General features: G+C 44.5%; 49 protein-coding genes, 1 pseudogene and 1 other annotated feature (1 of these 51 running past the window's edge). Of the genes and pseudogenes, 8 read left to right on the top strand and 42 right to left on the bottom strand.

From position 1 onward, the window contains the following. Window positions 1-801: 801 nt before the first annotated feature. The 4 genes from G519_RS0121715 to G519_RS0121730 all read left to right on the top strand — a co-directional run bounded on the left by G519_RS0121715 (window position 802) and on the right by G519_RS0121730 (window position 6,329). On the top strand, window positions 802-2,526 hold the full coding sequence (locus G519_RS0121715; RefSeq protein WP_029196493.1) for an ABC transporter ATP-binding protein: 1,725 nt from the start codon (window positions 802-804) through the stop codon (window positions 2,524-2,526). Further along, window positions 2,523-4,403, top strand: a complete 1,881-nt coding sequence (locus G519_RS0121720; protein ID WP_029196494.1) for an ABC transporter ATP-binding protein — start codon at window positions 2,523-2,525, stop codon at window positions 4,401-4,403. Before G519_RS0121715 ends, G519_RS0121720 begins: the two co-directional genes overlap by 4 nt. Window positions 4,404-4,475: 72 nt before the next feature. After that, entirely contained in the window at window positions 4,476-5,186 is a 711-nt protein-coding gene (gene dapD, locus G519_RS0121725; RefSeq protein ID WP_029196495.1) for a 2,3,4,5-tetrahydropyridine-2,6-dicarboxylate N-acetyltransferase, read from the top strand. A gap of 21 nt (window positions 5,187-5,207) precedes the next feature. After that, window positions 5,208-6,329, top strand: a complete 1,122-nt coding sequence (locus G519_RS0121730; protein ID WP_029196496.1) for an N-acetyldiaminopimelate deacetylase — start codon at window positions 5,208-5,210, stop codon at window positions 6,327-6,329. A 92-nt stretch (window positions 6,330-6,421) separates the two neighbouring features. On the opposite strand, the gene G519_RS0121735 is transcribed toward G519_RS0121730, so the two are convergent. The 3 genes from G519_RS0121735 to lspA are packed head-to-tail and all read right to left on the bottom strand — an operon-like array spanning window position 6,422 to window position 9,054. Beyond that, on the bottom strand, window positions 6,422-7,579 hold the full coding sequence (locus tag G519_RS0121735) for an aminotransferase A (protein ID WP_029196497.1): 1,158 nt from the start codon (window positions 7,577-7,579) through the stop codon (window positions 6,422-6,424). 31 nt (window positions 7,580-7,610) lie between these two features. Then, entirely contained in the window at window positions 7,611-8,561 is a 951-nt protein-coding gene (locus G519_RS0121740) for an RluA family pseudouridine synthase (RefSeq protein ID WP_029196498.1), read from the bottom strand. Continuing rightward, on the bottom strand, window positions 8,536-9,054 hold the full coding sequence (gene lspA / locus G519_RS0121745) for a signal peptidase II (RefSeq protein WP_029196499.1): 519 nt from the start codon (window positions 9,052-9,054) through the stop codon (window positions 8,536-8,538). Before lspA ends, G519_RS0121740 begins: the two co-directional genes overlap by 26 nt. Before the next feature lie 153 nt (window positions 9,055-9,207). On the opposite strand from lspA, the gene G519_RS0121750 reads away from it, so the two are divergent. Then, window positions 9,208-9,951, top strand: coding sequence for a TraR/DksA C4-type zinc finger protein (locus G519_RS0121750; RefSeq protein WP_029196500.1), 744 nt, complete (start codon window positions 9,208-9,210; stop codon window positions 9,949-9,951). A 51-nt stretch (window positions 9,952-10,002) separates the two neighbouring features. Here the strand turns inward: G519_RS0121750 and ileS are convergent, their stop codons facing one another. From ileS to G519_RS0121940, 38 genes and pseudogenes are all read right to left on the bottom strand, one after another. After that, window positions 10,003-12,771: an isoleucine--tRNA ligase gene (ileS, locus tag G519_RS0121755; RefSeq protein WP_029196501.1), complete on the bottom strand. Its 2,769-nt coding sequence runs from the start codon at window positions 12,769-12,771 to the stop codon at window positions 10,003-10,005. A 66-nt stretch (window positions 12,772-12,837) separates the two neighbouring features. Continuing rightward, window positions 12,838-13,087: a binding site (T-box leader), on the bottom strand. A gap of 72 nt (window positions 13,088-13,159) precedes the next feature. After that, entirely contained in the window at window positions 13,160-13,636 is a 477-nt protein-coding gene (locus tag G519_RS0121760) for a DivIVA domain-containing protein (protein WP_029196502.1), read from the bottom strand. Window positions 13,637-13,791: 155 nt separating this feature from the next. Next, the gene (locus G519_RS0121765; RefSeq protein WP_029196503.1) at window positions 13,792-14,574 is read right to left on the bottom strand and encodes a YlmH family RNA-binding protein; all 783 of its coding nucleotides are present in this window, start codon (window positions 14,572-14,574) and stop codon (window positions 13,792-13,794) included. 2 nt (window positions 14,575-14,576) lie between these two features. Then, window positions 14,577-14,816, bottom strand: a complete 240-nt coding sequence (locus G519_RS0121770) for a YggT family protein (RefSeq protein WP_051253572.1) — start codon at window positions 14,814-14,816, stop codon at window positions 14,577-14,579. Window positions 14,817-14,881: 65 nt separating this feature from the next. Further along, on the bottom strand, window positions 14,882-15,304 hold the full coding sequence (locus tag G519_RS0121775) for a cell division protein SepF (protein ID WP_029196505.1): 423 nt from the start codon (window positions 15,302-15,304) through the stop codon (window positions 14,882-14,884). A gap of 38 nt (window positions 15,305-15,342) precedes the next feature. After that, window positions 15,343-16,029: a YggS family pyridoxal phosphate-dependent enzyme gene (locus tag G519_RS0121780; protein ID WP_029196506.1), complete on the bottom strand. Its 687-nt coding sequence runs from the start codon at window positions 16,027-16,029 to the stop codon at window positions 15,343-15,345. Window positions 16,030-16,073: 44 nt separating this feature from the next. Beyond that, the gene (gene pgeF / locus G519_RS0121785) at window positions 16,074-16,919 is read right to left on the bottom strand and encodes a peptidoglycan editing factor PgeF (RefSeq protein WP_029196507.1); all 846 of its coding nucleotides are present in this window, start codon (window positions 16,917-16,919) and stop codon (window positions 16,074-16,076) included. 118 nt (window positions 16,920-17,037) lie between these two features. Further along, window positions 17,038-17,337, bottom strand: a complete 300-nt coding sequence (locus G519_RS0121790) for a YlmC/YmxH family sporulation protein (protein ID WP_029196508.1) — start codon at window positions 17,335-17,337, stop codon at window positions 17,038-17,040. A 135-nt stretch (window positions 17,338-17,472) separates the two neighbouring features. Further along, window positions 17,473-18,255, bottom strand: a complete 783-nt coding sequence (gene sigG / locus G519_RS0121795) for an RNA polymerase sporulation sigma factor SigG (RefSeq protein ID WP_029196509.1) — start codon at window positions 18,253-18,255, stop codon at window positions 17,473-17,475. 161 nt (window positions 18,256-18,416) lie between these two features. Continuing rightward, the gene (gene sigE / locus G519_RS0121800) at window positions 18,417-19,139 is read right to left on the bottom strand and encodes an RNA polymerase sporulation sigma factor SigE (RefSeq protein ID WP_029196510.1); all 723 of its coding nucleotides are present in this window, start codon (window positions 19,137-19,139) and stop codon (window positions 18,417-18,419) included. 145 nt (window positions 19,140-19,284) lie between these two features. Beyond that, a complete protein-coding gene (gene spoIIGA / locus G519_RS0121805) occupies window positions 19,285-20,208 on the bottom strand; it encodes a sigma-E processing peptidase SpoIIGA (protein WP_029196511.1) in 924 nt (307 codons plus the stop codon). A 234-nt stretch (window positions 20,209-20,442) separates the two neighbouring features. Further along, window positions 20,443-21,564, bottom strand: coding sequence for a cell division protein FtsZ (gene ftsZ / locus G519_RS0121810; protein ID WP_029196512.1), 1,122 nt, complete (start codon window positions 21,562-21,564; stop codon window positions 20,443-20,445). Between the two features lie 30 nt (window positions 21,565-21,594). After that, the gene (gene ftsA / locus G519_RS0121815; protein ID WP_029196513.1) at window positions 21,595-22,842 is read right to left on the bottom strand and encodes a cell division protein FtsA; all 1,248 of its coding nucleotides are present in this window, start codon (window positions 22,840-22,842) and stop codon (window positions 21,595-21,597) included. A gap of 277 nt (window positions 22,843-23,119) precedes the next feature. Next, window positions 23,120-24,028, bottom strand: a complete 909-nt coding sequence (locus G519_RS43950; protein WP_051253569.1) for a cell division protein FtsQ/DivIB — start codon at window positions 24,026-24,028, stop codon at window positions 23,120-23,122. Window positions 24,029-24,125: 97 nt separating this feature from the next. Further along, window positions 24,126-25,394 carry a UDP-N-acetylglucosamine 1-carboxyvinyltransferase gene (gene murA / locus G519_RS0121825; RefSeq protein WP_029196514.1) on the bottom strand — a complete coding sequence of 423 codons (1,269 nt, stop codon included), beginning with the start codon at window positions 25,392-25,394 and terminating at the stop codon, window positions 24,126-24,128. A gap of 15 nt (window positions 25,395-25,409) precedes the next feature. Then, window positions 25,410-26,315 (bottom strand): UDP-N-acetylmuramate dehydrogenase, encoded by a 906-nt coding sequence (gene murB / locus G519_RS0121830; protein ID WP_029196515.1) that lies wholly within the window; start codon window positions 26,313-26,315, stop codon window positions 25,410-25,412. A gap of 204 nt (window positions 26,316-26,519) precedes the next feature. Beyond that, window positions 26,520-27,590, bottom strand: coding sequence for an undecaprenyldiphospho-muramoylpentapeptide beta-N-acetylglucosaminyltransferase (locus G519_RS0121835; protein WP_029196516.1), 1,071 nt, complete (start codon window positions 27,588-27,590; stop codon window positions 26,520-26,522). Window positions 27,591-27,597: 7 nt separating this feature from the next. Next, window positions 27,598-28,695: a stage V sporulation protein E gene (spoVE, locus tag G519_RS0121840; RefSeq protein WP_029196517.1), complete on the bottom strand. Its 1,098-nt coding sequence runs from the start codon at window positions 28,693-28,695 to the stop codon at window positions 27,598-27,600. 98 nt (window positions 28,696-28,793) lie between these two features. Next, complete coding sequence (gene murD, locus G519_RS0121845; protein WP_029196518.1) at window positions 28,794-30,188, bottom strand: UDP-N-acetylmuramoyl-L-alanine--D-glutamate ligase; 1,395 nt, start codon at window positions 30,186-30,188, stop codon at window positions 28,794-28,796. A 3-nt stretch (window positions 30,189-30,191) separates the two neighbouring features. Then, window positions 30,192-31,127 carry a phospho-N-acetylmuramoyl-pentapeptide-transferase gene (gene mraY, locus G519_RS0121850; protein ID WP_036633572.1) on the bottom strand — a complete coding sequence of 312 codons (936 nt, stop codon included), beginning with the start codon at window positions 31,125-31,127 and terminating at the stop codon, window positions 30,192-30,194. Window positions 31,128-31,227: 100 nt separating this feature from the next. Continuing rightward, complete coding sequence (locus G519_RS0121855) at window positions 31,228-32,631, bottom strand: UDP-N-acetylmuramoyl-tripeptide--D-alanyl-D-alanine ligase (protein ID WP_029196520.1); 1,404 nt, start codon at window positions 32,629-32,631, stop codon at window positions 31,228-31,230. After that, complete coding sequence (locus tag G519_RS0121860) at window positions 32,628-34,115, bottom strand: UDP-N-acetylmuramoyl-L-alanyl-D-glutamate--2,6-diaminopimelate ligase (protein ID WP_029196521.1); 1,488 nt, start codon at window positions 34,113-34,115, stop codon at window positions 32,628-32,630. The genes G519_RS0121855 and G519_RS0121860 overlap by 4 nt, the downstream gene beginning before the upstream one ends. 109 nt (window positions 34,116-34,224) lie before the next feature. Then, window positions 34,225-36,153: a stage V sporulation protein D gene (locus tag G519_RS0121865; protein WP_029196522.1), complete on the bottom strand. Its 1,929-nt coding sequence runs from the start codon at window positions 36,151-36,153 to the stop codon at window positions 34,225-34,227. Window positions 36,154-36,239: 86 nt separating this feature from the next. Continuing rightward, window positions 36,240-38,522 carry a penicillin-binding transpeptidase domain-containing protein gene (locus tag G519_RS43955; protein WP_064743502.1) on the bottom strand — a complete coding sequence of 761 codons (2,283 nt, stop codon included), beginning with the start codon at window positions 38,520-38,522 and terminating at the stop codon, window positions 36,240-36,242. 16 nt (window positions 38,523-38,538) lie between these two features. Continuing rightward, a complete protein-coding gene (ftsL2, locus tag G519_RS0121875; RefSeq protein ID WP_029196523.1) occupies window positions 38,539-38,973 on the bottom strand; it encodes a cell division protein FtsL in 435 nt (144 codons plus the stop codon). 20 nt (window positions 38,974-38,993) lie between these two features. Then, on the bottom strand, window positions 38,994-39,944 hold the full coding sequence (gene rsmH, locus G519_RS0121880) for a 16S rRNA (cytosine(1402)-N(4))-methyltransferase RsmH (RefSeq protein ID WP_029196524.1): 951 nt from the start codon (window positions 39,942-39,944) through the stop codon (window positions 38,994-38,996). Window positions 39,945-40,074: 130 nt separating this feature from the next. Then, window positions 40,075-40,512, bottom strand: a complete 438-nt coding sequence (gene mraZ / locus G519_RS0121885) for a division/cell wall cluster transcriptional repressor MraZ (protein WP_029196525.1) — start codon at window positions 40,510-40,512, stop codon at window positions 40,075-40,077. 301 nt (window positions 40,513-40,813) lie between these two features. Then, a pseudogene (locus tag G519_RS43960) lies at window positions 40,814-41,761 on the bottom strand (DUF4349 domain-containing protein); the annotation flags it as partial. Between the two features lie 852 nt (window positions 41,762-42,613). Beyond that, complete coding sequence (locus G519_RS0121895; RefSeq protein ID WP_029196526.1) at window positions 42,614-43,876, bottom strand: adenosylhomocysteinase; 1,263 nt, start codon at window positions 43,874-43,876, stop codon at window positions 42,614-42,616. A gap of 12 nt (window positions 43,877-43,888) precedes the next feature. Beyond that, window positions 43,889-45,523 (bottom strand): bacillithiol biosynthesis cysteine-adding enzyme BshC, encoded by a 1,635-nt coding sequence (bshC, locus tag G519_RS0121900; RefSeq protein WP_029196527.1) that lies wholly within the window; start codon window positions 45,521-45,523, stop codon window positions 43,889-43,891. 144 nt (window positions 45,524-45,667) lie between these two features. Next, complete coding sequence (locus G519_RS0121905; RefSeq protein WP_029196528.1) at window positions 45,668-46,630, bottom strand: ABC transporter ATP-binding protein; 963 nt, start codon at window positions 46,628-46,630, stop codon at window positions 45,668-45,670. Continuing rightward, window positions 46,623-47,660, bottom strand: a complete 1,038-nt coding sequence (locus tag G519_RS0121910) for an ABC transporter ATP-binding protein (RefSeq protein WP_029196529.1) — start codon at window positions 47,658-47,660, stop codon at window positions 46,623-46,625. Before G519_RS0121910 ends, G519_RS0121905 begins: the two co-directional genes overlap by 8 nt. A 13-nt stretch (window positions 47,661-47,673) precedes the next feature. Then, on the bottom strand, window positions 47,674-48,606 hold the full coding sequence (locus tag G519_RS0121915; RefSeq protein ID WP_029196530.1) for an ABC transporter permease: 933 nt from the start codon (window positions 48,604-48,606) through the stop codon (window positions 47,674-47,676). Between the two features lie 3 nt (window positions 48,607-48,609). Further along, entirely contained in the window at window positions 48,610-49,542 is a 933-nt protein-coding gene (locus tag G519_RS0121920; protein ID WP_029196531.1) for an ABC transporter permease, read from the bottom strand. 102 nt (window positions 49,543-49,644) lie between these two features. After that, on the bottom strand, window positions 49,645-51,327 hold the full coding sequence (locus tag G519_RS0121925; RefSeq protein WP_029196532.1) for a peptide ABC transporter substrate-binding protein: 1,683 nt from the start codon (window positions 51,325-51,327) through the stop codon (window positions 49,645-49,647). Window positions 51,328-51,744: 417 nt separating this feature from the next. Further along, entirely contained in the window at window positions 51,745-52,146 is a 402-nt protein-coding gene (locus tag G519_RS0121930; protein WP_051253571.1) for a DUF3397 domain-containing protein, read from the bottom strand. Window positions 52,147-52,160: 14 nt separating this feature from the next. Beyond that, window positions 52,161-53,108, bottom strand: coding sequence for a ketopantoate reductase family protein (locus G519_RS0121935; protein ID WP_029196534.1), 948 nt, complete (start codon window positions 53,106-53,108; stop codon window positions 52,161-52,163). Window positions 53,109-53,211: 103 nt separating this feature from the next. Next, window positions 53,212-53,865, bottom strand: coding sequence for an RsfA family transcriptional regulator (locus G519_RS0121940; protein ID WP_029196535.1), 654 nt, complete (start codon window positions 53,863-53,865; stop codon window positions 53,212-53,214). 389 nt (window positions 53,866-54,254) lie between these two features. Here G519_RS0121940 and G519_RS0121945 point away from each other — a divergent pair, with 389 nt between their 5' ends. Beyond that, on the top strand, window positions 54,255-54,485 hold the full coding sequence (locus G519_RS0121945) for a DUF2626 domain-containing protein (protein ID WP_029196536.1): 231 nt from the start codon (window positions 54,255-54,257) through the stop codon (window positions 54,483-54,485). Window positions 54,486-54,530: 45 nt separating this feature from the next. Here the strand turns inward: G519_RS0121945 and G519_RS0121950 are convergent, their stop codons facing one another. After that, window positions 54,531-55,685, bottom strand: a complete 1,155-nt coding sequence (locus tag G519_RS0121950) for a class I SAM-dependent methyltransferase (protein ID WP_029196537.1) — start codon at window positions 55,683-55,685, stop codon at window positions 54,531-54,533. 53 nt (window positions 55,686-55,738) lie between these two features. On the opposite strand from G519_RS0121950, the gene G519_RS0121955 reads away from it, so the two are divergent. Further along, the gene (locus G519_RS0121955; RefSeq protein ID WP_127527977.1) at window positions 55,739-56,740 is read left to right on the top strand and encodes a hypothetical protein; all 1,002 of its coding nucleotides are present in this window, start codon (window positions 55,739-55,741) and stop codon (window positions 56,738-56,740) included. 101 nt (window positions 56,741-56,841) lie between these two features. After that, window positions 56,842-57,671, top strand: partial view of a coiled-coil domain-containing protein gene (locus G519_RS0121960; protein ID WP_029196539.1) — the 5' portion only. The gene runs 265 nt beyond the window's last position; the window shows 830 of its 1,095 coding nt (coding positions 1-830); its start codon is at window positions 56,842-56,844; its stop codon lies beyond the right edge, outside the window.

The raw sequence follows: 57,671 nt of genomic DNA on the forward strand, positions 1-57,671 counted from the left end.
ATTTCTATGATAGCTGGTCTAACTTTGTAAATGCTGTCTTTCGCCCGCCAAGTAGAACTTCAAAGGGTCGACAGAAGACGAGCAAGACAAAAGAACGGCTAAGTTCACAGCGCATCATAGTGAGAGAATAGCGGAGACACAAGAATAAAATGTAAATTAATGGTAAAAACGCGTCATTTTCTGTAGTCTTTACTTTTTTGGCTTGTACCCAGAAAAACAAAATGGTAATAAATACAATATATTTAAGTAATTGTATTTATACGTGAAGACTTACTGATCATGTCAGCTATTTTGCATCGGTAATGCATTTTGTACAACTATATTGTGAGTTTTCACCGATATTGAACGTTGAGCGCAGATTAGATGCATATTTTGCATCTATTCACCTGAAATTAAAGATTTAGGAGAAATTAGATGTCACAAATGCATCTATTTCTACTGAGCCCATTATGGACTCACGCCCCTACCCCCGGCACATAACTCTCTTTGAGCAGACGCTCAACCATGTGTTATAATTTACATATGAGAAAACCTCTATCGAGGCCATTCAAAGATGAGCGACCGCGTTTAACGAGGAGAGACTTTGGTCTACGACCAAAGATCCCTATAGCGGAGAGACTTTGGTCTACGACCAAAGATCCCTATATTAGGTTTTATCGCCAATAAGAAAGCGGTTTTCGTGATCCGAAAACTTATACTTTCTTATGTGGTAAAAACAAGAGCTTTGCCTGTTTTCTAACGAAAACTCAGTAAGGCCTATAATGCCCGTTTTGCTAAGGCAAAAACGCTAAGGAGGAACCTATGTTCAAATTGTTTCGGCTTCTGAAACCGTACAAAGCTTCTGTGGTTGCGATTATTACCTTGATGCTCTTGCAATCACTGGCGCAGTTGTACCTGCCCACACTGCTCGCTGACATTGTCGATGTCGGGGTTGTGAAAGGAGATATTGCTTATATCCTCCGGTTTGGCGCTTACATGCTTTTAGTAGCGATGGGTGCTATGGTTTGTGTCATCATCGCGAGCTACTTGTTGGCACGAACGGCGACAGGATTCGGCAGGGATTTACGACGAACGCTTTTCACCCATGTTGAAAGCTTCTCGTTGCACGAATTTGATAAGCTCGGCACTTCCTCCCTCATAACCAGAACCACGAATGACATCGCACAAGTTCAACAGGTGATTGTCATGATGCGGATGTTCATCGGCGCTCCAACGATGCTAGTCGGCGGAGTCATTATGGCCACTTATAAGGACGCTCATCTCGCCATTGTTTTAATCTCCATCATCCCGATTCTTGCACTTGCAATTGTGGGAATCATGCGTAAAGGACTTCCCCTATTCAAAACATTACAGGTCAAAATCGATGGCATTAATCTTGTGCTGCGTGAAAATTTAACAGGCATCCGTGTCATTCGCGCCTTTAACCGCTCCGAACATGAAAAGCGTAAATTCGAAAAAGCAAACCAGGATTACACGCAAACAGCCATAAAAGTAAATGTGATCATGTCCACGATGATGCCCATCATGATGCTTGTATTTAATCTTGGGGTTGTCGTCATTCTTTGGTACGGCGGAGTTCGCATTGATGCCAATCAAATGCAGATTGGTGATTTAATGGCCTTCATCCAATATGCCATGCAGATCATGTTCTCCATGTTCATGATGACGATGATTTTCATGATGATTCCACGTGCATCCGCATCTTCTGTTCGTATTAATGAGGTTTTAGCCCATCAATCTAACATACATAGCGCCGAAATGGCGAAATCTCTAGATTCCAAGCAAGCTGCGGTTGAATTTAAGCATGTATCCTTTAGTTATCCAGGGGCTGAACAACCAGCAATCCGTGATCTATCCTTCCGTGCTGAGCCTGGTGAGGTAACAGCAATTATTGGAGGAACCGGATCGGGCAAGACGACCCTCATTCATTTACTTTTGCGCTTCTATGATGTAGAGTCCGGCACTATTACTTTAGATGGTCATCCACTCTCTACTTTGAAGCTAGAAAGTTTAAGACAGCAAATCGGATATGTCCCTCAGAAGGCGGCGCTTTTCTCAGGAACCGTTGCGGATAACATTCGTTTTGGGCGTGAGATGGCAACGGAAGAGGAAATTCAGCATGCTGCGACCACGGCCCAAGCGGCAGATTTCATCACTGAGATGAAAGATGGCTACCTAGCTGTTCTCGCTCAAGGTGGAACGAACTTATCCGGCGGCCAGAAGCAGAGGCTTGCCATTGCGCGTGCACTCGTTCGTAAACCGAACATCTATGTCTTTGATGATAGCTTCTCTGCGCTTGATTTCAAAACTGATGCTAAGCTTCGTGCAGCTCTCAAAGCCGAAACCGAGCATGCAACGATGATCATTGTTGCCCAACGCGTCAGTACAATTATGGACGCTAACCGCATTATCGTATTGGAAGAAGGACAAATCGCTGGGATTGGCACCCATTCAGAACTGATGAAAACATGTGCTGTGTATCAAGAAATTGTTGCTTCTCAGCTGTCAGAGGAGGAAATTGCATGAGCGACAAACCAAAAGAGAAAGCTCCTTCTCAAGCGGGGGTAAATCCCGGTCACTTTGGACGAGGCGGCATGGGCGGCATGGGAATGCCAGTTCAAAAGGCTAAGGATTTCAAGGGAACTATACGAAGGCTGTCGAGTTATATGCGTCCATTTCGTGTATCTATCATATTTGTTTTGATTGCTGCTGTACTCAGTGCACTCTTCAGTATTATCAGTCCTAAACTCATGGGTAACGCAACAACCATATTGTTTGAAGGCTCTATCGCAAAATTCAAGGGTGTAGCCGGCGCCAAAATTGATTTCGATGCCATTTTTCAAATCATTATTATTCTTGCAGCACTCTACATACTTAGCGCCTTGCTCACCTTCATCCAGCAGTGGATTATGGTTGGTGTCACACAAAAAATCGTATTTAATCTTCGTAGAGATATTAGCGAGAAGCTCACCCGAGTACCTCTCTCCTTCTTTGATTCTCGCAGTCATGGGGACACCATGAGCCGTGCTACGAACGATGTAGATACGATCAGTTCAACCATGCAGCAAAGCTTGACACAGTTAATTACTTCAGTCGTAACCTTAGTCGGGATCATTATTATGATGCTAACCATTAGTCCATTGTTGACCTTGGCTACTATCGTAACCTTGCCGCTCAGCATTTTGGGAACGAAAATGATTGCATCACGGTCACAGAAGTATTTCAAAGGACAACAAAAAACACTTGGTGAACTGAATGGTCACGTGGAAGAAATGTACACTGGACATACCATTGTCAAAGCTTTCGGCCGTGAACAGAAAGCCGTTGAGCAATTCAATGAAATTAATGAACGCTTGTATCATTCAGGCTGGCGCGCACAGTTTATCTCAGGGATGATATTCCCCCTTATGTCCTTCATCGGAAATATCGGCTACGTATTGGTCAGTGTGATTGGTGGCATTATGGTAACAAATGGGGCTATTAAAATCGGAGATATTCTAGCGTTTATTCAATATTCAGGGCAATTTGGGATGCCCATTGCACAGGTGGCTAATATAGCTAACGTGATTCAATCCACAATCGCTGCCGCAGAACGTATCTTTGAGCTTTTAGATGAGCATGAGGAAGTTCTGGAAATCTCTCATGTAAAAACGACCCAGAATGTTAAGGGTCATGTTCAATTTAAACAAGTCAACTTTGCTTACAAAGAGGATACCCCGTTAATTCAAGATATGAATATCCATGTTGAGCCAGGACAAACGGTTGCCATAGTTGGTCCTACGGGGGCGGGCAAAACGACGATTGTCAATCTATTAATGCGTTTTTACGAGTTAAAAAGCGGTACGATCTCAATTGATGCGGTAGATACACGTGAAATGTCACGCAGTCATCTGCGCGGACTTTTCGGTATGGTACTGCAAGATACTTGGCTGTTCAACGGAACGATTCGCGAAAACATCGCTTACGGACGTGATGGTGCCACTGACGAAGAGATCGTTAATGCGGCTCGTGCAGCCTATGCGGATCATTTCATTCGAACCTTGCCGGAAGGTTACGATACCAGACTGAATGAAGAAGCATCCAACCTTTCACATGGACAAAAGCAGCTTCTGACCATTGCCCGCGCCATACTTGCGGATCCAACCATTCTGATTCTTGATGAAGCGACGAGCAGCGTAGATACTCGTACGGAAGTGTCCATCCAAAAGGCAATGCATAACCTCATGGAGGGTCGCACAAGCTTCGTCATTGCACATCGGCTTTCCACTATTCGTGATGCTGATCTCATTCTTGTTATGAATCATGGTTCCGTTATTGAACAAGGAACACATGAACAGCTGTTGGAACAGCACGGCTTTTATGCAGATCTGTACAATAGTCAGTTCGCTCAAAAAGCAATATGAATACACATTGGCTGAAATGCCCCCTTTCTGATAATATAGGAGAGTCAATCTAAATTTTAAGGAGATGTCACCATGACCGAGATGAATACTTTAGAAATTATTCAGTTTATTAAAGAAAGCAAGAAAAAAACGCCTGTTAAAGTATATGTAAAAGGAAACCTTGAAGGTATTCACTTTGGCGAAGGCAGCCAATCTTTCATATCCGGCGGAAGCGGCGTTGTTTTTGGCGAATGGAGCGAAATTCAGCCTGTTCTTGAAGCAAACAAAGCACAAATCGCGGATTTCGTTGTTGAAGCGGATCGCCGCAATTCTGCAATTCCAATGCTTGATCTGAAGCCAATCAATGCGCGCATTGAACCAGGTGCGATCATTCGCGATAAAGTACATATCGGAGATAACGCCGTTATCATGATGGGCGCTCTCATTAATATTGGAGCTTCTGTTGGTGATGGCACGATGATCGACATGAATGCTGTTCTTGGCGGTAGAGCACAAGTCGGCAAAATGTGTCACATCGGTGCTGGAGCAGTCGTTGCAGGCGTTATTGAGCCCCCTTCCGCTCAACCATGTGTGATCGAGGATGATGTGCTTGTTGGAGCAAATGCTGTTATCTTGGAAGGTGTTCGCATCGGAAAAGGATCCGTTGTTGCTGCTGGCGCAATCGTTACGCAAGACGTTGAAGAATATACAGTTGTAGCAGGAGCACCTGCCAGAGTGATTAAGAAAGTGGACGATAAAACGAAGTCCAAAACAGAAATTTTACAAGATCTGCGCACCCTGTAAGGTGATCTGGAGGAATTCACCATGCTTAGCCCCTTTATAGAGCTGCGCCGTCAGCTTCACCAGATTCCGGAGCCGGGCTTTCAAGAGTTCAAGACGCAACAGCTTCTCCTTGACCATCTAGCTAAGCTTCCTCAGGATAGACTGACGATTCGCACTTGGCGCACTGGCATTTTGGTTTACATCAAAGGTACGAATCCTACCAAACGCTTCGGATATCGAGCGGATATGGACGGGCTGCCTATTACGGAAGAGACCTCTCTTCCGTTTCCTTCCCAGCATCCAGGCTACATGCATGCGTGCGGACATGATTTTCACATGTCGATTGGGATGGGTGTTGTTACCCATTTCGCTCAGCAGCCGATGCAGGATGACTTAGTTGTGCTGTTTCAACCGGCAGAAGAAGGCCCAGGCGGAGCTCTTCCCATGCTTGCTGCTGAAGAATTGCAGGATTGGAAGCCAGACCAGATGGTTGCTCTCCATATAGCTCCTGAGTATCCCGTAGGCACGATTGCTACGAAGCCGGAGATCTTGTTTGCCAACACATCTGAGCTGTTCATTGACCTGCTTGGCAAAGGCGGACATGCCGCTTACCCGCACCAAGCGAACGATATGATCATTGCGGCGACACAAATGGTTGGTCAACTTCAAACCATCGTTTCCCGAAATGTGAATCCGCTTGATTCGGCTGTCATAACTATTGGTAAAATGGAAGCCGGAACAAAGCAGAACATTATCGCAGAGAAAGCCCGCTTGGAAGGTACAATCCGCACCCTTTCCGCTGAATCAATGAATAAGATCAAGAAACGGATCGAAGCTGTAGCCGCAGGAATCGAAAGCTCCTTCGAGTGTCAGGTTTCTATTGATTATGGCTCGAATTACCGCCAAGTGTTTAATGATCCTGCTTTGACCGTGGAATTCATGGACTGGCTGCGCAGTAAAGATAACGTACAGCTCGTAGAATGTACAGAAGCGATGACAGGCGAAGACTTCGGCTACTTTCTGGAGCAAATACCTGGCTTCATGTTCTGGTTAGGGGTAGACACCCCTCATGGACTGCATAACGCCAAGCTTGATCCCAACGAGAGCGCTATTGATATAGCGATAGATACCATGACAGCCTATTTACGATTTAAATCTATGTAAACAAAAAACCTCCAACCCACTTCATTGTGGATTTGGAGGTTTTTCTCGTTTTGTCATTACCGTAACATGTATCTTTGAAATGTTTAGCTAGCTCACGTTAACTTACTAACAAAACGCTCAAGACGATCAAGTGATTCTACCAATACTTCTTGTGAATAGGCATAAGAAATGCGGATATAGCCTTCTCCATAAGAAGTGAACGCATCACCAGGAACAACTGCTACATGTTCCTCATGAAGCAGCCTCATCGTAAAGTCCTGAGAGCTTAATCCGAATTTGGCAATGGAAGGGAACAAATAAAACGCCCCATTCGGCTTCTCCAATTCGAAACCCATTGCGAGCAGACGATCATAGACATAATCCCTACGAGCTTCATAGGCATTGCGCATAGGCAGAGCATCATCCACACCAACGGTCAAAGCCTCTAATGCCGCATACTGGCTTACAGAGCTAGCACATGTCACATTATATTGATGCACCTTAACCATATGCTCGGTAATGTAAGCCGGCGCTAAGGTGAATCCAACTCGCCAACCTGTCATTGCGTGGGATTTGGAAAGGCCGTTAATGACAATCGTTTTCTCGCGGAGCTTGCCCATCGTTGCAATGGACTGATGACGGACACCATACACAAGCTCGCTGTATATTTCATCGGATAAAATAAACAATTCCCGATCTTCTAATAATTGAGCCAAATCGGCCAATTCCTGCTCCGTGAGTACTTGCCCTGTAGGATTGGATGGGTAGCACAAGATAATGCAGCGCGTGTTAGCTGTTAAATAAGGTTCAAGCAACTCTGCCGTTAACTTCAAGCCATTCGGCCTGGTATCGACGTAGACAGGCACTCCCCCTGCCAATCTGATTAACGGCTCGTACCCAGGGTAAATGGGTGCGGGAATGATAACTTCAGCTCCAGGTGTAAGAATGGTACGTAACGCAATGTCTACCGCTTGACTCGCTCCAGCTGTCACGATAATTTCATCAGCCGCGCGGTATTGTTGGCCGTACTTATTGCGAACGAAGCTGGATACAGCTTCTCGCAGCTCCAATAGTCCGGGATTTTGCGTGTAAACCGTTTTATTTTGATCCAAAGCCCTCTGCCCAGCCTCAATAATATGCCGCGGCGTCGGGAAATCAGGCTGTCCAATCGTTAACGTCAATGCGCCCGGAATTGTGCTAACGAGATTAGATATTTTGCGTATGCCTGAAATTTGAATGTCTTTTACTTGTGGATTAATCAGATGCTCCATGTGATTCACTCCTCTCCCATTGGGATGAACCCTAGGATGTTCGAATTGTTTGCAGAAGGTTTTCCATATCCGCTGGAATCGGCGCTTCAAATTGCAGCCATTCCTCTGTGCGCGGATGCTTGAAGCCCAGAATGGCAGCATGCAGCGCCTGTCCATCCATCAGCATCCCTTTGCTCTTGCCATACATCGGATCGCCAACAAGCGGGTGACCAATGAATTTCATATGCACGCGAATTTGGTGGGTTCTACCTGTTTCGAGCTTCAGCTCCACCAAGGTAAAATCGCCAAAGCGTTCAATAACTACAAAATGAGTCACCGCTTGCTTGCTGTTTTTCTCCGTTACCGTATACATCTTGCGGTCATTGGAATCGCGACCGATCGGTGCGTCAATGGTGCCTTGATCGTGTTGCAGATTCCCATGTACCAAGGCGATATATTTGCGATTAACCGTATGAGCCTTTAACTGCTCTGCTAAGCTAGCGTGTGCTTTGTCGTTCTTTGCAGACATAATAAGTCCGGATGTGTCCTTATCAATCCGATGTACGATGCCAGGACGAAGTTCTCCGTTGATGCCCGATAGATCCTTGCAATGGAACATCAATGCGTTAACCAATGTACCTGAGTAATGGCCAGGTGCTGGATGAACGACAAGTCCCCGCTGTTTATTGATCACGATGACATCAGCGTCTTCATATACAACATTCAGGGGAATGTTTTCCGCTGCTAGCTCAACGCCTTGAGGTTCAGGAATTCGCAAAGAAATTACATCTTGTTCAGACAGCTTATAGTTTGGTTTAATTGTTTTCCCATTCACTTTAACATGCCCGTCTTTGACCCATTGCTGAACAAGCGTTCTTGACACATCTTCTTCCAATGCTTCTGTAATGAATTTATCAATACGTTCACTGGCATACTGCTCTTCAACCGTCCATTCGACGACTTCAGTTGTCGCGGCCTCAGTTGAGGTCTGGTTTGTGTTCATTCGTTGCTCCTTTTTTCTCTTTTCTCCAAGTAAGTAACGATTCTAGGAAAATCAGGATGACCCCGATCACGATGGCTGAATCAGCTAGATTGAAAATCGGATAAATATAATAAATGGCTTTGCCGAACAAGCTAAAATCAAAGGTAAACTGCAGGAAATCCACAACTTCACCGAATAAAGCCCGGTCAATGAAATTACCGATTGCTCCTCCTAGCAGAAGGCTAAGCGCAAAAGATAGCAAAACTTTTCTTTCACGGATCGTCCGACGCATGTACCAGAGAATACCAACCACAACAATAAGCGTAATCACAATGAAAAACCATCTTTGATTTTGCAAAATGCCAAATGCCGCGCCCCTATTACGATGCGAAGTTAGGATAAAGAAATCACCCAGCACTGGACGCTCCTCGCCAAGTGGAATCCGTTTCACAATAAACCATTTGGATACTTGATCCAAAATAAATACGATGAGCGCATAAAAATAATATTTCATTATCTTTTCCTCCTAAGCGTTTTCGTAAGCATTACCTTCTCGTAAGCTTATACATGTTCCTTATTTTCAAGGAATTACCTCACTAAAAAAAGCTGTCACTCGGCATCATAACGGTATGCATCAGCTGTTAGAAAGGAGCTGTACTTTCGACCTATGAGCCATTTATCCGAGGAGCAATTAAGAGAATTATATCTGCAATTATTGGAGGAAAAGCTTTATCTCGAAAAACATTTTGCCGCGAATGATAATTATGGCCTGTCCAATTCTTTTAAAGATAGTACCGGAGAGCTCTCCATGTACGATAATCATCCAGGAGACGTTGCCACAGAAATTTACGAACGAGAAAAAGATATTTCACTCAACGAACATGCTGAATTTCATTTAAATCAAGTCAATGAAGCCTTAGCTCGCATGGAAAGTGGAGAATATGGCATATGTGTGTTCAGCAAACAACCGATTCCCTTTGAGCGTCTTCAAGCTATCCCTACCACCATTTACAGCTTAGAACACGTTCCTGATCCTGACCGATCATTCCGAAGACCTGTTGAAGAACAAGTGCTCTACCCACCTTTTGGCCGAACCAGCTTTGACGAACGTGACGATGAGACTGAATTCGATGGTGAAGATGCTTGGCAAATCGTTGAAAGCTGGGGCACCTCAAATTCGCCTGCATTCGCGGAAGATCCCAATGTTGATGACTATAATGAAATGTATGTGGAAGCCGATGAGCACGTTGGTTATGTTGAGTCATTTGAAAGCTTTGTTGCGACAGACCTGTATGGTGAACATGTTACCATTGTTAGAGGCAAGGCCTACCGTGATTATATGCATAAAGGTGAAGGCGATCCACTTCTCGAGCCAGAAAACCTATCAAACTCAGATGATGAGCAGCTCTAGAAAAAACAGGACAAACGAGCTTCGCTTAAAGCGAAAGCTCGTTTGCTTCCTTTACTCGTGGTAATGAGCCGAAACAACGTCATTACATCTGGTACAAAGTGTCGGATGTTCTTTACTTTGCCCCACCTCAGGAGTCACTATCCAGCAGCGCTCGCACTTCTCGCCTTCCGCTACTGTAATAGCAATGGCAGCATCCTTCGATTGATACACACCCGCAGGGGTCTCCGCTCCAGGTTTATGCACGTTCACAGCAGACACGATGAACAACTGATCCAATTGCTCCAATTGCATAAGTAAACCGTAAGTAGCCTCATTTGGATATAGATGTACAGCAGCACCTAACGAGTTACCGATGACCTTCTCTTTACGCGCCTCTTCGAGAGCTTTCAGAACTTCATCTCTAATATCCAGGAAGCTATTCCACTTATTTTCCAATTCTTCCTTGTATAAGCTTGAATCGACTTCCGGCAGTTCTGCTAACTGTACACTGCTTAACTCAACACCAGGAATGTACTTCCATACTTCATCAGCTGTATGTGGAAGAATGGGTGAGATCAGCTTCGTGATCGCAGTTAAGGAAGCATACAATACGGTTTGTGAAGCTTTCCGAGCAGGATCATGAGGCGCGTTTGCATACAAACGATCCTTGATAATATCCAAATAGAAAGAGCTCATTTCAACTGCGCAGAAATGATGTATCGTTTGGTAGACTACATGGAATTCATACGCTTCGTAAGCCTTCACTACTTTCTCAATCATGCGATTCAAGCGAATCAACGCATAACGGTCCAGCTCGGATAAACTCTCCGCTGCTACACGATCTGTTTCTGGGTTGAAATGACTCATGTTGCCCAGCAAGAAACGCATCGTGTTGCGAATTTTACGGTATACTTCCGTCGTTTGGTTCAAGATATTATCCGAAATCCGGTGGTCCGATTGATAATCGACTGAGGATACCCACAGACGCAGAATATCGGCGCCTAGCTTCCCGCACACCACATTCGGATCAATCGTGTTTCCGATCGACTTGGACATTTTCCGTCCTTCTCCGTCTAGCGTAAAGCCATGGCTGAGAACACCTTTATAAGGCGATTTCTCTCTTGTAGCAACACCTGTAATGAGGGAGGAGTTGAACCAACCACGGTACTGGTCAGAGCCTTCTAAATACAGATCTGCAGGCCACTGAAGCTCTGGACGGGATTCTAGAACAGCCACATGGCTGGAACCCGAATCAAACCATACGTCCATGATGTCCGTTTCCTTACGGAACTCCCCATGACCACATTTAGAGCAGCTGATACCCTGAGGAAGGAGATCCTTTTCATCCTTGATAAACCAGCTATTTGAGCCTTCTTGCTCAAATAACTGAGCCACATGTTCAATGGTTTGCTCATTGACAAGAGGTTCGTTACAGCTGCGGCAGTAGAAGATCGGAATAGGAACACCCCATGCGCGCTGCCTCGAGATACACCAGTCTCCGCGATCTGCAATCATGTTATGAAGGCGGATTTCGCCCCACTCTGGCGTCCACTTCACCTGCTTGATTTCATCGAGCATCTCTTGTCTGAACTTATCGATAGACGCGAACCACTGCTCTGTTGCACGATAAATAACTGGCTTCTTTGTACGCCAATCATGAGCGTATTGATGCTGAATTTCGCCAGCTTTAAGCAATAGACCCGATTCTTGCAGCTTTTCGACAATCAGCTTGCCGCCTTTTTCGTAGAACATGCCTTCGAAACCGGGTGCTTCAGCTGTGAAATGCCCTTGATCATCCACAGGACAAAGAACGCCAATGTTATAACGTTGTCCAATCGCGAAGTCGTCTTCCCCGTGTCCAGGAGCTGTGTGTACACAACCAGTACCTGCTTCTAGGGTCACATGTTCGCCAACCATAACAAGCGATTCACGGTCATAGAATGGATGCTGACACGTAACGAACTCAAGCTCACTGCCTTTTACCGTCGACAACACTTCGTAATCGGTCCAGCCAATTTCCTTAGCTGCAGCTGCAAGCAAGCCCTGTGCAAGCACATATTTCTTCCCACCAGCTTGAACAACCGCGTAGTCGAACTCAGGATGAAGTGAAATCCCCAAGTTTGCAGGCAGTGTCCATGCCGTTGTCGTCCAGATCACAATAGCGGCATCCTGCGGCAGCTTGCCTTTGCCGTCTTTAACAGGGAACGCCACATAAATGGAAGTGGATGTTTTTTCTTTGTACTCAATCTCAGCTTCGGCAAGTGCACTTTCGGAAGATGGGGACCAATAGACAGGCTTCAATCCTTTGTAGACAAAGCCTTTTTGCACCATTTTACCGAAAACCCGAATTTGCTGAGCTTCATAAGCCGGCTGCAGAGTGATATACGGATTCTTCCAGTCACCGCGAATACCCAGACGCTTGAATTGACTTTTCTGTTTCTCAACAGACTGTAGGGCGTACTCTTTGCAATATTCACGGAACTCAGGAACGGTCATTTTTTTACGATCCACTTTTCCGCTGTTCGTAATGACTTGCTCAATCGGCAAACCATGCGTATCCCAGCCTGGAACGTAAGGTGCATCGAAGCCTTGCAGCGTTTTGAATCGGACGATGATATCTTTTAATACCTTATTCAGCGCATGCCCGATATGAATATCTCCGTTTGCGTACGGCGGTCCGTCGTGGAGAATAAATTTGGTTCTGCCCTTGCGACTCTCCTGCACTTTGGCATAGATGTCCTTAGCTTCCCAATGCTCTTGAATTTTGGGTTCCGCCTGCGGCAAATTGCCTCTCATCGGAAACTCCGTTTGTAATAAATTTAATGTTTTGCCATAATCCATGCTAACCACTCCATTCCTGCCTCAAACGTTATGTTGTCAAAAAAACAAAAAAAGCCTCTCATCCCCAAAAGGGACGAGAAACTCTAGCTCGCGGTACCACCCTCGTTAAAAAGCAAAATTGAACTTACACCCTCAGGCATATCGAACAAATGCTTAATCACTCGACCATGTGTAACGGCATGACCCGTTTCTCTCTACTCGCTTCAAGAGACGCTCCTGGGGGATATTCGGTACGCTGCAGAGATTAGGCTCACACCAAAACCCTAATTCGCTGACACTGCTCATTCGACCTACTCGTTCCAGTCATAGCTTTATTGAGATACATTTAACAGGAGTATAACCAATTCATTAGGCATAGTCAATATGACAGCCACCTAATCATAGATTCCTACTCTTCTTTATTTTCAAACTGCATACTTTGCCAGCCTTCTGTATTGAGCAGCTCTAATTGCGCTTCAAGCAGTGTCCGGAAGCGTGTGCGATAAATGGATGCTTGTTTCTTCAACTCTTCAATCTCCAAAGCAACCTTGCGTGAACGCGTCAAGGATTCGTTAATAATCCGATCTGCATTCTTCTCAGCTTCCTTCAAGATCAGCTGTGCTTCTTTCTTCGCATTGCTTCTCACTTCATCTGCAGCTTCTTGCGCAACGATAATCGTTTTGCTGAGTGATTCCTCAATGTTGGTAAAATGGTCCAAACGTTCCTGCAGCGTCACCGTTTGATTGTGCAAGTCTTTATTCTCGCGAATCAATGCCTCGTAATCCTTAATGACTTGATCCAGGAATTCATTCACTTGATCTTCATCATAACCGCGGAACGAGCGGGAAAACTCCTTATTATGTATGTCTAGCGGTGTTAATGGCATCAGTGCCCCTCCTTAGCGTTTTGCGCAGCAAAACTGACTTCGTGAGCAAAGCTGAGCTTTCTTCCAAGAAAGCTAGTTTGAACCCACATCTATACTGAATCAGTTCGACAGAAAATAAGCAATTCCTGCAAAGTTCGTGGATAAATTATCCACGATCATGCAAACTTGCCGATCTTCACACGAATTCGCCCTTTTTTCGTTACGCCTTCCACTTCAAGCACCTTGAATCTACCAAATCCTTGCAAAGACACCATATCTCCCTCTTTAAGAGGCTTACTTGGATCTTCTTCCAGCTTCCAATTGACGCGGCAGCGCCCAGCTTGGATGGGAATCAATATTTTAGCTCGACTTAGCCTGAATACATCGCTTACAATCCCGTCCATGCGCATTGATGCAACAGACAGGTTCAGCTCGTCCAATTGTACTTGAGCTAGCTCCAGCTTATCTAACGACAGCAGTTCTGTCTGTACATGAACCCTATGTACCTGAGACAAATTCAAATGCAAGTAATCCGCAGCATCCTGGGTAACCAAACAATGGCAGCCGCCCTCTATAACATGAATATCGCCAACCTTGTCTCGCTTCATGCCGAGTCCAAGAATGGCGCCCATGTAATCTCCATGTTCCAAAGTTAGAAATTTGCCGTCTCCAGAAGAAACAGACAAGACCGCCATCGCCATGTCTTCCCCATCCAAAGATCGGTAATCCGGGGCAATCAGCGCCCTTCTTCGTTCAGCGGCGGAGTAACCGCCATCTAAACGACAGTGGACATCTGGGTGTCGATTCACCAGTGATGTCAATATAAAAGCCTGTCTGGGATCCAAAAAATCCGTTAGCTTCACAGCATGCTGCTCGGCTGCCCGCTCCACCCAATCCCAGGCTTTATCGACAAAATGGTGTTCATCCGAATGAAAATGACCATAGAGTTCTTTTGGCAATGTTAGAACAACCCCACAATGAAATCGAGCACAGCACTAATCCCCATAACCACAAATCGCAACGCGATTAAGGCCACAATTGGCGAAAGATCAATGAACCCAATGCTTGGAATTATTTTACGGAAAGGACTTAAATACGGTTCAACCAATTTCCCGAGGAGCCCTCCAATGAAACTGTCACGTGCATTTGGAAACCAGGAGAGGATCAAATAACCAATAATCATGAAATAATAAATTTCCATCAAAATACTAAGATAATAGTGAACGTAAATCACGTATGCATCCACCTCTGTGTTAGGATATGCGCCTATTCTTCACCCATCATCTCGGAGATGTGACCATGAATATCAACTGAATCTGGTGTACAGAGGAAGATATTTGGTCCTAGTTTGGATATAGACCCACTCAAAGCATATACCGTCCCGCTTAAGAAATCTACGATACGTATGGCTTGATCACCACGAACGCGCTGCAAATTGACAATCACAGCTCTTCTGGAGCGAAGATGATCTGCAATATCCTGCGTCTCTTCATAGGTTCGAGGCTCACTTAGCACGACACGTGCATTTTTCTGTGAATGAATGCTGACGACATTCGCCTTATTTTTATTACGTAATTCATAAGGATTGGTTTCAGGTTCTTCTGTTGCTTCCACAATGCGCTCCCGCTCCACAATCTCTTCCTCTTCTTGCAGCCCAAGAAAATTCATAAATCGATTATAAACACCCACTATAGTTCCCTCCTTATCATGTTCTTAAATCAGGTTAACTAAAGTTCTTTCCCTACCAGAACAGTACCCAAACGAACCCAAGTTGCACCCTCTTCAATCGCTACTTCAAAGTCTCCGGACATCCCCATGGATAACTCGGTAATCTCGTAAGGGAAAATTCTCAGTTCATTGAGACGGTCTCGCAATTCTCTCAATCCGCGGAAGACAGGTCTTGTTGCATCGGCCTCCATCTCATAGGGAGCCATTGTCATCAAACCAGTGATATGTATATGTTTTAGCCCGCTAACTTCTGTAGCAAAATGGAAGAAATGCTCTGGTGCAATACCATACTTTGACTCTTCACCGGAAACATTCACTTGCAATAAACAATTCACTACAATGCCCAGAGCTGCAGCCTGCTTGTCCAGTTCTTTGGCCAGAGAGATCCGATCCAAAGAGTGAATGTAGGCGAACTTGCCAATGACGTCCTTTACTTTATTCGTTTGCAAATGACCAATGAAATGCCATGTTCCTCGTTCATGGAGGGCTTCCCACTTCGGCTTTACATCCTGCCAGCGATTCTCACCGATATGCAGAAGGCCTGCATCCAGTACGCTTTTGGTTGTATCCAAGGAAACATATTTCGTTACAGCAATCATCTTAACTTCGTTCTCACTCCGTCCAGACCGCTTACAAGCTGCGGCGATACGGGCTTCTACCTCTTCTTTACGGGCCAATAAACTCACTTATGCAGACACCTCTATTCAACACATCGCATGCATCGTTCTCCTCAAAGAAGACCTATCCAAGCGATCATTCTACCTGTAGAACCGCCCTCTTTTCGATGTGAAAAGAAGTGATCAGTGCTACAACTCGTACATAACTGTGATACTTCGATATGGGACGACAAAATTCCTGCTTGCTGTAACAATTTTCGGTTCAATTCTTGCAAATTCAGCATATACTTGCCATTTCCTTTGTCGACCATAACAGCTTGACGCTCTTCCGATGATGCTTTGATATCCGCAAGAACATGCTTCACACGACTAGCTACAGTCTCATCAACTTCATAACAGCACGCCATTATAGATGGACCTATTGCCGCTCGAATATCTGCAGCCTGACTACCAAAAGTATGTGTCATTAAGGATATCGTAGCCATGGAAATGTTTAACACTGTGCCTTTCCAGCCTGCATGAGCAAGTCCGGCAACTCGCTTAACAGGATCATAGAAAAATAACGGTACACAATCTGCAAATTGCGCACAAAGCACGATTCCCTTCTCATTTGTAATGAAGCCGTCCTTCGCCTGAATGGCTGTTTCCCTGGATGTTCTGCCCATCCCTCTTTCGTGTAGGCTTACTACAGTGACTTCGTTACCATGTACCTGCTCTGCGTACGTAAATGCTTCAAATGGCTGGCCTACGGCTTCAGCGAGCAGTTCACGATTCCTCACCACATGCTCTGGCACATCGCTCACATGCAGCCCACAATTAAGCGTAGAATACGGTGCCTGACTCACTCCGCCATGACGGGATGTAAAACCAGCTGTCAATTCACTGTATTGCTCCATCCAGTTTGCTATGGTAAATAGGACAGGCCTATCCTCTTTATCTTGTTTAACAAATGGTTCCACGGTCGCTCTCTCCCCACACTTCGTTCTTTACTTCCTTTTACTTTAGCACAAAATAAAAAGACACACGATGTTTGCTTGGCCTGCTGTGAAGAAGCAGCCTTCGCTCGTGTGCCTTCCGTCAATTTCGGAATTGCTGATTGAACTCATAAACACCATCATTATCATCCGTTTGACGATAAGGCCGGACGTCTTCCAGCTTTACAAGAACGACATCTGCACCGATTTTCACAATATGTTTCCAAGGTATAATGACATCTGTCCCTGCACCAAACAACCCGAAGAATCGGCTTTGATTCGGTACAACAATCGATTCGATACGACCCTGACGCAGATCAAGCTCCAAATCACTGATTTGCCCGAGCTTTTTACCATCTACAATATTGATTACATCTTTCGTCTGGAAATCAGATATTTTCATGAGGCTATTCACCACGAATCTCATTAGGATTTTTAACTGATTTTGTACTAGTATATGTGCGGTCTGGGCAAAATGTCCTGAAAACCAAAAAAAGACCTTCACGGCTTGTCACAGCCGATCCAGTCTTTATGTTAATTACGATTTCACATGTTTCTGCATCTGACAGATGGCTGATTTCTCAAGTCTGGAAACCTGCGCTTGGGAAATGCCGATCTCATCGGCAACCTCCATCTGCGTTTTCCCTTCAAAAAATCGCATGGAGAGAATCATCTTCTCCCTGGCATTAAGTTTACGCATCGCTTCGCGAAGAGCAATTCCTTCAATCCAAGACATGTCCTTATTGCGCTCATCACTAATCTGGTCCATGACATAAATGGGATCTCCGCCATCATGATAAATCGGTTCAAATAGCGACACGGGGTCTTGAATGGCATCAAGCGCAAATACCACATCTTCCTTAGGCACATTAAGGGCTTCGGAGATTTCATAGATCGTAGGTTCGCGTGAATTCTGATTCGTCAAGCTGTCTCTGACTTGCAAAGCTTTGTAAGCAATATCTCTTAAGGAACGAGAAACGCGAATCGGGTTATTGTCTCGTAAGTAGCGGCGAATCTCACCTATAATCATCGGTACAGCATAGGTTGAGAACTTGACGTTTTGACTTAAATCAAAGTTATCAATGGCTTTCATCAAACCAATACAGCCAACTTGGAAGAGATCGTCCACATACTCTCCGCGATTGTTGAACCGCTGGATCACACTTAGAACCAACCTTAGGTTCCCATTGACCAATTTCTCTCTGGCAGATCGCTCCTGTTTCGTCTGCAAATCAGAGAACAGTTCGCGCATTTCAGCATTGGTCAGAACAGGCAGTTTGGCGGTATCAACACCACATATCTCAACTTTATTTCGGGTCACCGTGATTACCTCCCAAGGAGAAACATTACTGTTAATTATCCCCGTGAGCGGTTGATTTATTCCTGTCCTATCCTGGATGGAGCCACTTGACAAAAGGGTTTCGACTCGCTCCCTCCCGTGACTGCTGAACAATTTCGACATGACCCGTCAAAAAATATTTTTCAGACCATCTTATTAAATTCTTTGCGAAGCCTTTTAATAATACGCTTTTCCAATCTGGAGATATACGATTGTGAAATGCCAAGCAAGTCAGCGACGTCCTTTTGCGTTTTTTCTTCCCCGTCTTGAAGACCAAAACGAAGCTCCATGATGATGCGTTCACGTTCTGTTAACTTATCCAGTGCTTTATGCAGCAGCTTTCGATCTACCTGTTCTTCAATATTTCTGTAAATCGTATCATTTTCGGTCCCTAATACATCAGATAACAGAAGTTCATTTCCGTCCCAATCAATGTTCAGTGGTTCATCGAACGAAACTTCCGTGCGTATTTTACTGTTTCGTCTTAAGTACATGAGAATTTCATTTTCAATACAGCGGGAAGCATATGTAGCCAGCTTGATCTTTTTCTCCGGGTCAAAAGTATTCACTGCTTTGATGAGTCCAATGGCACCGATAGAAACCAAATCCTCGATATTGATACCAGTATTTTCGAACTTTCTAGCTATATAGACAACCAATCTTAGGTTGCGCTCAATCAGCATAGCTCGCACTGCGGCATCCCCGGACGGTAACTTTTCCAATAAGTACTCTTCTTCTTCTCTCGTAAGCGGGGGCGGTAACGCTTCACTACCACCAATGTAGTAGATTTCTTCGCCTCTGAGACCTAATAGCATTAAAATACGATAATACGCTAGTTGAAAGAGCATTTTCCACTTCAAGAACATGTTAGTTTCCTCCTAAGAGTTTTCCGTAGGAAAACTTTCATCGTAAGCATATGTTGAGTTTTGCTGCTTAGCAAAACATATTTCCTAAATCAAAGAAAGTTTTTATCGTATCTTATTGCTATATATACTCCTCCGTTTGAAAGCGCTACCCTGCTGAAATTAAAGCTGGATGGATAATCGCTTGATAAGAGCCGTCACTGCAAAGTTTTCCTCCGTCGAGTCCGATAAGCACCTTAGACGCTTCAATTTGCAAATGATTATGGGTGATCACCACCTTATCCGGTTTAATGGCCAGCATGAATTGGGTATTCCGATTAACGCCACGGTAAGGCACGAGACGCAATCGGTCTTGCCAAACAAATTCTTCGGCACCCAAACCACTTATGATCTGATCGACATCAGCCGATCGAATCCTTTGGAGCCATTCTACAGGCAATACATCCCCCCACTCAGACACTTCCATTACCATTACAGGTGTTCGTGTCAACGGATCGTACAATTGATTACCCGTATCAATTAAACCTTTGCAAGAGGCTGAATAATCACCCACATGAATCGTTACTTCCGCCAAATAAGAGGTCAACACCTCACGCTGTTTCGAACTCTGAAACACCGTTCTGAACCACCACAGCAAAGGTAACAGCAACACGAGCACAAACAGGATACCTCCAACCTGCAGCTGAAACATGGCCACACCTGTTTGCGTAAACACAATCCCATCCATCACATCGGATGAGGATGCCATGACATAATGAATGCCGAATATTCCACCGGCTACAGCAAAATTCACTAAAAGGAACGTTCCGATGTTTCTCAATAAATTTTGTAAGGAGCCAAACCCAAAAGCAGTCATAATCATACCGATACAGAACATACATTTCACAGAAAATGTAAAAAGAAACAACGGAACTGGTAGGAACATAATGACCACATAGGAAGCACCTAAAACCGACGAACCTACGATTCTCCACCACTTGAACGATATTTTCCGTGTTTTAGCCGTTACGATAAGCATGGCCGCATCCATCAGAAAGTTCAGCAGGAAAATGAGATCCGCATAGACGACCACAATTTCCTCACCTCCAAGACGGATGCTTTTATAGTAATTTTTCTGACGAAACTTTAAGGTTCTAAATCAGTATATGGGAATCTAATTTCAAAGTCTGTCTAAACTTGCTAGTAGGATGATACTTTTTTTGTCAGTTGACGCGGCCTATCTCAAGCTAGAAAAGCCCTAAGAACAACAAAAAACCGAAGCTCCTACATCATGTAGGGCTTCGGCCTCTTTACAATTATTGTGTAATTATTTGTCGGTATTGCGCCCGCGATTACGAAGAAACGTCGGAATATCTAATTGGTCGTTAGATGGTTGTGAACCAAAAGGTTTCAAGTTGTTCAACCGATTGTCTGGAGCAGGAGTTTCTGGTTGACCCGTGCCAGGACGTTTGATGGGTTGATGAACAGGTGCTGCCTTATGCTCGAAACCAGTTGCAATAACAGTAACGAGAATTTCATCCTTGAGTTTATCATCGATGACAGCTCCGAAAATCATGTTCACTTCGATATCCGATGCAGATGCAACGATATCAGCTGCTTCATTGACTTCGTACAAGCTGAGATTCACGCCGCCCGTAATGTTCATTAGAACCCCGCGAGCTCCTTCAATGGAAGTTTCCAACAAAGGACTGGAGATCGCTTTCTTAGCTGCTTCAGCTGCACGATTCTCACCTGTTGCAACACCAATACCCATGAGGGCCGAGCCGCGTTCCGTCATAATCGTTTTGACATCCGCAAAATCTAGATTGATGAGTCCAGGTACAGCGATTAAGTCTGAGATCCCTTGTACACCTTGACGAAGCACGTTATCTGCTTCACGGAAGGCCTCAAGCATAGGAGTCTTTTTATCTACAATTTCTAATAGACGATCATTCGGGATAATAATAAGCGTATCTACCTTCTCTTTCAATGCTGCAATACCTTGCTCAGCTTGCAAAGAGCGTTTGCGTCCTTCGAACGTGAACGGACGAGTAACTACACCTACCGTCAAAGCTCCTACTTCTTTAGCGATTTCGGCAATAACCGGTGCAGCTCCAGTACCCGTACCGCCACCCATACCTGCCGTAACGAATACCATGTCTGCGCCGCGAAGCGTATTTAGAATTGTCTCCCTTGACTCTTCTGCCGCTTTCTTACCTACTTCAGGATTTGCACCTGCACCAAGACCTCGTGTCAGTTTATCCCCGATTTGTAGTTTATGTACAGACTTAGCTAAGTGTAAAGCTTGAGCATCTGTATTAACGGTGATAAACTCAACGCCTTTAACACCGTTCTCGATCATACGATTTACTGCATTGCTACCGCCGCCACCAACACCGATGACTTTTATTTGAGCCAATTGGTCTAAATCCATATCAAATTCAAACATGTGAGTCATATCCCCCTAACTTTGCATTCACTAAATAAATTCACTGAAAAAATTCTTTACCCGTTCAAGAAAACCTGGTTTATTACTTTCGGAGGATTTTTTTGCTGTTGACTTCGTTGCTACTTTCTTAGAGAAACCCGAATTCCTATTTTTCATGTATTTGGATACGAATTGAATGATGCCAACTCCACTAGTGTAAGAAGGATCGCGTACTCCAATAAAGTCAGGAACAGCGATGCGTACAGACGTTGCGAGTTCAGCTTGTGCGACCGCAAGTATGCCTGGCATACAAACAGTTCCGCCTGTAAGCACATAACCACCAGCTAAATCACCATATCCCAAACGATGAACTTCCGCACGGATCATTTGGAAAATTTCTTCAACACGGGGTTCAATGATATTCGCGAGGTCTACTTGAGAAAACTCTTTTTCCACATTGCTTCCCATTCTCGTAACCTTAAACACTTGATCTGGCGCTGAGTCTTCAACAGAAGCACAACCGTATTTCAGCTTTATTTTCTCTGCGATTTCAAGCTGAGTCCGGAGACCAATTGAAATATCATTACTGATGTACTCGCCACCGATTTGAATCGTCGACGTAGCCACAAGATTACCTTGTTCAAATACAGCAATCGTTGTTGCCCCTGCTCCTACATCAACGAGAACCGTTCCAACAGCTTTCTCATCCTTCGATAAGGCTAACTGCCCAGATGCTAGCGACATCAAGATGAGGCCTGCAACCTTCAGTTCGGATTTTTCCACAACACGGATTAAATTATGTATCCCTGTCTTCGCTCCAGTGATAATTGTCGCTTCCACTTCTAAGCGAACACCAATCATGCCACGAGGATCATTAATGCCTTCTTGTCCATCTACTAAATATTGCTTAGGTACAACTCCAATAATTTCACGTTCGGGAGGTAATGCGATGACTCTAGCCGCTTGAATAACACGATCGATATCCTCTTCTCCGATTTCTCGGTCTTCATTAGAAACAGCGACAACACCATGACTAGATTGAAGAGCAATATGATTTCCTGAAATTCCTACGTAAACCTCGGAAATTTGTACGCCGACCATTCGTTCAGCATGATCAACAGCGCTGCGAATGGAATTCACAGTTTGATCAATATCAACGATTGCGCCTTTACGAATACCCTCTGACTCGGCAGATCCCACACCTATTATATTAATGGTTCCGTTTACGACTTCCCCAATAATAGCTCGAACCTTGGATGTACCGATGTCTAAACTAACAATGATGTCATTGTTGCTCAAGCCCCTGGCACCTCCTGTAACTTGGGTAATAAAGTGAATTCCTCACAAATACTTCTATACGTATTCCACACAACCGCCATATTCCCTCTTTTTTCTACATTTTTTTTGCCAGTAAAAAAAGTCGTTTACATATCAAGTCTTAATGATGAAAAAATGAGATAGATCCTGTCTAGTAAATACTTAAAACAATCTTACAAAATGATAGATACCTAATTAACCATAAATCTAATTTTAACATTATTTCATGTGATTGAGTAGCCCATTAAACGTTTTTTTGTCAGGAAGGACGCGCTGTTTCCTTTGGCGGTGATTTGGGCGTCGCTTTTGGAGTCGGCTTTGGGCTTGACTTACCCCCATCTTTGTTCGAATCAGGTGTAGGACTCGGGGAATTGCTCCCAGCCTTCTGACCAGATGGATTGTTCGCATCATTTTTGGACTCTTCATTCGGTTCGAATGGAGTGTGATACTCTACTTCTAGCATTTTGATAACACCACTCGTAATATGATCATCTTGTAAGCTTGCTATATAGGCAGGCAAATTGTCAATTTTCTCAGGTAAATAGGCAATGGTTGTATAGACTTCGAATTGAGATCTTGTATAAAGCTTGATCTTGTCTGGGTATGGTTCCGACGGATCCGGTTTAATTTCAGATATGTCAGATAGCGCACTCTCCGGGATTTCACCAAGCACTTTGCAAAGTGCGGCCTTGTTCGGATCGCCGTCTGTCCACCCTGTCAGAATAGGCATGTCCAATGGAATGTTGCTTGCAGTAAGCTGCACGACAGCGCCATCAGCCAGCACTGCCTGCTTCTTGCCATCTGCTCCAATTTGGAACGCGACTTTAGGGAATTCTTCCACAGTAATACGGATAATGCCTGGAAAATGCTTCTTCACGACTGCCGTTTTGATCATGGGCATCTTGGCAATACGCTGTTGGATAGCCTGTGAGCTAACGGCGAAGAAACGATCACCGACGGCAATTTGACTAGCTTGTCCAATGGCTTCAGATGCCATAAGTTCATTTCCTTCAACTTCAATGGCACTAATTCGGCTAAGGGAAGATTGAAAAAACAAAATGATAAGAACCGTGATAAAAAAGACGAACAAAAAAATCAGCAGCTTCCGATTCGTACGCGCACGCGGCTTTGGAACAGGCAGAGCGGGTACTTTGCGGTCTTCAGACAAGATGGGCACCACCTATTATTTTCGTATAATAAACAAATGAAAACCGTGTATCCCCACCTGCAAGCAGGAAGGGATCAGCGGAAGTCATTCAAACATTCTACTCGCTTGGGACGGGTGATTGACGATGCACGGAGGCTCCCAACATGGAAAGCATATGTTCAATTCTATCATAGCCTCTATCAATATGATGAATTTGCTCAACGATCGTAGTGCCATGCGCAGCCAGACCGGCAATGACAAGTGCTGCACCGGCTCGCAAATCAGTCGCTTCCACCGTTGCTCCATATAACCTCGGAACCCCTCGGATAAAGGCTGAGCTCATATCTACACGGATATCCGCTCCCATGCGGGAAAGTTCATCAACGTGTTTAAATCTACCTTCGAATATCGTTTCTTTCATTATGCTCAGTCCATCTGCTAGAGATAACAGCACCATGACTTGCGATTGAAGATCCGTTGGAAAGGACGGATGCGGCGAAGTAACAATACGTTCGACTGCCTTCGGTCTTGTCGGACAGCTTACATGTATTATATCACCGTCCGTGATGATTTGAACACCTGCGCGCTTGAGAACATGAATAACCGAGGTTAAATGAGCAGGGTTCACTCTTTCGAGTGTAATGCTTCCTTTGGTCGCTGCAGCTGCAACAAGGAATGTTCCTGCTACAATGCGATCGGGTATGATGCGATATGCACAAGGAGATAATGACTCCACTCCGCGAATCGTTATGGTGTCCGTACCTGCGCCAATAATATCGGCGCCCATCGCGTTCAGGAAGTTTTGCAAATCCTGAATCTCAGGTTCACGGGCAGCATTGTGAATCGTTGTGATGCCTTCTGCTTTGACAGCAGCCATCATAATATTTTCCGTAGCCCCCACACTGGGGAAGTCTAGAACAATCTCGCTGCCTTGCAGTGAATCTGCGGTGCAAACAATCTTGTTGGCGAATTCTTCAATTTTGGCTCCGAGAGCCTGCAAACCTTTAAGGTGCAAATCGATTTTACGTTCGCCGATTGCGCAGCCACCTGGTTGATATACGGTAACACTGCCGAATCTAGCGAGTAGCGGACCCATAAGAAAGATGGAAGAACGCATCTGACCCATCAATTCTTCTGGGATATGAGAGGAATGAGCTGTGGATGTTGTGATAGATACCGTATCCCCTTGCTGCTCAGCACGACAACCCAGCGCGCGAAGAATGCGCAGCATGGTGTCGACGTCGAGCAAATTAGGAACATTATGCAGGGTATGAGTGCCGCTAGTCAGGATGCAGGCTGCTAAGATTGGTAATGCGGCGTTTTTCGCGCCGTGTATCTGGATGGCTCCCGTAAGAGGTCTTCCACCTTCGATAACGAGCTTCTCCAAAGTTCCACCTCCGATTTACCTCTCACCTATCACAAGAACTTCCGGTACTAGCGATATCCCGTACTGATTCTGTACGATAAGCTGTACCTCGCCTATGAGAGTGAGAACGTCCTCGGCTGTAGCATCTCCGGTATTAACAATGAAATTGGCGTGAAGCGTTGAGATTTCCGCTCCACCGACACTTCTGCCTTTTAGGCCGGCATCTTCGATAAGCCTAGCTGCGAATCCCCCTTCGGGGTTGCGGAATACACTTCCAGCGCAAGCTAATTGGCCGGGTTGAGTACGCCGACGCCGATCGCGGTAAGCCGCCATGGCTCCCGCAATTTCTTTGCGCTCTCCAACCTGTAATTCAAAGACAGCTTCCGTTACAATGCCGGGCAATGTTTGCAGAATCGAATGTCGATAGGCATACTGCAAATCCTCCGCCTTCATCGTGACCAATTCCCCTGTGTCCAGGATGACTTCAGCCTGCTTGAGTATGCGTGACACATCGGACCCATGAGCCCCTGCATTCATGTAGACGGCGCCTCCCACTGAACCGGGAATGCCAGAAGCAAACTCCAGTCCGGTTAAACCTTCTTTGGCCGCTAGTACGGACAATTTAATGAACGAATAGGAACCACCTGCGTAGACCATCGCACCATCAAAACGAAGCGTTTCTAACGCATTGCCAAGTTTAATAACGACCCCTCTAATGCCTTTATCACTTACAAGCAGATTAGATCCTCTACCAATGACCGTCCATGGAACACCGCGTTCATATAGAAATCGGATGACAGCAGCTACCTGCTCTTTCGTTTGGGGGATAACGAGGCAATCAGCCGGACCGCCGATTTTCCATGTCGTATAAGGGGCTAGTCGTTCATTCGTTCGAATCTCGCCAATATTTGCTGCCTGTAAGTCGGATATTAACTGTTGCATGGGAAAACCTCCTTCACAGAACGTAGGGCGAAATTATCTTGAAAAGCAGATTCAAGCATCATAATTTCATAATACGGACCGAGTCGAAGATGGCCGGTCTTCGTTGTTTGGCGCCATATTAAGCCTTAGGTGTCTGTCACGGTTATAGTGTAGTTTATGTAAAATCGGATAGAGTGTGACAATCGCCTATTCGGTTTAGCAAATTCAAGTCGATAAACGATAGGTTTCAATCAGTTTTACGATCGATGCAACCGCATCGCTATCTTTGCGTGACTTCATCGCTGCCTTGTGGGTCTCTCGATTCGCATGAAGAGCTTCCACACGCTCTGCGAGCGTATCGGCAGTTAAAGCCTCCTCTTGCAAAACATCTGCGTAGCCAGCTTTCTGAAACGACTCTGCATTTAGAATCTGGTCGCCTCGACTTGCCTGCAGTGATAATGGAATGAGCAGCATCGGCTTTTCCATGACTAAAAATTCATAAATCGATGTGGCGCCAGCCCTGGAAATAACAAGGTCTGTCATTGCCAAAATATCCGGGAGCTCCTCATTCAAATATTCAAATTGTTTATATCCTCGGGTATGGGCAAGCTCTGACGCGATATTGCCTTTCCCGCATAGGTGTACGATCTGAAACTGAGCTAACAATCGTTCTAAGTTGCTTCTGACGGCTTGGTTAATCACTTGTGAGCCTAGGCTGCCGCCCATCACCAAAATGACCGGTTTTTGCGAATGAAAATCACAAAGCTGGTAGGCGCGTGACGCTTTACCACTGAGAATGTGTTCACGAATCGGTAAGCCTGTCAGTTCAGCCTTGTCTCTTTGAACATGCTGTAAGGACTCCGGAAAGGTCACGCAAACCTTGGTTGCAAAAGGTATTGAAATCTTGTTCGCAAGCCCAGGCGTTATATCCGACTCATGAATAATCACCGGAATCTTGTTCATCCGACTGCCTAGAACGACCGGGACGGAAACGAACCCGCCCTTCGAAAAGACGATGGCGGGCTTCAAACGACGGAGCAATCTATAAGACTCATAGACGCCTTTTATCACTCTGAAAGGGTCTTTGAAATTTTTCAGATCAAAATATCGACGTAATTTCCCAGACGAAATGGAGTAAAAAGGTACACCTTCGCGTTCTATGATGTCTTTCTCGATGCCCGTAGCTGAACCTATGTATTTAATTTCCCAACCTAACTGCGCAAGCTTATGCATCAGCGCTATGTTAGGTGTAACATGTCCTGCGGAGCCTCCTCCGGTAAAGACAATCGTTTTCATTCCCCTGTCACCTCGAATAGCGGGATATATTGAGCAGGATGCCGACGGATGTCAGCATAAGCGTCAATGAAGACCCTCCTGCACTTATGAATGGCAAAGTAATGCCGGTTACCGGGAACATCCCGATAACAACACCAATATTAATAATGACTTGTACGGCAATCATGCCGATAATGCCAACAGCAATCAAACTGGCAAACGTATCCGGCGCTGTAATAGCTGCCCGCATTCCGCGCCACACAAGAATCGTAAAGAGCAGCAGCACAAGCGTACCGCCGATAAATCCAAGTTCCTCAGCAATAATGGAGAAAATGAAGTCCGTTTGCGGCTCTGGCAAATAGCTGTATTTCTGGCGGCTCATGCCTAGGCCAAGCCCTACAAGTCCTCCAGGTCCTATCGCATAGAGCGATTGAATCGACTGATAACCTGCACCTAGAGGATCCTGCCATGGATCCAAGAATGCTGTAATTCGCTTCAAACGGTATGGGGCGGCAATGACAAGCCCGATAAAACCCGCAACCCCTATCATACCTAGATACGAGAGATGAAGCAATCTCGCACCCGATGTATAGATGATGAGCAGCGAAGCTCCGACGAGAACGGCACCTGTTCCAAGGTCAGGCTGCAGCATAATTAGACCGAATGCTAAGCCCATGATGCCAAGCGGCGGCAATAATCCTTTTCTGAATAGGGTTATTTTCGCTTGATGTTCAGATAACAGGTTGGATAGAAAGAGAATCATCCCAATTTTCATAAATTCGGACGGCTGAATACCGAAGGCACCAATTCCTAACCAGCTTCGAGCCCCACCTCGTACAACCCCAATGCCGGGAATCAACACGATAATCAACATGGCAAAGCAAACAAAAAGCGCGACTCGGGCAAATCTTTTCCAAACTAAATAATCAACATTCATCGTAAAAAACATGGCGATTACACCCAAAACAGCAAATATAAATTGACGTTTCAAGTAGTATAGGGAGTCGCCAAATTCGCGAAACGCAAGAACACTGCTAGCGCTGTAAACCATAATAACGCCAATTGTCAAAAGCAACAAGGTTGGAACAATAATCCAAATGTCAGGAGCGGACCGTGCTTTACCCATAACAGACACCTCTTCGTGTGTTGTGGGCGTCATCCTTGATACATATCAGCAAGCAGCGCCAGTAACGCCACAAGTCAGCCTATGTGGATAAGCCCTATTTAAAGGTTATGCACGGACTCCTTAAACATGCGTCCCCTGTCCTCATAGGAGGGGAACATATCCCAGCTTGCACAAGCAGGTGAAAGTAGAACAATATCTCCGGGTTCACTCATTTGCCAGGCTAGCTGAACGGCTTGCGACACCGCGTCCGCTGCATCCTTAGCAGTATCGACGGTTTGAATGCGGCTAATCCCTGCCAGCTCGGCAATATGTATAATTTTCTCTTTCGTTTGTCCTAGGGTAACGATACCTTTAATCCGCTCACGAAAAGTAGGCAGAAGTTCCATGTAGTCCGACCCGCGGTCCAAACCTCCCGCAATCAGAATAACGCGCTGGTTGAACGCTTCAATCGACTTAATCGAAGCCGCTGCATTCGTCGCTTTGGAGTTGTTATAGAAGGTCACACCCTTCAGCTCTCTAACGAGCTCCAGACGGTGTTCTACGCCTTGGAAGCTTCTAAGCACATCTGCTATGGCATCTAGCTGAACACCCGCTGTAATGGCCGCTGCCGCCGCTGCTAACGCGTTCTCAACGTTAAAGCTGCCCGGAATCCCCATTTCTCTAGCCGGCATAATCGATTGCACTTGGCCGAGTCCGTTTGCGTAAACGATGACCTCAGTTTCTACATCAAAGTAAACGCCAAAAGCGAGCTTCTCTTTCATAGAAAATGGGAACAGCTTAGCCTTCAGGCTAGGAATTAAAGACTGGCACACCTCATCATCCCAATTCAGGATTGCCGTATCTTCTTCGGTTTGATTTGAAAATATTTTAGCTTTCGAAGCGATATAGTCATCCATAGAACCATGATAATCCAGATGAGTTTCGTACACATTTAACAAAAGTGCAATTGTCGGTCGGAACGAAGTCGTTCCTTTCAGTTGAAAGCTGCTGAGCTCAACAACCATCCAGTTATCAGCCGTAACTTCAGGCGCAGCCTCGGTTAATGCTCGCCCAATATTACCCGCTACAACCGGAGATAAGCCAGCTGCATCCAGCATTAAACCAATTAATGTTGTCGTTGTGGTCTTGCCATTCGAACCCGTTATACCGATAATCGGAGCTTCACAAAATTGATAAGCAACCTCTACCTCCGTTACGACCTCGATTCCAAGCTCTTCTGCCTTGCGAATTGGCTCTACCGAATACGGAATTCCCGGGTTCTTCACAACGAGAGAAATACCTTCATGCACTAAGGACTCCGGATGAAAGCCGCATACAACAGAAATACCCAGAGCCTCTAATTCGTCGGCTTCAGGGCATGCGCTTCGCTCTTTTTTGTCGTTGACCGTGACTAAGGCTCCTTTTTGATGAAAAAGCTTAGCCGCAGCAACTCCGCTGCGAGCCAAGCCCAAAATAATCACTTCAAGTCCACGATAATCCCGCGGATGTTTCATGCTCTACAACACCTCATTCATATATAATCCGAGTACAGCAAGCACGAGGCCTACGACCCAGAATGTGATAACAACACGCCATTCCGACCAGCCAACCAATTCGAAGTGGTGATGAATCGGACTCATTTTGAAAACACGCTTGCCTCTCGTCTTGAAAGAAACAACTTGGATCACAACAGAGAGAATCTCAACCAAGAACACACCGCCGACTATGGCAAGCAGCAGCTCAGCTTTGGTCAAGATGGCAACAGCCACTAGGCCTCCGCCAATCCCAAGCGATCCTGTGTCACCCATAAATACTTTAGCAGGATGGGCATTAAAAACGAGAAAACCGAGTACGGCCCCAACCATGGCTGCCGAAAAAATAGCCGCTTCCGGCTGCGTATTATTCATTGCAATAACCGTATAAGCACCAAATGCAATGGCACTTGTCCCCGCAAGCAACCCGTCAAGACCATCTGTAAAATTCACCGCATTCGATGCACCCAACATCAAAATTGCCATTATGGGAAAGTACAACCAGCCTGGGTTAAAGTGGAACGCTACAAATGGAATATATAAGTCCGTGCTGTGTCCTTGCATGATAAGCAGGTAACAGACGACAGCGGAGATCAAGAGCTGACCGAACAGCTTTTGTTTCGCTGTAAGTCCGAGTGAGCGTTTGAAAATAATTTTGATATAATCGTCGAGAAAGCCAACTAGTCCATAGCCTAAAGAGGCTATTAACAGGATGAGAAGATCCGTATTTTTGTCGGCAAAACGAAGCGTAGCAAGGGCCAGCGCGAGTAAAATAATGACTCCGCCCATCGTTGGCGTCCCTTGTTTTTTGAGATGTCCTTGCGGACCATCCTCACGTATTTGCTGCCCGAATTTCATACGCCGCAAAATGGGTATAAAAAGCGGTCCCATAATAAGCGCAAGTACAAAAGCTACGCCCATCGTTAATAAAATTGCGTTTTCCACGTTGGTTCCCCCTGCTCGTTTTCGTCTTTCGAAAACGATCTACTGTTTCATCCTAAAATTTAATTACAAACGCCATCTAGGCGAGTAAGGCATTAACAACATGTTCGAGACGCATGCCTCGCGAGCCTTTAACGAGCACAAGGTCGTCGGCTCGGACCTCCGCTGCGAGCTCTGCCGCGAGCTGCTCTTTGTCATCGAAGGCGCGCACGCTCGCCTTCGGGAACCGCTTAACCGCTTCATCCGCGATGCAGCGGCCGAGACGGCCGAACGTGAAGACGTAGTCTACACGTTCAGGAGACAACATCGCACCAATGCTGCGATGGAACTCCTCTTCGTGCTCGCCAAGCTCCAGCATGTCGCCGAGCACGAGGAACTTGCGACCGAAGCCGCGCAGCTGCTCGGTCAAATCGATCGCAGCCCGCATGGATGCCGGGCTGGCGTTATACGCATCGTTAAGCACAGTCAGCCCTGAGGCTGCTGTCAGCTTCTCGATGCGCATGCTTGTCATCTGCAGCGAGCGAAGCCCCGCTGCAATTCCCTCAGGCGAGACGCCGAAGGCCTCGCCGACGGCAATGGCCGCTAACGCATTAATCACATTATGCGTACCGAGCAAGGGAATGAACAATTCCGGGTAACCCGGTGAATTGATCTGGAAGTGCGCCCCGTCCGCATCCATCCGGATGTCGGTCGGGAACAGATCATTGCCCGCGCCGCTGCCAAAGCGAATGCGGCTCAGCCCTTCTGGCAGGCTATCCGGCGACTCCGCGAGGGCCTGTTCAATCAGTGGTTCGTCGCCATTGTAGACGAACAATCCGCCGCTGGACATTCCGCTAACGATCTCGGCCTTGGCCCGAGCGATTTCTTCCCGCGAGCCTAGCTGCAGCATGTGCGATTCGCCGATCATCGTAATGATCGACGCTTCCGGCTCGGCCAGATTCGATAGCAGCTCAATCTCGCCTCGTCCACTCATCCCCATCTCGACCACGGCAAATTGCGTGGTCTTATCAAGCTCGAGCAGCGTGAGCGGTAAACCAATATGATTATTCAGGTTTCCCTTTGTCTTGTGCACTTGAAATGTGCTGCCCAATACGGCAGCAACTAAATCTTTCGTCGTCGTTTTGCCATTGCTCCCAGTAATGCCAATAATGCGAACCGGCAGCTGCTCGCGATAAGACTTAGCCAACTGCTGCAAGGCGGTTAACGTATCCTTGACGCGAATGATGGGCATGCCTTCGGGGGGGTGAGGGTGGTCATCTTGCCATAAGGCAGCCGCAGCCCCTTTGCTGTAAGCCTCTGAGGCATAAGCGTGACCATCGAAATGGTCCCCGATCAGCGGCACAAACAGACTTCCAGGTCGTATAGTTCGCGTGTCGGTAGATATACCTTTTATTAAAATGTCCCTTGCAGCTGACTTCGAGAACACCTTCACACATTCAACGCCTAGCATGTCTGTCATTTGTTCCAACGTGCGCTCTATCAACGTCCTCTCCCCCTTATCGCAGCCTTAGCCACCAAGCGATCATCGAAATCATGCTTGACCCCCATGACATCCTGATACGTTTCGTGGCCTTTTCCCGCTATCAATATTACATCCTTAGGGCCTGCCCCTTCAATAGCCTTTTGTATTGCTTTTTTGCGATCCACGATTAATTCATACTGTTCCTTCGGGTAATTCACCTCTTTTAGACCAGGAACAATATCATCAAGAATGGCATCTGGATTTTCCGTACGCGGATTATCGGAAGTCACATACAAATAATCACTATACTTAGCCGTAACCTTGCCCATTAGAGGACGTTTCGTTCGATCACGGTCACCCCCGCAGCCAAACACAGTGATCACCTTACCTTCTGCAAAGTCACGTACCGTAGATAAGGCATTCTCTAGACCATCTGGGGTATGAGCATAGTCAACCAAGACTAAGTAATCCTGTCCCTCATTCACAACCTCCATACGCCCATCTACAACCGTAATATCTTCTAAACTATTCCGGATCGCTTCAAGGGGAATCCCTTCCGCCAGTGCCGCAGCAATGGACCCAAGAGCATTGTACACGTTAAATTTACCCACCAGCTTCATTCTGAAAAAAGCCTCTCCCGCAAAGGAAATAAGCTGAAATTCCGTGCCTTGGGCTGTAATTCGAATATTTGTCGCCCTTACATCACACTCGTTCTCTATACCATATGTAATAATTTGCGCAGCTGTCAGCTTGCTGAACGTATGTGATGCATCGTCATCCGCATTGAGAATAGCGTATTGACGCTCCTTGAGATCGGCTGAGAAACCATTTCCCAATCTAGAGAAGAGCAGTCCTTTTGCCGCAGCGTAAGCATCCATCGTTTTGTGATAATCCAAATGATCTTGTGTTAAATTCGTGAAAATACCCGAACGGAAATGAACGCCCTTCACTCGACCTAATTCCAAGGCATGACTGGACACTTCCATAATGCAGTAATCCGTCTTTTGCTCACACATCTGGCGGAAGCTGCGCTGTAAATCGACGGCTTCTTGGGTTGTGCGCTCCATTTCCGTATAGGTATCGCCGATTTTCATTTGAATCGTTCCCATAAGACCCGTCGTAAAGCCTTGATCCCGCAATATTTTCTCGATCAAATAGGTCGATGTCGTTTTGCCATTCGTACCTGTAATACCAATTAATTTCAATTCCTTGCTAGGATAGCCATAGAAATGGGCTGATAAAGCCGCCATTGCATATCTCGCATCTTTCACAACAAGCTGAGGAATTGGCAAGTCAAGCACTCTTTCCGTTACAAGCGCAGAAGCCCCAAGCGCAATCGCTTTTGGGGCATAATCGTGACCATCTGCTGTCAGTCCAGGGATGCATAGAAACAAATCCCCTGTTTTGATTTTACGAGAGTCTGCTTCAATCCCAGTAATCTCTGTTTCAGCATCTCCATGTATGTGGGTAATGAGCAGTGCGGAAGCAAGCTCCTGAAGTTTCATGAGCAACCCTCTCCTTAACGTTATTGCTACCTATTATTGACAATTTTATGCCAGTGGAAAAGCCAAACATGTCTTACTTGCAAATCTTTTTTCGAGCGAACCAACCACATTACTGCGGTGGCGCATTATTCGAGAGAAAAATGCGTATGGTTGACCCTTGGTCGACTCGTGAACCTGCCTTCGGCGCTTGACTAATGACATATTTGCCATTGCCGGACTTAGCCAGCCGGAAATTCATGTTCAGATCTTCTAATATATCATCAACGGAGGCTCCAACCAAGTCCGGCACCTCAACAACCGGTATTTCACCATAACGATAGTCTTTATCAAGCTGGTTTTTATCCGGTTCGACTTTCATATATCGCAATGCATCAGCCATCATATTCTTCACAAGCGGCGCTGCAATCAGACCTCCAAATTGAATCCCTTGAGGATCATCAACAGCTGCATAGATGACAATCTTCGGATTATCGGCCGGTGCGAAGCCAATGAAAGACACAATATGCTCATCCGGCGAATAACGTCCGTTAACAACTTTTTGCGCTGTCCCCGTCTTCCCACCTACGCGATAGCCGTCAATAAACGCATTGCGTCCTGTGCCTTTGGCAACTACGCTTTCAAGCGCTTCGCGCACCTGCTTCGAAGTCTCCTCCGAGATCACATTACGTACAAGCTCAGGCTCTACTACATCAACAATCTCACCCGTATCCGGATTCGTAAATGACTTTGCCACGTACGGTTTGAAAAGTTTTCCTCCGTTAATTGCCGCAGAGACAGCCGTAATTTGCTGAATCGGTGTGACGGATACCCCTTGACCGAATGCTGTCGTCGCAAGCTCAACTGGACCCACCTGAGACGGTTTGAACATAATGCCGTTTTCTTCACCGCCGAGGTCAATTCCTGTCTTCTTCCCAAAGCCAAACTTTGAAATGTAATCAAACAGCTTTTCCTTGCCTAAACGTTGTCCCATAACGACGAATCCGGGGTTACAGGAGTTTTGGACGACTTGCAGCATCGTTTCACTGCCATGACCGCCGCGTTTCCAACAGCGAAGTCTAGCTCCTCCAACCTCAATAAAACCAGGATCATAAAATTGTTCGTTTTTTAGATCAACCTTTTTTTCCTCAAGTGCTGCAGCTAGCGTAATAATTTTAAAAGTAGAACCTGGCTCATATGTTTTCCAAATCGGTAAGTTCCGGTTATAGGTTTCAGCCGGAAAATCCTTGTAATTGCCTGGTTCATAAGTAGGCCTGCTCCCCATGGCGAGGATTTCTCCATTGTTGGGATCCATCATGATGGCAATCACATTTTGTGCCTTATATTGAACCATCGCCTGGTCCAATTCTCTTTCCAATACAGACTGCAGATGACTGTCAATCGTCAACTTCATATTGAGGCCATCTTTGGGCTTCGTATAGGTATCCGTTGTCCCTTCCAGCGTTCTTCCTGCTGCATCCGTCATATAGGATATGCTTCCTGGTATACCAGTCAATTGACTGTTATATTTTGCCTCAATGCCTGTCAGCCCTTTATCTAATCCAGCGAAGCCAAGGATATGGGCCGCTAACGGTCCAAAAGGGTAATATCTTTTGTTATCTTCAGCTACCACAATACCTGGAAGATTCAGATTTCGTACTTCTTGCGCTTTTTCAATCGTTATTTTGCGTCCAGAAGGCTTGATGTCATTTTGGGATGTTTTCTTTGTAATCTGTTTATAAATGTCATCTTCGTTCCCTTGCAGCACTTCAGCAAGTTTGGCCGCCGTACTTCGGGCGTCTTGAATTTGAACAGGAATAGCCACAATCGTAGGTGTGCTCATACTGTAAGTCATCGTTAGCCCATTGCGATCTTGAATCTCGCCTCGCTTGGGAGCAAACTCTATTTTTCTCCGCCAACTATCCTCTGCTTTATTCGCCAAGTCTTGTCCAATCCATAGCTGGACATAAGCTAGACGGAGAATAAGTGCTGTAAAGATGATAGTAGAAATGATGAGCGCAGTAAACAATCTGCGACGAACGGTAACGTTAGAAACACGCATGAACGTTCAGTCTCCCTTCCCAAATAAGTCAAGATCATTCCTAACATGACTATTCGGGACAAACAGGGGTTAGAACAAGCTCTCCATTAAGGTGTCTTTTTAGCTGTAGATCGCTGCGCTTCTATTTTCGTATTCGACGCTGGTGTTGACGTAGGTGTAGGCGTTGCTGAACTTGCAGCTGCTGATTTATCGCTTAATGGTTTGAGCTGCAAAGTCACACTTCTGCCCTCACCTTCCCCCGTAGTGGATTGATCTGAGACATATCCTTCACCAGAGGTTTGACAGTCTACTTTAAAAAAGGAGCAGGCTTCAACAGCATCTCGAAGTGATCTACCGACCAAGTTAGGAAGCGGCATTTCATCAACAGTTTGCATAGCAACATATATTCGTTGCGTAGATAAGATTTCAGTACCTGCTTTCGGAAATTGATCCACAACCTTGGCTCCCTTACCGAAGACTTCAAGTGACAAACCGCTCTCCTTCGCTGTAGCCCTGGCGCTTTCTGCTGTCACTTCTGCAAAATTTGGCACAGTAAGCTTATTGGCTTCCTTCGCGACCATTTTGGTTTGCTTATTCGAAGCAACGCCCATATACTGCAGCGATTCACCTACAATTTCTTTAAATGCAGGAGCTAATACCTGCCCTCCTAAGTGATAGTTACCGCCTAAATCAGGTTGATCGGCGATCAAAGTAACTAAGATACGAGGATTTTCAGCAGGAGCGTATCCAATAAAGGAAATCACCCATGTATCCGTGGAATACGTCTTTTCTCCAGGAAGGACTAAGTTAGCTGTTCCTGTCTTTCCTGCGACACGGTAGTCCTCCATAAAGGCAAGCTTACCTGTACCAATATCTTGGTCAGATACAACTTGTTCTAAATATTCGGTGACCTGTTTAGCTGTTTTTTCACTTACGACTTGCCTAACCACTTGCGGCGCGAAAGATTGAATGCTTTTCCCTGTTTTCGGATCGACGATATCCTTTACAATGTGAGGCCACATCAATTTGCCGCCGTTGGCCATCGCTGCATATGCGGCTGTTTGTTGAATGGCTGTAACGACGACCTTTCCTTGTCCATACGTTGCTGTTGCAAACTCAGATGGATATTTCATATCAATTAAACCGGAAACTTCATTCGGCATATCAATATTCGTTTTTTGATCGAACCCAAATTTCGTAATGTAGTCTTTCAGCTTAGGCGGAGTTAGTTTCTCGTAACCCAATTTAACGAAGGCCACGTTACTAGAGCGCTTAAGACCATCTAAGAAAGATATTTTCCCCCACCCAACTCGGTTATGGTCATGAAGCTCTCTATCTTCAACCTTAATACTGCCAGACTGGTACATTTCATTCGGATTGAATAAACCCTCTTCTACAGCAGCTGCTAGAGTAACAACCTTAAACGTAGAGCCAGGCTCATAACGAGAAGCTATCGCATTATTTTTGAAATCACTTTGATCTTTAATCGTCCAATAGGTATTAGGGTTGAAAGTAGGCGTATTGGCCATTCCCAGAATTTCCATCGTTTGCGGATCAACAGCAATCGCCGTCAGGCTCTTCGGGTGCCACTTGTCATTTACTTTTGAGAGTGCGGTCTCCAAATAATACTGAATGTTTTTATCAATAGTGAGACGCACATTGTTTCCGTCTTGCGCTGGCTTGAAATTGATCTTGGAATCAGGAAGTTCAACGCCCTTTCCGTCCTTCTCGTAGCTCAACATTCCAGGAACCCCCTTAAGGGTTTGGTCTAGTTTAAGCTCTAATCCTATAGCCGCTTCGCCTTCTTTATTCGTATACCCTAGAATGTGAGAAGCTAATGTTTCACCTGGATAATAGCGTTTCTTATCTTCTAAAATAGTAATGCCTACGTTAGCTTTTGCGTTTAACTTGAGTTTTGTTTGAAGAGTTGAAATTAATCCACGTACTTGATCCGCCTTCTCTTTCTCAATCTTCCAACCTTCATTTCTAATCTCCGTATAGACCGCAAAATCCGTACCATCCGGCTTCATTTTTGTAGCGCGATCACGGATTTTATTGACAAGCGTAGGCTTCGTAACATCCGATTCTTTCAAAATTTCCGCTAATCCTTGCGTAATATCCTCAGCGATTTTATAGCTATCAATCATTTTAGGATTAAGTGCAATGGTATACGACGTTGCTTCCACGGCGAGCACTTTATTGTTTCGGTCCAGGATTGATCCCCTTACCGGATTTATCGTCTTATCTGTTTCCCATCTCTTCTCGGCTTTGTCTAGCAACCACGAAGCTTCTACCACTTGAATCCAATAGACTTTAGATAGGAGGACAACAAAAAGAAGGGTGAAGAACCCTCCAATTAGCAAAGATCGCAACTTAATTTTTTTTGTCATATGAAATACCTGCCCATTACGGTTTAGAAGCTACTTTAGTATTTTTGCTATTGCTTGAACTTGATTTTGTTTTCTCTGGAGTGACTAAACTTACTTTCTTTTCATCTCCTAAATTAAACCCAAGCCGCACTGCCTCACCCTTCATACGTTCAGGACTTTGCAGCTTCTCTACTTCTTGCTTCAAAGCACTGTTCTGAGCTTGCATCTCACGAATTTCACTTTGCATTTTCAAGATATTAGCATTCATCTGATAAATGGCCGCGTAACGCCAGATAATAACGCCCGCCACAATGACACAAAGGATTACAGTGAATAAATAGAGCATTTTCTCTTGCGTCGGCAACGTTTTATTGCGATAAACGACCTTTGTTGTTTCTCTTATTTTCACTTTAGGTGCTGGGGCCGAACGTTTTGGATCAAGAGCCAAATTGCCTTGGATGTAAGATGGCATATTTCATTTCCTCCTTTGTGTCAAAGCTTTTCAGCGATTCGCAGCTTCGCAGATCTTGCCCTTTGATTGACTTCAAGCTCATGTTCACTTGGTAAAATTGGTTTTCGTGTTACTAATTTGACAATTCCGGTCTTCTCGCACACGCAAAATGGAAGATCCGAAGGACAGGTACATTTTTCAACGTTTTTCACGAAAAATTGTTTGCATATGCGATCTTCCAGTGAGTGGAAGGTAATTACAGCAACTCTGCCTTGTGGGGCTAGGCAACGGAGTGATTGCTCCAATGCTTCTTCAAAAGCTCCTAGTTCATCGTTCACCGCGATACGCAGTGCTTGGAAACTTCGCTTCGCTGGGTGGCCGCCGGTTCTTCTTGCTGCTGCAGGGATACCTTCCTTGATCAGCTCTACCAGCTCGCCAGTTGTTTCAATCGGTTGTTTGGTCCGAGCTTCCACAATGACGCTTGCAATCCGCCTCGAAAACTTCTCTTCGCCATATTCAAACAAAATTCGCGCAATTTTGTCAGCAGGCCACTCATTGACGATCGTTTTGGCGGTTAATTCCGCCCTACGATCCATCCTCATGTCGAGCTCTGCATCATGGTTGTAGCTGAAGCCTCGATCCCCATCATCCAGTTGAGGAGATGACACGCCAAGATCGAAGAGTATCCCATCTACCTGCGGTTTGCCATCTCGAAGTGCTCTAGGCTCATTCTGGAGTACCTGCTCAAGCTCTCTGAAATTGCTTTTCACTATTTTTACGCGATCCAGGTAAGGGGCTAACACGGTTTGAGCATTAGCTAAAGCGACATCATCCTGGTCTAGAGCAATTAGCAAGCCGTTTGAACCTAACTTAGAAGCAATCAGGGAACTATGCCCTGCTCCTCCCATCGTACAATCCACGTAAACGCCATCCGGCTTTATATGTAAACCTTCAACAGATTCTTCCTTTAGTACCGTCACATGATGAAACACCTGGTGTCCTCCTATGAGTTTTGCTTTAGCAAAACTTTCTACGTAAGCATATGCTGAGTTTTCCGTATGGAAAACTTGCATCGTAAGCATAATCTGAGTTTTGCCTTGGCAAAACTGACTTCGTAAGCCTCTATAAATCAAAATTAAAATCGACGAGTTTCTCAGCTATTTCATTGAATGACTGTTCGGATTCATTGGCATAGCTTTCCCAAATTTGCTTGCTCCAAATCTCAACTCGGTTGGAAACTCCGATAACCACACAATCCTTCTCAAGTTTGGCATGGTCCACGAGGTTACCTGGAATGTTCGCTCTACCTTGTTTATCGAGGTCACACTCCGTCGCACCGGAGAAGAAAAAGCGAGTGAAGGCACGCGCATCTGATTTCATTAGCGGCAGTGCTTTGAGCTTCTGCTCGAGTATCGCCCATTCCGATTGCGGATAAACGAATAAGCACTGATCCAGACCGCGGGTGATGACAAATGAGTCGCCGAGGGCTTCACGAAACTTGGCCGGGATGATCATTCGGCCTTTTTCGTCGATGCTATGTTGATATTCACCCATGAACATAGCATGGCGCCCCCTTTCCCTCCACTTTGTACCACTTTCCACCACATTTGAATCAATATTCGCTAAAAATAAAAGAAATCCTGCTACGGGAGCAGGATTTTCAAAATTATTTTCAATTTTAGGTCTATTCTGCGTCTTTTGCTCCTTGTTTCTCATCTTCAAGTGCGTTTAAAGAAGCATTTTGTTCTTTGAGCTGTAATCGCATCTCTTGCAGTTCTTTATTTCTTTTGCGTCTGAATACCCAGATCGGTACGCCAATCAACAGACAAATGACGAGAACCGGAAATGCAGCAGCTAGGAAAACGAGAATACCTTGCATGACAGCAACTAGTACATTTAGGCTAGAATTCCATGCTTTTTGAATGCGTTCCTCTAGTGTTAACTTATTAGGATCAGACAACAGCGGCTTATTACCCGTTTGCTGGTACATACGAAGCTCAATCGTCGAGTACGAGACATTTTGATCCAAATATCTGATCCGACCCTTTATCTGTTCAATCGTTTCCTGTACTTTAGATAGCTCGTTTGAGAAAGCAAGCAGCTCATCCGTTTTTGAAGCCTTCTCCATAAAACCCAGTAGTCTGGTTTCTACCATTTGTTTGGCTTTGAGGCGTGAATTAAGATCCACATATTCCTCCGTGACGTCCTGCCCTTGAACGTTCCTTTGGAGCGACGGGCTCATCTTCTCCAAGCCATCTAGCAAGGAGACAAATCCATTTGCTGCGACTTTTATCGTGTACGTCCCGCCACGTTCCCCTGTATTCGCATTTTCCGAAAACTGCAGAATGTAAGCCCCGCTAAGAGCTACCAGGTCCCGGAGGGCTGTCTGAGCCTTGCTGTAATCATCTACAGGCATGACTAAGTTAGCTCGGTAGATTAACTTACGATTAAATCCCGCTGCTTCATCGCTGCCCGTTGCTGGCATGACCGTGATCGGTGCATTTTTTACTTCCATAGACGCTAGTTCTGCGGCTTTCCCTCCAGCTGCAGCAGCTGGAGCTGCGGACTTAGCGTCATGCGCAGATTCTGGCTTTACTGCGTCGCTCGTCGCAGCCATGTTCATGTCTTTGGATAATGCCGCTGACGAGTCACTTTTTGATGAACTACAGCCTGAAAGTAGACTAATTACTAACATACATGATGCTAACAGGACAGAAAGCTTCAGCTCAAAGCTTTTCCTCTTAGTTTTTTTAGCATCAATACTGCTTTGCATGAACTTATCGTTTTCTTTGCTATTCAAGACCCCCATCTTGCCAACCCCTCGCTACCAAATATAGGTTATACACCCTATAAACGGGGGTTGACTTAGAAAGGTTGCAAATCGCCGAGTCACATCAACAAATAATTGTTGATAATACATAACTTAACTTACCTCGCAACACGTCTCACGCATTTTAGCTCCTTTTTCGCCCCCCTTTATTGGAGGGTCGTGTAAAGTTGGGTGCAAGGGCAGGAAATAGAAAAAATTTGTTCAAATACATATAAAAAGGTGGTCAAATCCACTGGATAATAGGTCGGCTTGAAAGCGAAACTCTGTGGAGTGATTTCGAACATTTAGGCTGCAAATCTGAGGTTCGCGGGGAACGAGGAGCCTTTATTTCGATGATTATGTCGATGCGGGACCCGTACGCGGAACGTAGGGGCCCTAATTTGCCGTTTTACCGGTTTTTACACCTCGAAAGCGGGAAATAGAGGCTCCTTGTTCCGCGAAAATGTGAATTGCGTGGTTTTGAGCAAAATAAAGCTTGTTCCGCTAAAATCTGGTGATGCCAGTACGAGTTGAGTTTGGGAACAAATATAAGAGAATATGTTCACAGGTGGATGAACAATTTGGCTACTTAGTAGACGGAGCTGCTGGGAATCACCCTGACGGTCCTTTTAGGTTTTAGAAGATATCCTTAATTTGTTTTCACGTCCCCGTGGGACTACCTCTCGACAAGTATCTCTTCCATTTCGTTTTCATTTTGCAACACTTATCCACAGATCGGCATCTATCATAATTCCTAAAAAAAGAAAAAACCTTCCAGCCCACTCTAAAAGTGGTCTGAAAGGCTCCCCAAGGCTCTTGAAGCTCGCCAAAGCTCTAAAAGGCTCTTCAATCTTAATGCTCCGCCCAGCTGTCCAAGTACATCTTCTGCTCTTCTGTCAAAGAGTCAATACTAGTTCCAAGGGATTCCAACTTGAATCGTGCAACTTGCTCATCCAGCACATAAGGAACATTAACAACAGTTTTACCTAATTTCTTGTACTCATCATTTACATATTTAAGGGACATAGCTTGCAGCGCAAACGTCATATCCATAATTTCGGCCGGATGACCATCGCCTGCAGCCAGGTTAACTAAACGTCCTTCAGCAAGAATGTATACTTTGCGACCGTCTGTTAGTTGGTACTCTTCAATATTGCGTCGTACGGTACGCTTGGAAGAAGACATTGCTTCAAGTTCTGGTTTGTTTACTTCAACGTCAAAGTGGCCTGCATTCGAGAGAATAGCGCCATCTTTCATTACTTTGTAGTGCTCTCCACGAATCACATCACGGTTACCCGTAACCGTTACGAAGAAATCGCCCAATTTCGCCGCTTCCAGCATTGGCATTACAGCAAAGCCATCCATGTAGGCTTCGACACCTTTAATTGCATCAATTTCTGTTACAATTACATTCGCGCCCAACCCTTTAGCACGCATTGCCACGCCTTTGCCACACCAGCCATAACCGACAACAACAACCGTTTTACCAGCTACAACCAAGTTGGTTGTACGGTTGATGCCATCCCAAACGGATTGACCCGTTCCATAACGATTGTCGAACAAGTATTTACAGAAGGCGTCGTTAACTGCAACCATCGGGAATTCAAGCTTGCCTTCTTTCTCCATCGCTTTCAGACGAAGAATACCTGTTGTTGTTTCTTCTGCTCCGCCGCGAACTTGTACAGCCAAATCTTTCCGTTCGGAATGAAGAATGGAAACCAAATCGCCACCATCATCAATGATAAGGTCAGGCTTCGTTTCGAGCGCTTTAATCAGCAGCTCTTTGTATTCTTCCGGACTTGGATTGTATTTCGCAAAAACGGTAATACCGTCCTCAACAAGCGCTGCACAAACGTCATCTTGGGTAGATAGCGGATTGCTGCCCGTAATTACTACTTCAGCTCCACCGGCTTTTACTACTTTTGCTAAATAGGCTGTTTTCGCTTCTAAATGCAAGGAAATAGCGACTTTCAATCCTTTAAAAGGCTGCTCTTTCTCAAATTGCTCACGAATACGATTCAAAACAGGCATGTGAGCCTGAACCCAATCAATTTTCAAGTGGCCTTCAGGTGCCAGTGTTATATCAGCAACAATACTTTTTTCTACAGTTGTCATCTTCGCTTCCTCCTATAAATAATAAATACGATGCAAACCGTCCACAGGAATCGGCGTCTCAACTAAATCTCGGAGCCATTCATTCCCATACCGATTCATATAAGCACACCCATTATACACTCTTTCTTGCGGCTTGGCGAACGGCAATATCGTTAGTCTTATGCGCTCTAATTGTCGCAACGACGCATCGAATCGCGTCTTATAAGCTTCTCCTGCTTTATTGCGCAAAAATTCGATTTGCTCGAGGATTTTCGCCATGTTCGTTTCTCCCAGCTTTTTTACCCCGGGGTTGATCGCGGCAAGGGATTCCACAAGCGGTGCGTAGTTCACATTAAAATCGGATTTCACAGCTTCGAAGCGCTCATTCAAACGCAATGTATCTTGCGCATCCAGCCATTCTTGCTTCTTGTGCTCAAAGCGCTCAAGAACGTCCTCAAATGTAAAACCATATTTGTTCATTTGCTTCTGAACTGTACCCTCAATCAAAGTAAACTCCATACGCGGTGCAATGATCGGCATTTTCATGCCAAATTGTTCAAAAGCATGCTTCGTAAGCGACCAATACGCAATCTCCCCTGGCCCTAAAACAGTAGCGAGAACAGGGAATAAAAATTCTTGCATGAGAGGCCGCGACATCACGTTATTACTCAAATTCTCAGGCGATGTTAATGCTAAATCTTGAAGCTGCTGACTAGTAAAACTATGGTCCTTCTTCTTATCTGTAAAATGTTCACCTTCACGATGCAGCAGAAGCCGCTGTCCATCTGCAAAAACAAACAAATTAGCTCCGTCTTTGCTTATTTCCGCTTGACTCTCATATCCTGCCTGCTGAGCAGCATCCTGACTCTTCAGTAAAGACCCCGAGAACGCTTCATTCTGCAGGATCAGCTTCTCAAACATAGACGATTCCAAAGCTCGAAGGGAAGGTTCATCAGAATCTATAAGGACAAGCCCATATTCCCCAAATAGGATGGCCATCCAACGAGCAAAAGCATCAGATAATGTTGCCCCATCCTCTGTTGTTCCCTCTAGCTTAGCCATTAGCGAAGCTTTAAACTCTGTATCCATCAGTGATTGATCTAACGCCGTCAAGGCCTCTTTCCATGCATCAGGTTCAATAGGCAGCCTACTTACAGATGTACGTCGCCCTGTCGGATGATCAACCTTGATTTTTTCAATTTGTTGAGCATTCGTTAACGTATAAGCATGGTTAACTTCATCGAAATCATGATCCTCACCAGCGATCCAAAAGATCGGAACAACCGGGCGTTGTAATTTCCCACTCCATTCACGAGCCAATTGAACAATGGTAATGGCTTTGTACAAAACAAGCAGCGAACCGCCGAACAATCCGGCCTGTTGTCCACCAACAATGGCAAGTGTACGCTTATCAGCCAATGCTGAGATTTGGTCAAATGCAGCTTGTGCATTCCCTATTCGCTCATTATAATTCTGTAAAACTTGCACCAAGCGCCCTCGATCAACTTGAGGCGAAGTTTTTGGTTCGTCTAACCATTGCGCTCGGGACTGCCAGTCTTCCATGTTTCCAAAATGGTAAGGAAATAAAGCTTTAGCTTTATCCGTTTGAGCTATGTAATCTTCCGCTAACTTCTGATTTTTCTTCCAATGAAAAGTTTCCATTTGCATACGCGACTAGTGTCTCCTCTTCATACCAAATAAAACAACTATACTTTGATTGTACACGTAAGGTCAGCAATCGTCAAAACTGTATTTTTAATAATTACAATTGAACATTAAAAAGCCGCCCCCTGCGGGGACGGCTGGATAATTTTAATACAAATGACAAGCTACGTAGTGATTTGGTTCCACTTCTTTGGATGGCGGCATCGATTCCGCACACTGCGGCATTGCTTGCGGGCAGCGCGTACGGAACGGACATCCACTAGGGGGATTAAGCGGACTTGGTACATCACCTTGTAGAATGATGCGCTCACGTGTACGCTCAATTTCCGGATCTGGGATCGGAATCGCAGAAAGCAGTGATTGTGTATAAGGATGAAGCGGCTTCGCGTAAAGTGCATCAGAAGTCGTCACCTCTACAAGGTTCCCAAGGTACATAACGCCGATACGATCGGAAATATGCTTAACCATCGCCAAATCATGCGCGATAAATAAGTAAGTCAAGCCCATTTCCTTCTGTAATCTCTTGAACAGGTTTACAACCTGTGCCTGTACAGAAACGTCCAATGCAGAGATCGGCTCATCCGCAATAATAAATTTAGGCTCAATCGCAAGCGCACGGGCAATCCCGATACGTTGACGCTGACCACCCGAAAACTCATGCGGGAAACGGTTGGCATGCTCGTCGTTCAAACCAACAGCGCGAAGCAATTCCATGACGCGCTCTTTACGTTTAGCACCTTTGTACAAACCATGAATATCAATACCTTCAGCAATGATATTTCCAACCGTCATACGAGGGTTCAACGAAGCGTAAGGATCTTGGAATACCATTTGCATATTCCGATTAAAGTCTTTCAGCTTCTTCCCCTTCAACTTATGAACATCTTCACCGTCAAAAATAACTTCGCCTTCCGTTGCATCATAAAGCTTGATAATCGTTCTACCCGCTGTCGATTTCCCACATCCGGATTCCCCTACGAGACCAAATGTTTCACCGCGGTTAATTTCTATGGAGAAATTGTCAACAGCTTTCAAAATTTTACCGTTGCCAAGGTTAAAATGCTTCTTCATATTACGAATTTGTAAGATAGGCTGATTAGACTTAGACATGTTGATGACCTCCCACTCCTACAGGACGTTCAACCTTCGGTGCATCTGGGTGCAACAGCCAGCAAGCGGCACTGTGTGTTTCAGAAAGCGAAGTATGCTCTGGATCTTCTTCCAAACAATGATTCATCGCATAAGGACATCTTGCTGCAAAGGCACACCCTTTTGGAGGTGCAAATAGATCTGGCGGCGTACCTGGAATAGGTACTAGCTCTTCATTACTATTCGTATCCAAACGAGGCACCGAACGAAGCAAGCCCCATGTATAAGGATGCTGCGGCTCGTAGAAAATTTCATCTACTGTGCCTTGCTCAATAATTTTCCCTGCGTACATAACAACAACACGTTGAGCCATATCTGCTACGACACCAAGGTCATGCGTAATTAAGATAATCGATGAGTCCGTTTTAACCGAGATCGTCTTCATCAAATCAATGATTTGCGCTTGAATTGTCACATCAAGAGCCGTTGTTGGCTCATCCGCGATAAGCAGTTTAGGTGAACAAGCAAGTGCAATAGCAATCATTACACGTTGACGCATACCACCGGAGAGCTCATGTGGATACTGATGAATTCGGCCCTCAGGGGAGTTAATGCCTACAAGCTTGAGAATTTCAATAGCTCTCTCAGTTGCAGCCTTTTTGCTCAAACCTTCATGTTTGATCAAACCTTCTGTGATTTGATCGCCGACTTTCATCGTCGGATTCAAAGAAGTCATCGGATCCTGGAAAATCATACCCATTTCGGATCCGCGAATTTTCTCCATTTGTTTGTTGGAAAGCTTGGTAATATCCAATTTCCCGTCAAACATGATAGAACCGCTTTTTATATAGCTAGGCGGAGTAGGAATTAAACGCATGAGCGTTTGTGCCGTAACGGACTTACCGCAGCCGGATTCACCTACAATCGCCAACACTTCACCTTTTTTCAAAGAAAAAGATACGCCGCGAACAGCTTGAACTTCCCCAGCATACGTCCGGAAAGAAACTCTCAAATCTTTTACTTCAAGTAAATTGTTATTGGTGCTCATCATTATTCACCCCTTCTTACTTGCGCATTTTTGGATCAAGCGCATCACGAAGCCCGTCGCCGAGTAAATTGAAGCTTAATAGAATCAAGCTGAAAACAATAGTCGGGAAAATCAGGCGATGCGGATATAAACGGATATAGTTGGCGCCGTCAGATAGCAAGTTACCCAGCGATGCAAGCGGCGGTTTAACACCAAGACCAATGAAGCTAAGGAACGCTTCAGTAAAGATAGCGGCTGGAACAACAAAGGTAATTTGCACGATGATGATACCTAACGCATTAGGAATCAAGCTGCGCATAATAATTCTCATTGGAGATGCACCAAGTGTACGGGATGCAAGCACGAACTCTTGCTCTTTCAACGTGAGCATTTGACCGCGCACCAAACGTGCCATTGGAACCCAACCCGTTATGGCCATAGCCAAAATAATAGATGAAATACCGGAACCGATAACCATAATGAGTAGAATCGCGATCAACAAGAAAGGAATCGCATAGACGATTTCAATCGTACGCTGCATGACTTCATCAACTTTCCCGCCATAGTACGCAGAAATACCACCATAAAGAACACCGATAACCAAATCAATTAAAGCTGCAATAATCCCGATAAATAAGGAGATACGTGTTCCCCACCATACACGGGTCCAAAGATCGCGGCCGAAGTCGTCTGTACCGAACCAGTGTTCACCGCTTGGAGCCACATTTTTTACTTTTAAGTTTTGCGTCTGATAATCGTAGCTTGAAACAAAAGGTACAATAATCGCTAATACGATCAAGGCAACCAATATAATTAAGCCAGCCATAGCCAGTCTATTTTTCTTAAGTCGTCTCCATGCGTCCTGCCAATAATTGAGCGAAGGTCTAACAATTTTTTCGCCAGTTAAAGATTTATTTGAAACGGGAGCAAACTTGTAGTTATTCTCAGTTGCATTATTTGGTGTTTGCATGATTTATTTCCCGCCTTTCCCAAGACGAATTCTAGGGTCTACAAAGCCATACACTACGTCTGTGATAAAGATTACTAAGATAAGAATACTTGAGTAAAAAATCGTCAATCCAGAAATCATGGTGTAATCGTTGGAATAAACGGATGATACAAAGTGTTTACCCAAGCCTGGCACGGAGAAAATTTGTTCAACTACTAGCGTACCCGTGATTACGTTTACAAATATTGGACCAATAATCGTGATAACTGGTAGGATAGCATTTCTAATCGTGTGCTTAACAACAACAGTAAAATTGGTTAAACCTTTGGATTTGGCAGTCTTAATATAATCCTGGTTGAGTACGTCCAACATAGATGTACGCATTAAACGTGCCAAAATGGCAATCGTTCCGAAAGAAAGCGCAAGCGCTGGTAAAACTCGATAACTTGGACCTTTCCATAAACCTGCAGGAAGAATACCCCATTTTACACCGATATAATAAGAAAGCAATGGACCAAGAACAAAGGATGGGATAGATACACCCAGAATCGCGATAAACATTGCCGTGTAATCGCCTGCTTTATTATGCTTTAAGGAAGCAATAATCCCTAAAGTAAGACCTGCAATAATAGCAATAGCGATAGAGATCAACCCGAGTTCTAGTGAAGAAGGAAATGCTTGTTTGATAATATCAGTAACTTTGTGAGCAGGGAATTGAAAGGAAGCTCCTAGATCGCCATGGATGATGTTGTTCATGAATGTCAAGTATTGTTCCCATAGCGGCTTATCTAAACCGTATTGCTTCATTAGCATCTCTTTCGTCGCTTTAGGAATCTTTTCAGCGCCTTCTCCCAGTGGATTACCTGGTAAGTTTTTCATCAATACGAATGTAAATGATGCAATTAGCCATAACGTAATAAGCGCATATAAGAAACGGCGAAGAATGAACTTAACCATAATGCTCCTCCTTTATTAAAATTAACTGCTTAGAAATTTAGAAGGGGCCGCTCCCACGAGGTGCGAACGGCCCCTTCTTCATAAAATGATATGCTGTTTGGACTACTTAATAGATGTCCATTTCAATTCCCATTCTTGACCAAATGATGGAAGAATCAAACCATTAACTGAAGGCTTTTTCAAGTAAGCACGAGTACGGAAGTACAGTGGTGCTACACCTTGATCATCCATCAAGATTTTCTCAGCTTCAATCATTGCTTTCGCACGTTTGGAAGGATCAATTTCTGTTTGAGCTTGCTTAACTAGTGTATCATATTGCGGGTTGCTGTAGTCGCCTTCATCAAACTCTCCGCCAGTTACCCACATATCCAAGAATGTCATTGGATCGTTGTAATCTGCTCCCCATAGGGAAAGAACGATATCAAAGTCATGTTTGGAGGACAACTCGATACGCAATGCATGCGGAACTGGGTTCGCTTCTGCTTCGTATCCTAAGTTTTGCTTCCATTGTGCAAGGATAAACTCAAGTGATTTTTTCGCAGTTTCAGTATCATCCGCGTTCACTTTCATTTTTGGAAGAGCTGTTAAACCAGCTTCTTTCAAACCTTCAGCAAGCAATTGTTTTGCTTTAGCAGCATCGAACTTAGGTTGAGTATCGCCTGCAGATTTACGGAAGTCGCCGCCCGCACCGTCAGAAGTACCGCCAGGCACTAAACCTGTGGATGCTACGGAACCGTTAGCAAGAACTGTATCTACGTAAGCTTGACGATCGATTGCCATACCTAGAGCTTGACGAATTTTCTTGTTAGCCAAGGCAGGAACTTTTTTCGTTTGGTACATCAGGTAAGAGTTAGTCAACTCAGGTTTAGGCAAGTTATCCGGTTTACCTGCATAAAGTTTAAGTTGATCACGGTTGATTTCAGCCAAATCAGCTGCATCTGTTTCGTATAGGTTAAGTCCTGTATTTGTATCTTTTACGATATTGACAGTTGCTTTCGTAAGCTTAACGTTAGCAGCATCCCAATATTTTTCGTTTTTAACAAGTTCCAATGTTTGACCATGATCCCATTTGCTTAAAATAAAGGGACCTGCACCAATGACTTTATCTGCTTCTGCGCCATATTTGTCGCCAGCTTTTGTAACGAAATCTTCTCTTTGTGGCAAGAAAGTTCCGAACGCAAGCATTTGTGTAAAGAAGGTAACTGGTTTCTCAAGTTTAATTTCAAGTTGTTTGTCGCTAATAGCTTTTACGCCAAGTGCATCTTGAGCTTTTTTAACATCTTCAGGTGTTTTTGCTTTCGTTACAGCTTCTCCACCTTTAATCCAAGCTACTACGAAACTATATTGCCCTTTTGTTGCTGGATCTAATGTACGTTTGAAAGAATAAACGAAGTCTTGTGCTTTTACTGGTTGACCATCTGACCAGTTCGCATTGTCGCGAATGTCGATTGTGTAAGTTAGACCATCAGCAGAAATTTTAGGGAAATCTTTTGCAAGTCCAGGAGTCGCTTTGCCGTCTTTGTCAGTACGATAAAGACCTTCATTAAATGCGCTAATGAATGTGAAAGCAGCATTAGCAGTTGCTTTGGAGCTATCCATAACAGGTGGCTCTGCAGTAAAGTTGATTTTAATTTCTTGCGGTTTGTTAGATGCCGCAGGAGCTGTTGTACCTTTAGTATCCCCAGTTGGTGATGCTGTTGGTTCTTCTTTTTTGGCACAACCAATTGCCACACTACCCATAAGCGTTAATGCTACTGCTGTAGAAACCCATTTTGTCGCTTTCATATAAACTCCTCCTTTAAAATATGTATCTAAACATCTATGGTTAGGTGTTTTGATAGTTTTATTCACATAAACCTTACACCTTTAACCCAATAACAAATGAAACCGCTTCACACATGTTAGTATATCTGACTCCAACCTCTGGTAAAAAAATTTACTAGACTCTACGCAAGGAATTATAACATATAACCATGCTTTGTCCAGAACTAATTTCATTCTCATTCAACTAAGATAAAATTTTAATTCACCTTTATTAAAATAATATGAAGAAAAAAGGTCCTTTACGGATTCTAATTATACAACCATCGGTCAATAAAATCTAGACGGATTTCATTGTTATTTTCTACAATTCTTAAATAAATATTACAAACATACGCTAACAATTGATTTATTCACATTTTTTCCACAAAATCGTCTTGACTAGGTCGAAAATATATAGTTTTTCCCGATATGCAGAAAAAATAACAGGATGTAAAGTGCTGATAGACCCAGAAAACTAAGTCTCCAAACTACCCTGCTGACCTTTAATAATTCGGTTTTTCCTTTCAAATGCGTCTGATAACCACCAATGATCCCAAAAGCGATAAGCAGCACGAGCGCAATTAGCCAGAAACCAAAATTCGTATGAAATAATTGATTCCACATCAATGAAACGGAGCCTAGCAGAAATAACGTCGTCACGTCCATGGTTAGTCTCGTTGTCATCTTCTTATCTCTAAGAAACATAAAAACAAGAAACCACAAAAGGATAAACGTAATAAACGGCGCCACAGCTAAGACCGCATATATCGTAGAAATCCAACTGGCTAACACATTCATCATTAAGAATCACCTGCTTATTCTAGGGCTTTCACTAATTGGTACACAGTTTGGTGCGTCGGAATCTGAAGATTTAATTCGTTTGCCATTTTTACTAGACTTCCGTTAATATGATCGATCTCAGTTCGTCTGGAATGTTCAATATCCTGAAGCATAGAAGAATGATTTAAGCTTGTGGCTTCACAAACGCTAAGCAGCGTGTCCCATAGTTCATCAGGCAGGATAATCCCTTTGGCAGTCGCCACCATACGAGTTTCTTGATAAAGGCTATTCATAAGTGAGCGCGTCCAGGCTGAAAGCAGCAAATCTCCGTTCTTTACACGCAAAATTGCTGTAAGCGGATTAATTACTGCATTTATCGTCAGCTTGCTCCAAATCCTTACATCCATGTTCTTCGACATCATTGTTTGAAATCCTGCCTTCTCAAGCATCTTAACAAACAAAATATGTGTTGAATTTACAAAATGATTCGAATCTCCCCTATTTCCTATATAAGTGACACCATGCCCTGTATGAGTAACGGCTGTTAAGCCCTCACGTCTAGCCCCTTCTGTCGTTACAGCGAACAATAAGCACTCCCGCCCAAGCTCCTCACCTAATCTCACTTCGTGCCCAATTCCATTCTGGAAGCTTATTAAATAAGTGTCTTTAGACATTTGAGACTTCAATTTGTTTATTAGTTCTTGTGTAATGGCTGGCTGTTTGACCATAAGAAATATGTAATCAAAATCATGTAAAGCTGAATTAGCTGTTTCTACTTCTTCTATATAGTAGTGAAAATTTATGACCCCGCCACGAGTAGTCCTAACTGGCTCGGCAGCTCCAACCAATTCAATTCCCTTACGAGCTAACTCATCTGCTTGTTCTTTTGATCTTGCAATGACGGTCATATGTTCACAAAAAGCAGCTAACTTGGCAGCGAATAGCAACCCTAAGGAGCCAGCACCAACAATCATGATGCGCATCTCATTTCCCCCTTTAAATACCATTCTCATTATACAACAAAAAAGCCCCAGTCCAAGGGTTCTCCTTGTTCTGAAGCTTCTATATGTAAGGACGCTCGGCAACTCATTCTACTCTTTCTAGGTTACCATTCGCGTCCATCTTGAACCGCGGCTTCTCTTCTTCCTCTTCTTCAACCAGGAAGGCCATTTTCCTAGCACGATCCATAATTTGAATCAACGCTTTATAATCATCATTCACAACACGATAATCAGTTTCCACTTCATTAACTTGCTTATTCAGCTTGTTGTTTTCTCTGCCTAGTCTATCTAGTTCGTCCTCTTTGTCTTGCAGTTCTTTTTCCAAACTTTTAATATGACGATTCATATCTTGGTACGTGTTTCTCCATTGTCTCAGAAACCGGATCACAGCATCAATCGATAATGTTTCTTCCGTGAATGTCTCTATTTTTCCAGTCGACAACTCAGGACCATCCAGCAACCCAACGGAAGAAGAACCGGAGATCGAGACAGCCGCATGCTTTTTGAGCTGCGTTCTTTTTTGACGCTGTGCTTTGGCAATCTGTATAGCTGCTTCATATTTTTTCCTTACAAAACTGTTCCAACGGAATCCACATGCCGCCGCTGTGCGCCCAATGCGCTCTCCAACCTCTTCGAATGCAGATAATTGTGTACTTCCCTCTCGTATGTGACGCAGTGTCACCTCCGCTAAGATTAAGTCGTCTTCATCGCTCCAAGCATCTTGTCTAATTGCTGACATATGGTCGAACCTCCTGACATAATATAGGGATCTTTGGTCGTAGATCAAAGTCTCTCCTCTGTGGGATCTTTGGCCCTGAGATCAAAGTCTCTCCTATTGGGGATGCATCATAATAAGAATCAATTCGTAGAGAGCTGGGATAAATTGATTCGTGCCATTATTATTATTTCTATGCCCGTACTAGAGTTCATAGAATCTATTTGATACTAAATGGTATTGCCAAATTTTTTATCACTCATACATGGGATCCGGATAAAAAGACATACTACTACTATCTGATGAAATGTTTTGAATTTCGTCACTGTTTGACGGTTTACACCGTTCATTCCAAACGGTATAATGTGTTGTAGTTAAAGTGCAACGTGGTATGAGAGGGGGATGTTACGAGAATGGATCGCATGTTTCGGGTTCTAGGTTTTTGGACACTTGTTATCGCACTAATGAGCTTAGCTGGCGATATGATACCTATGTCTCTGATTTTCTTTTTTCAAACTGCCGTATTCGTCATTCTAGGCTATATGCGCTTGTCAGAACGAACTTACATATTGTTGTTCTGGGGATATATGATTATTTCCTTCAGCGGATTTACGTATTGGTCATTTTTCAAAATGTCTGTCTAAACCCCACAACAATAACAACAAGCAAAAAGGTGAACCGACTGTTACTCAGCGGCTCACCTTTTTTTCATTGTGTAGAGAATGTTTGCTTGCGATGAATACTTTGAATAGCTCACTCATTTGGTCGCTTAGCAGCAGCTGCCTAATTGAGCGGTTACGCTTTGACACTTCACTGAAAGGATTCGGATCATAGTGGTCTTGAAGCCTTTGCAGAATCCCTTGCTCCACCAGAAAATCCCGTTGTGTTTGAAGTTTGCAATGAGTAAAGCCGCTCTCACTTGCAGTTAATTGGCATGAACTAAAGTTAATATGAGATGTCATATCCTGCTCACCCTGATGCATGAATGGATTATCCTGAGCTTGGTGATTGCGATAGCACATTAATGTTCCATTGTAACGGTATGGAGCGAATAGTTCTTCTGCTGTATCGCCATAATCTATGATTAGACAGCTTCCGCTTTGGATCCGCTCAGCTACACGCGAGACCCAACTCTCAGCTTCAAGGTTTATCTCTCCTATTTGACCATCCAACCACTGAACTTTGGAACGTTCTAGGAAGTCTAATATTCGGTGAGAGCTGACAGGCCGCCAAATTTCTTGAAAAATTTGCTCTTCCTCTTGCCATTTCACATAAGACTCTTGGAAAAGCATATCTTTATAGCGAATTCGGTGGATTGGGAAAGCATCCAGCAGTTCATTCGCAAGTACATAAAGCAGATCTTGCGGCGTCTGAGAGAACCATTCTGATTCACTTGCGAATTGAATAATTTGGGCGTGCTCTTCAAGCAATATTCGCTGCTGTTGACGATGATAAGCACTAGATTCAATGATTGTATAGATTAATCGAGCATAAATGGCGGGTTCAGTTCGCTTTATTTCGCCCATGATGTGAAGAGCCATTCGCCCGTTTCCCCCTCCCCATTCAACGATATGAACGGGTTCTGTTTGAGGAGAATGACCATTATGCAGCTGCATGCAAATAAATGATGCAACCATTTCCCCCATTATTGAACCAATAGAGGAGCTTGTATAGAAATCTCCTTGTTTACCGATTTTCGGCCTCTCATTTCGATAGTAGCCAAACGGTTCACTGTAAAGACAAATTTCCATATAATCCCTGAATGAGATGGCTTGAAATTCTGCTGACTGAATAGCCTCTCTCAAGGCTGTCACAACACCTGGGTGTCCGAGCTGATGATTCAATGAAGAAACCTCCAATTCTTTACTTACAGACAAAACCTACGGAAACCATTATAATGAAGAAGGATTTATGGAAGGAGAGACAGCAAAGCATGTCAAAGAAGTGGATTACCTTAACAGCGGTAACGGCGATCAGCCTAGTATCGTTGACAGCTTGTACAGACAACACGAAGGTCAAAGAAGCACTCGAACAATCACTAAACAAACAAAAAGAGATGAAGTCTTACACCTTTGATGGGAGCACCACATTAGCCTTAAGCGATGGATTGATGAAATCGTCCAACCCTTTAACGAACGGGCTGTTATCTTTGGTCAGAGAAAGCACAATCGATTGGAAGGGCATTAGCAATGTGGAGCCACTCCAGTTCCAGACGGACTTAAAAATAACGCCTAAGGGCTCAACATCCCCTTTTGAAATTCCAATTCTCATTAAAGATAGCAAATTGTATTTTAATATGCCAGCATTAAATAAAACAGCTGATGAGTATTATGCAATCGATTTACAAAAAATGAGTCAGAACAGCACTAGTCCTTTAACCTTAGATACTTTGAAAAATACTTCTCAACTGTCCACCACACTTGGAAATCTAATATTTAGCGGGATTGATCCAAAATGGTATAAAGAAGCCAAAGAACCAGTTAAGCTGAAAGACGGATCTTCTGCCAAATCCATCAGCGTCGAACTTACCAGTAAAAATGAAAAAGATTTGAATACACTGATGCAAACTAAGCTTCCAGAGTTTATTGGCCAGCTGCAAAACAATGGATTCCTTACTGCTGATAAAGCCGAACAATTCAAAAAAAATCAAGCAAATCTCTTGCAGCTCAAAGCTCCGGGTAAAATGGTTGTAGCCATTGATGACACTGGTTTTATCCGTGACCAAACGATTGATGTAGGCTTCACCATCACACTGGACGGCAAAGCGCAAGATAACCATATCCTCATTCACCAAACCTACGACGCTATCAATCAAGCTTCTTCATTAACGAAGGAAGTACCAAAAAACGTTAAAAGCTTTGATGAAATCCTTAAATTAATTACACCGGCAAAAAAATAGATGTAAGGCCCAATACTTACCTCTTCCCCAGAGGTAAGTATTTTTTTGTGCTTCATTTAATAGAAATATGATAATCTGTTCTTAGGGGGAGAATTCATTCAATGACATATAAATTCGTAGCTATGATGTTGTCCATTCTATTGTTAACTCAAATAACACTGCCGCTTCCTTCAATCTCAGCCGAAGAAAAGACCCCTACGCAAGACGAAGCCAAAGATCTCGTCCAAAAAGGGCTTACTATTTTCGAAATCGACAAAGAAGTGGCCCGATTAAATGAACAAGATGCCAACATCGTTGCACAAATCAAACAAAATGAACAAGATATCATCAAGCAGAACAGCAATGTTGATAGCACCCGAAAACATGCCGGAAAAGTGCTGAGAGCTTACTATACAGGGGATCGAGATTCGATCTGGATGCTGCTGTTTACCGTTAGTTCCTTTACGGATGCATTGCGAATGTTCGAGTATCTGCAAATGATTATAACGAATGATCATCGCGCTTTATCTGCTTTCACCGAATCGTTTAAGAAATTGAAAAGCCTGCGAACCGAACTTGATTCATCTCGCGTCGAGCTCCAGAAAACGAAAGATAAATTCCTCACACAGCGTGAAAGACTCGTAAAGCTCCAAGAAGAGCTGGACAAACAACTAGCCGTCAGTACACAAGCACAAGTCATAGAAGCCCAAATAAAAAGCTTAAATGACCAATGGAAACAAGAAGGCATCCCTTTATTCCGCGAATACTTGAATAGTTTATCATCGGCTTTCCGAGAGCTGCCACAGTATGTCACCAAAGAAAGTAAATTTATGGACTTATCTTCCATCAAAAATCCGGTCATAACGATTAGTGATAAGGATTTCAATACTTACATACATTCAAAAAATGAACTGTTGCAGAATTTGAATTTTGAATTTGCCGATGGAGCAAT

Origin of the sequence: Paenibacillus alginolyticus DSM 5050 = NBRC 15375, assembly GCF_000422905.1 — a bacterium.
GTDB classification, from domain to species: Bacteria; Bacillota; Bacilli; order Paenibacillales; family NBRC-103111; genus Paenibacillus_E; species Paenibacillus_E alginolyticus.

What these genes read in the sequence shown, in the direction of transcription:
- G519_RS0121735 (WP_029196497.1), bottom strand. Translation starts at nt 7,579, where the DNA reads ATGGAGCATCTGATTAATCCACAAGTAAAAGACATTCAAATTTCAGGC.
- G519_RS0121945 (WP_029196536.1), top strand. Translation starts at nt 54,255, where the DNA reads ATGGATCGCATGTTTCGGGTTCTAGGTTTTTGGACACTTGTTATCGCA.
- G519_RS0121730 (WP_029196496.1), top strand. Translation starts at nt 5,208, where the DNA reads ATGCTTAGCCCCTTTATAGAGCTGCGCCGTCAGCTTCACCAGATTCCG.
- G519_RS0121715 (WP_029196493.1), top strand. Translation starts at nt 802, where the DNA reads ATGTTCAAATTGTTTCGGCTTCTGAAACCGTACAAAGCTTCTGTGGTT.
- G519_RS0121760 (WP_029196502.1), bottom strand. Translation starts at nt 13,636, where the DNA reads ATGCCATTAACACCGCTAGACATACATAATAAGGAGTTTTCCCGCTCG.
- murB (WP_029196515.1), bottom strand. Translation starts at nt 26,315, where the DNA reads ATGCAACAGTTAATATCCGACTTACAGGCAGCAAATATTGGCGAGATT.
- murD (WP_029196518.1), bottom strand. Translation starts at nt 30,188, where the DNA reads ATGAAACATCCGCGGGATTATCGTGGACTTGAAGTGATTATTTTGGGC.
- G519_RS0121955 (WP_127527977.1), top strand. Translation starts at nt 55,739, where the DNA reads ATGAAGAAGGATTTATGGAAGGAGAGACAGCAAAGCATGTCAAAGAAG.
- G519_RS0121915 (WP_029196530.1), bottom strand. Translation starts at nt 48,606, where the DNA reads ATGCAAACACCAAATAATGCAACTGAGAATAACTACAAGTTTGCTCCC.
- G519_RS0121835 (WP_029196516.1), bottom strand. Translation starts at nt 27,590, where the DNA reads ATGAAAACGATTGTCTTTACCGGAGGAGGCTCCGCAGGACATGTTACA.
- G519_RS0121740 (WP_029196498.1), bottom strand. Translation starts at nt 8,561, where the DNA reads ATGAACACAAACCAGACCTCAACTGAGGCCGCGACAACTGAAGTCGTC.
- ileS (WP_029196501.1), bottom strand. Translation starts at nt 12,771, where the DNA reads ATGGATTATGGCAAAACATTAAATTTATTACAAACGGAGTTTCCGATG.
- mraZ (WP_029196525.1), bottom strand. Translation starts at nt 40,512, where the DNA reads ATGTTCATGGGTGAATATCAACATAGCATCGACGAAAAAGGCCGAATG.
- G519_RS0121940 (WP_029196535.1), bottom strand. Translation starts at nt 53,865, where the DNA reads ATGTCAGCAATTAGACAAGATGCTTGGAGCGATGAAGACGACTTAATC.
- G519_RS0121865 (WP_029196522.1), bottom strand. Translation starts at nt 36,153, where the DNA reads ATGCGTGTTTCTAACGTTACCGTTCGTCGCAGATTGTTTACTGCGCTC.
- G519_RS0121790 (WP_029196508.1), bottom strand. Translation starts at nt 17,337, where the DNA reads ATGAAAATATCTGATTTCCAGACGAAAGATGTAATCAATATTGTAGAT.
- G519_RS0121925 (WP_029196532.1), bottom strand. Translation starts at nt 51,327, where the DNA reads ATGAAAGCGACAAAATGGGTTTCTACAGCAGTAGCATTAACGCTTATG.
- G519_RS43955 (WP_064743502.1), bottom strand. Translation starts at nt 38,522, where the DNA reads ATGACAAAAAAAATTAAGTTGCGATCTTTGCTAATTGGAGGGTTCTTC.
- ftsL2 (WP_029196523.1), bottom strand. Translation starts at nt 38,973, where the DNA reads ATGCCATCTTACATCCAAGGCAATTTGGCTCTTGATCCAAAACGTTCG.
- sigE (WP_029196510.1), bottom strand. Translation starts at nt 19,139, where the DNA reads ATGTTCTTGAAGTGGAAAATGCTCTTTCAACTAGCGTATTATCGTATT.
- dapD (WP_029196495.1), top strand. Translation starts at nt 4,476, where the DNA reads ATGACCGAGATGAATACTTTAGAAATTATTCAGTTTATTAAAGAAAGC.
- lspA (WP_029196499.1), bottom strand. Translation starts at nt 9,054, where the DNA reads ATGAAATATTATTTTTATGCGCTCATCGTATTTATTTTGGATCAAGTA.
- G519_RS0121750 (WP_029196500.1), top strand. Translation starts at nt 9,208, where the DNA reads ATGAGCCATTTATCCGAGGAGCAATTAAGAGAATTATATCTGCAATTA.
- bshC (WP_029196527.1), bottom strand. Translation starts at nt 45,523, where the DNA reads ATGCAAATGGAAACTTTTCATTGGAAGAAAAATCAGAAGTTAGCGGAA.
- ftsZ (WP_029196512.1), bottom strand. Translation starts at nt 21,564, where the DNA reads ATGTTTGAATTTGATATGGATTTAGACCAATTGGCTCAAATAAAAGTC.
- mraY (WP_036633572.1), bottom strand. Translation starts at nt 31,127, where the DNA reads ATGGGCGTAGCTTTTGTACTTGCGCTTATTATGGGACCGCTTTTTATA.
- G519_RS0121905 (WP_029196528.1), bottom strand. Translation starts at nt 46,630, where the DNA reads ATGTCTAAGTCTAATCAGCCTATCTTACAAATTCGTAATATGAAGAAG.
- G519_RS0121895 (WP_029196526.1), bottom strand. Translation starts at nt 43,876, where the DNA reads ATGACAACTGTAGAAAAAAGTATTGTTGCTGATATAACACTGGCACCT.
- G519_RS0121720 (WP_029196494.1), top strand. Translation starts at nt 2,523, where the DNA reads ATGAGCGACAAACCAAAAGAGAAAGCTCCTTCTCAAGCGGGGGTAAAT.
- G519_RS0121930 (WP_051253571.1), bottom strand. Translation starts at nt 52,146, where the DNA reads ATGATGAATGTGTTAGCCAGTTGGATTTCTACGATATATGCGGTCTTA.
- G519_RS0121910 (WP_029196529.1), bottom strand. Translation starts at nt 47,660, where the DNA reads ATGATGAGCACCAATAACAATTTACTTGAAGTAAAAGATTTGAGAGTT.
- G519_RS0121920 (WP_029196531.1), bottom strand. Translation starts at nt 49,542, where the DNA reads ATGGTTAAGTTCATTCTTCGCCGTTTCTTATATGCGCTTATTACGTTA.
- G519_RS0121860 (WP_029196521.1), bottom strand. Translation starts at nt 34,115, where the DNA reads ATGAAACTTCAGGAGCTTGCTTCCGCACTGCTCATTACCCACATACAT.
- G519_RS0121770 (WP_051253572.1), bottom strand. Translation starts at nt 14,816, where the DNA reads ATGGAAATTTATTATTTCATGATTATTGGTTATTTGATCCTCTCCTGG.
- G519_RS0121935 (WP_029196534.1), bottom strand. Translation starts at nt 53,108, where the DNA reads ATGCGCATCATGATTGTTGGTGCTGGCTCCTTAGGGTTGCTATTCGCT.
- spoVE (WP_029196517.1), bottom strand. Translation starts at nt 28,695, where the DNA reads ATGGGTAAAGCACGGTCCGCTCCTGACATTTGGATTATTGTTCCAACC.